At 62.4% G+C, this 52960-nt stretch carries 57 protein-coding genes and 2 pseudogenes; 45 read left to right on the top strand and 14 right to left on the bottom strand.

Annotated elements, in window-relative coordinates; translation table 11 throughout:
- Positions 1-206 precede the first annotated feature (206 nt).
- The 23 genes and pseudogenes from GEV05_13195 (at position 207) to GEV05_13085 (ending at position 19167) form a co-directional block, all read left to right on the top strand.
- Positions 207-1181 carry a tripartite tricarboxylate transporter substrate binding protein gene (locus GEV05_13195; protein ID MPZ44336.1) on the top strand — a complete coding sequence of 325 codons (975 nt, stop codon included), beginning with the start codon at positions 207-209 and terminating at the stop codon, positions 1179-1181.
- Positions 1081-2373, top strand: a complete 1293-nt coding sequence (locus GEV05_13190) for a hypothetical protein (protein MPZ44335.1) — start codon at positions 1081-1083, stop codon at positions 2371-2373. The genes GEV05_13195 and GEV05_13190 overlap by 101 nt, the downstream gene beginning before the upstream one ends.
- Positions 2348-3244: a TauD/TfdA family dioxygenase gene (locus GEV05_13185; GenBank protein MPZ44334.1), complete on the top strand. Its 897-nt coding sequence runs from the start codon at positions 2348-2350 to the stop codon at positions 3242-3244. The genes GEV05_13190 and GEV05_13185 overlap by 26 nt, the downstream gene beginning before the upstream one ends.
- A 27-nt stretch (positions 3245-3271) precedes the next feature.
- Positions 3272-4039 (top strand): enoyl-CoA hydratase, encoded by a 768-nt coding sequence (locus tag GEV05_13180; protein ID MPZ44333.1) that lies wholly within the window; start codon positions 3272-3274, stop codon positions 4037-4039.
- 4 nt (positions 4040-4043) lie between these two features.
- On the top strand, positions 4044-5012 hold the full coding sequence (locus GEV05_13175) for a tripartite tricarboxylate transporter substrate binding protein (protein ID MPZ44332.1): 969 nt from the start codon (positions 4044-4046) through the stop codon (positions 5010-5012).
- Between the two features lie 130 nt (positions 5013-5142).
- Positions 5143-6114: a tripartite tricarboxylate transporter substrate binding protein gene (locus tag GEV05_13170; protein ID MPZ44331.1), complete on the top strand. Its 972-nt coding sequence runs from the start codon at positions 5143-5145 to the stop codon at positions 6112-6114.
- Positions 6115-6126: 12 nt separating this feature from the next.
- Positions 6127-6531: a hypothetical protein gene (locus tag GEV05_13165; protein ID MPZ44330.1), complete on the top strand. Its 405-nt coding sequence runs from the start codon at positions 6127-6129 to the stop codon at positions 6529-6531.
- Positions 6532-6558: 27 nt separating this feature from the next.
- Complete coding sequence (locus GEV05_13160) at positions 6559-7734, top strand: thiolase family protein (protein ID MPZ44329.1); 1176 nt, start codon at positions 6559-6561, stop codon at positions 7732-7734.
- A gap of 17 nt (positions 7735-7751) precedes the next feature.
- Positions 7752-8222, top strand: coding sequence for an acyl dehydratase (locus GEV05_13155; GenBank protein ID MPZ44328.1), 471 nt, complete (start codon positions 7752-7754; stop codon positions 8220-8222).
- 34 nt (positions 8223-8256) lie between these two features.
- A complete protein-coding gene (locus GEV05_13150; protein ID MPZ44327.1) occupies positions 8257-9228 on the top strand; it encodes a tripartite tricarboxylate transporter substrate binding protein in 972 nt (323 codons plus the stop codon).
- Positions 9229-9319: 91 nt separating this feature from the next.
- Positions 9320-10552: a CoA transferase gene (locus tag GEV05_13145; protein MPZ44326.1), complete on the top strand. Its 1233-nt coding sequence runs from the start codon at positions 9320-9322 to the stop codon at positions 10550-10552.
- Positions 10549-12108: a propionyl-CoA carboxylase gene (locus GEV05_13140; GenBank protein ID MPZ44325.1), complete on the top strand. Its 1560-nt coding sequence runs from the start codon at positions 10549-10551 to the stop codon at positions 12106-12108. Before GEV05_13145 ends, GEV05_13140 begins: the two co-directional genes overlap by 4 nt.
- A gap of 93 nt (positions 12109-12201) precedes the next feature.
- Positions 12202-12660, top strand: coding sequence for a hypothetical protein (locus tag GEV05_13135; protein ID MPZ44324.1), 459 nt, complete (start codon positions 12202-12204; stop codon positions 12658-12660).
- Positions 12657-13106 carry a hypothetical protein gene (locus GEV05_13130; protein MPZ44323.1) on the top strand — a complete coding sequence of 150 codons (450 nt, stop codon included), beginning with the start codon at positions 12657-12659 and terminating at the stop codon, positions 13104-13106. Before GEV05_13135 ends, GEV05_13130 begins: the two co-directional genes overlap by 4 nt.
- Before the next feature lie 193 nt (positions 13107-13299).
- Positions 13300-13764 (top strand): hypothetical protein, encoded by a 465-nt coding sequence (locus tag GEV05_13125; protein MPZ44322.1) that lies wholly within the window; start codon positions 13300-13302, stop codon positions 13762-13764.
- Between the two features lie 58 nt (positions 13765-13822).
- Positions 13823-14314 (top strand): hypothetical protein, encoded by a 492-nt coding sequence (locus tag GEV05_13120; protein MPZ44321.1) that lies wholly within the window; start codon positions 13823-13825, stop codon positions 14312-14314.
- Between the two features lie 110 nt (positions 14315-14424).
- Positions 14425-15204: a succinate--CoA ligase subunit alpha gene (locus tag GEV05_13115; protein ID MPZ44320.1), complete on the top strand. Its 780-nt coding sequence runs from the start codon at positions 14425-14427 to the stop codon at positions 15202-15204.
- Positions 15205-15245: 41 nt separating this feature from the next.
- Entirely contained in the window at positions 15246-16097 is an 852-nt protein-coding gene (locus GEV05_13110; protein ID MPZ44319.1) for a tripartite tricarboxylate transporter substrate binding protein, read from the top strand.
- 27 nt (positions 16098-16124) lie between these two features.
- Entirely contained in the window at positions 16125-17108 is a 984-nt protein-coding gene (locus GEV05_13105) for a tripartite tricarboxylate transporter substrate binding protein (protein ID MPZ44318.1), read from the top strand.
- Between the two features lie 200 nt (positions 17109-17308).
- Positions 17309-17626 (top strand): amidohydrolase family protein, encoded by a 318-nt coding sequence (locus GEV05_13100; GenBank protein MPZ44317.1) that lies wholly within the window; start codon positions 17309-17311, stop codon positions 17624-17626.
- Entirely contained in the window at positions 17623-18480 is an 858-nt protein-coding gene (locus GEV05_13095; protein MPZ44316.1) for an amidohydrolase family protein, read from the top strand. Before GEV05_13100 ends, GEV05_13095 begins: the two co-directional genes overlap by 4 nt.
- 25 nt (positions 18481-18505) lie before the next feature.
- Positions 18506-18658, top strand: a pseudogene (locus tag GEV05_13090) (hypothetical protein).
- 244 nt (positions 18659-18902) lie between these two features.
- Positions 18903-19167: pseudogene (locus tag GEV05_13085) on the top strand (hypothetical protein).
- On the opposite strand, the gene GEV05_13080 reads toward GEV05_13085, so the two are convergent.
- Positions 19164-20015, bottom strand: coding sequence for a UTRA domain-containing protein (locus GEV05_13080; GenBank protein ID MPZ44315.1), 852 nt, complete (start codon positions 20013-20015; stop codon positions 19164-19166). The pseudogene GEV05_13085 and the gene GEV05_13080 overlap by 4 nt on opposite strands.
- Positions 20016-20114: 99 nt before the next feature.
- Between GEV05_13080 and GEV05_13075 the strand changes: the two genes are divergently transcribed.
- The 16 genes from GEV05_13075 to GEV05_13000 all read left to right on the top strand — a co-directional run bounded on the left by GEV05_13075 (position 20115) and on the right by GEV05_13000 (position 34719).
- On the top strand, positions 20115-21212 hold the full coding sequence (locus GEV05_13075; protein ID MPZ44314.1) for a mandelate racemase: 1098 nt from the start codon (positions 20115-20117) through the stop codon (positions 21210-21212).
- The gene (locus tag GEV05_13070) at positions 21209-22201 is read left to right on the top strand and encodes a zinc-binding dehydrogenase (protein ID MPZ44313.1); all 993 of its coding nucleotides are present in this window, start codon (positions 21209-21211) and stop codon (positions 22199-22201) included. The genes GEV05_13075 and GEV05_13070 overlap by 4 nt, the downstream gene beginning before the upstream one ends.
- Before the next feature lie 25 nt (positions 22202-22226).
- A complete protein-coding gene (locus GEV05_13065) occupies positions 22227-23180 on the top strand; it encodes a tripartite tricarboxylate transporter substrate binding protein (GenBank protein MPZ44312.1) in 954 nt (317 codons plus the stop codon).
- Positions 23181-23191: 11 nt separating this feature from the next.
- A complete protein-coding gene (locus GEV05_13060) occupies positions 23192-23632 on the top strand; it encodes a methylaspartate mutase subunit S (protein MPZ44311.1) in 441 nt (146 codons plus the stop codon).
- Positions 23629-25041, top strand: a complete 1413-nt coding sequence (locus tag GEV05_13055; GenBank protein MPZ44310.1) for a MutL protein — start codon at positions 23629-23631, stop codon at positions 25039-25041. The genes GEV05_13060 and GEV05_13055 overlap by 4 nt, the downstream gene beginning before the upstream one ends.
- Positions 25019-26518 carry a methylaspartate mutase subunit E gene (locus GEV05_13050; GenBank protein ID MPZ44309.1) on the top strand — a complete coding sequence of 500 codons (1500 nt, stop codon included), beginning with the start codon at positions 25019-25021 and terminating at the stop codon, positions 26516-26518. Before GEV05_13055 ends, GEV05_13050 begins: the two co-directional genes overlap by 23 nt.
- Positions 26519-26607: 89 nt before the next feature.
- Entirely contained in the window at positions 26608-27471 is an 864-nt protein-coding gene (locus tag GEV05_13045; protein ID MPZ44308.1) for a TauD/TfdA family dioxygenase, read from the top strand.
- Positions 27472-27521: 50 nt separating this feature from the next.
- The gene (locus GEV05_13040; GenBank protein MPZ44307.1) at positions 27522-28295 is read left to right on the top strand and encodes a glucose 1-dehydrogenase; all 774 of its coding nucleotides are present in this window, start codon (positions 27522-27524) and stop codon (positions 28293-28295) included.
- Positions 28296-28336: 41 nt separating this feature from the next.
- Positions 28337-29287 carry a tripartite tricarboxylate transporter substrate binding protein gene (locus tag GEV05_13035; GenBank protein ID MPZ44306.1) on the top strand — a complete coding sequence of 317 codons (951 nt, stop codon included), beginning with the start codon at positions 28337-28339 and terminating at the stop codon, positions 29285-29287.
- A gap of 34 nt (positions 29288-29321) precedes the next feature.
- A complete protein-coding gene (locus GEV05_13030; GenBank protein ID MPZ44305.1) occupies positions 29322-29801 on the top strand; it encodes an aldehyde dehydrogenase family protein in 480 nt (159 codons plus the stop codon).
- Positions 29802-29837: 36 nt separating this feature from the next.
- A complete protein-coding gene (locus tag GEV05_13025; protein MPZ44304.1) occupies positions 29838-30770 on the top strand; it encodes a TauD/TfdA family dioxygenase in 933 nt (310 codons plus the stop codon).
- A gap of 14 nt (positions 30771-30784) precedes the next feature.
- Complete coding sequence (locus tag GEV05_13020; GenBank protein MPZ44303.1) at positions 30785-31753, top strand: tripartite tricarboxylate transporter substrate binding protein; 969 nt, start codon at positions 30785-30787, stop codon at positions 31751-31753.
- A gap of 29 nt (positions 31754-31782) precedes the next feature.
- Positions 31783-32358, top strand: a complete 576-nt coding sequence (locus GEV05_13015; protein ID MPZ44302.1) for a hypothetical protein — start codon at positions 31783-31785, stop codon at positions 32356-32358.
- Between the two features lie 7 nt (positions 32359-32365).
- Positions 32366-33868 carry a hypothetical protein gene (locus tag GEV05_13010; GenBank protein MPZ44301.1) on the top strand — a complete coding sequence of 501 codons (1503 nt, stop codon included), beginning with the start codon at positions 32366-32368 and terminating at the stop codon, positions 33866-33868.
- A gap of 1 nt (position 33869) precedes the next feature.
- Positions 33870-34064, top strand: coding sequence for a hypothetical protein (locus tag GEV05_13005; protein ID MPZ44300.1), 195 nt, complete (start codon positions 33870-33872; stop codon positions 34062-34064).
- Positions 34054-34719: a TSUP family transporter gene (locus GEV05_13000; GenBank protein ID MPZ44299.1), complete on the top strand. Its 666-nt coding sequence runs from the start codon at positions 34054-34056 to the stop codon at positions 34717-34719. The genes GEV05_13005 and GEV05_13000 overlap by 11 nt, the downstream gene beginning before the upstream one ends.
- A gap of 495 nt (positions 34720-35214) precedes the next feature.
- Here the strand turns inward: GEV05_13000 and GEV05_12995 are convergent, their stop codons facing one another.
- The 13 genes from GEV05_12995 to GEV05_12935 all read right to left on the bottom strand — a co-directional run bounded on the left by GEV05_12995 (position 35215) and on the right by GEV05_12935 (position 46341).
- Positions 35215-36096, bottom strand: coding sequence for a TauD/TfdA family dioxygenase (locus GEV05_12995; GenBank protein ID MPZ44298.1), 882 nt, complete (start codon positions 36094-36096; stop codon positions 35215-35217).
- A gap of 126 nt (positions 36097-36222) precedes the next feature.
- Complete coding sequence (locus tag GEV05_12990; protein ID MPZ44297.1) at positions 36223-36726, bottom strand: hypothetical protein; 504 nt, start codon at positions 36724-36726, stop codon at positions 36223-36225.
- Positions 36368-37114, bottom strand: a complete 747-nt coding sequence (locus GEV05_12985) for a hypothetical protein (GenBank protein ID MPZ44296.1) — start codon at positions 37112-37114, stop codon at positions 36368-36370. The genes GEV05_12990 and GEV05_12985 overlap by 359 nt, the downstream gene beginning before the upstream one ends.
- Positions 36892-37197 (bottom strand): hypothetical protein, encoded by a 306-nt coding sequence (locus tag GEV05_12980; GenBank protein MPZ44295.1) that lies wholly within the window; start codon positions 37195-37197, stop codon positions 36892-36894. The genes GEV05_12985 and GEV05_12980 overlap by 223 nt, the downstream gene beginning before the upstream one ends.
- A gap of 82 nt (positions 37198-37279) precedes the next feature.
- Complete coding sequence (locus tag GEV05_12975; protein ID MPZ44294.1) at positions 37280-38131, bottom strand: taurine ABC transporter substrate-binding protein; 852 nt, start codon at positions 38129-38131, stop codon at positions 37280-37282.
- Positions 38132-38239: 108 nt separating this feature from the next.
- Entirely contained in the window at positions 38240-39646 is a 1407-nt protein-coding gene (locus tag GEV05_12970) for an FAD-binding protein (protein MPZ44293.1), read from the bottom strand.
- A 32-nt stretch (positions 39647-39678) separates the two neighbouring features.
- The gene (locus tag GEV05_12965; GenBank protein ID MPZ44292.1) at positions 39679-40164 is read right to left on the bottom strand and encodes a hypothetical protein; all 486 of its coding nucleotides are present in this window, start codon (positions 40162-40164) and stop codon (positions 39679-39681) included.
- Positions 40165-40282: 118 nt separating this feature from the next.
- On the bottom strand, positions 40283-41155 hold the full coding sequence (locus GEV05_12960; GenBank protein MPZ44291.1) for a nitrate ABC transporter substrate-binding protein: 873 nt from the start codon (positions 41153-41155) through the stop codon (positions 40283-40285).
- A gap of 129 nt (positions 41156-41284) precedes the next feature.
- Entirely contained in the window at positions 41285-41794 is a 510-nt protein-coding gene (locus GEV05_12955) for a hypothetical protein (GenBank protein MPZ44290.1), read from the bottom strand.
- Positions 41791-43062, bottom strand: a complete 1272-nt coding sequence (locus GEV05_12950) for a Rieske 2Fe-2S domain-containing protein (GenBank protein ID MPZ44289.1) — start codon at positions 43060-43062, stop codon at positions 41791-41793. The genes GEV05_12955 and GEV05_12950 overlap by 4 nt, the downstream gene beginning before the upstream one ends.
- A 29-nt stretch (positions 43063-43091) precedes the next feature.
- On the bottom strand, positions 43092-44615 hold the full coding sequence (locus GEV05_12945) for a 3-hydroxyacyl-CoA dehydrogenase (GenBank protein ID MPZ44288.1): 1524 nt from the start codon (positions 44613-44615) through the stop codon (positions 43092-43094).
- 32 nt (positions 44616-44647) lie between these two features.
- Positions 44648-45790, bottom strand: a complete 1143-nt coding sequence (locus GEV05_12940; GenBank protein ID MPZ44287.1) for a thiolase — start codon at positions 45788-45790, stop codon at positions 44648-44650.
- Complete coding sequence (locus GEV05_12935; GenBank protein ID MPZ44286.1) at positions 45787-46341, bottom strand: hypothetical protein; 555 nt, start codon at positions 46339-46341, stop codon at positions 45787-45789. Before GEV05_12935 ends, GEV05_12940 begins: the two co-directional genes overlap by 4 nt.
- A gap of 4 nt (positions 46342-46345) precedes the next feature.
- On the opposite strand from GEV05_12935, the gene GEV05_12930 reads away from it, so the two are divergent.
- The 6 genes from GEV05_12930 (at position 46346) to GEV05_12905 (ending at position 52758) form a co-directional block, all read left to right on the top strand.
- Positions 46346-47194, top strand: a complete 849-nt coding sequence (locus GEV05_12930; protein ID MPZ44285.1) for a UTRA domain-containing protein — start codon at positions 46346-46348, stop codon at positions 47192-47194.
- On the top strand, positions 47142-49373 hold the full coding sequence (locus GEV05_12925; GenBank protein MPZ44284.1) for a CoA-binding protein: 2232 nt from the start codon (positions 47142-47144) through the stop codon (positions 49371-49373). The genes GEV05_12930 and GEV05_12925 overlap by 53 nt, the downstream gene beginning before the upstream one ends.
- 42 nt (positions 49374-49415) lie before the next feature.
- Complete coding sequence (locus tag GEV05_12920; protein ID MPZ44283.1) at positions 49416-50576, top strand: acyl-CoA dehydrogenase; 1161 nt, start codon at positions 49416-49418, stop codon at positions 50574-50576.
- On the top strand, positions 50573-51655 hold the full coding sequence (locus tag GEV05_12915) for an acyl-CoA dehydrogenase (GenBank protein ID MPZ44282.1): 1083 nt from the start codon (positions 50573-50575) through the stop codon (positions 51653-51655). Before GEV05_12920 ends, GEV05_12915 begins: the two co-directional genes overlap by 4 nt.
- A gap of 105 nt (positions 51656-51760) precedes the next feature.
- On the top strand, positions 51761-52186 hold the full coding sequence (locus GEV05_12910) for a hypothetical protein (protein MPZ44281.1): 426 nt from the start codon (positions 51761-51763) through the stop codon (positions 52184-52186).
- On the top strand, positions 52162-52758 hold the full coding sequence (locus GEV05_12905; protein MPZ44280.1) for a hypothetical protein: 597 nt from the start codon (positions 52162-52164) through the stop codon (positions 52756-52758). Before GEV05_12910 ends, GEV05_12905 begins: the two co-directional genes overlap by 25 nt.
- Positions 52759-52960 lie beyond the last annotated feature (202 nt).

Raw genomic sequence — 52960 nt, 5'->3', positions numbered from 1 at the left:
TGGCATGGTTCGTCTCTCATGACCTCAACTTCTCGAACCGCCCGGTGCGGACCCGCATGCCGGGTGGTGTGGGAGGGGTCCGGTCAACTATGATCGGCCCCTATCCCGATTGAAAGCGGATCGAAGTCGATTTCAGCCGCAGCTGCCCGATGGTTTGCAACCAAAGCCCCAGCCTATAACTACAGCCGCTTGTCGAGGAGAGAGTCATGCACAACACGCGTATCGTCACCGCATCTGTCGCGGCGTTTATTGCCGCGAGCATTTCCACTCATGTGCTCGCCCAGAGCTATCCGACCAAGCCGATCCGGCTGATTGCGCCCTATCCGCCCGGCGGCGGCGTCGATGCCACCGCGCGCATCGTCGGGCAGGCGCTCTCGGACGCGCTCGGGCAGCAGGTGGTGATCGATAACCGCGGCGGCGCGAGCGGGCGCATCGGCACGGAGATCGCGGCCAAGACGCCGCCGGACGGCTACACCCTTCTGCTCGGGAGCGTCGCCCCCAATGCGATCATTCCGGGGGCTTACGCAAAGCTCGCGTACGACAGCGTGAAGGACTTCGCGCCGATCAGCCTGGTCGCAGTAACGGACTACGTGCTGACCGTGCACCCGTCGCTGCCCGTGAAGTCTGTGAAGGACCTGATCGGCCTCGCCCGCGCCCGGCCGGGACAGATCGCATTCGCATCGACGGGCAATCTGGGCGGACCACACCTCGCCGGCGAGCTCTTCAGCCAGTTGGCCAAGGTGAAGATGGTGCACGTGCCGTACAAAGGCGGCGGTGCCGCCACCACGTCGATCCTCGGCGGCGAGACCCCCCTCATATTCGGCACCGGACCGACCGTCGTGCCCCACGCGAAAGCAGGCAGGCTGCGGCTCGTAGCGACGACCGGGCCGAGGCGCTCGAAAACGCTGCCGGAGCTCCCCACCGTCGGCGAGACGCTCCCGGGCCATGAGGTCACGCAGTGGTATGGCATCCTCGCACCCGCCGGAACCCCTCCCGAGATCCTCTCGAAGCTCAACAGCGAGATCGTCAAGGCGCTCGGCAATCCCAAGGTCGTACAGCAACTCGCCAGGCTCGGCGCGGATGCCGTCACGACTACGCCGGAGCAATTCGCCGCTCACATCAAGGCGGAAATCTCGAAATGGGGAAAAGTCGTCAAGACGTCGGGCATACCGCTCGAGTGACCACGCTTCGACTCCGGGTGCGCCCTGCGCGCGGGGGTGCACCGGAGCTCATGGAGGAGCTGCAATGAAAATAACGAAAGTCGAGGTCTTTCCGATCGGCATGCCGTATGCGAAGCCCTACGAGCAGGCGACGGGCGTAACCGAAATGGCGCGGCGGGTGGTGATCAAGCTTTACACTGATGAAGGCATCGTCGGGGTCGGCGAAGCCTCGACCCTGCTGCCCAACCGCACGGGCGAGAGCGCGCAGGTGATCGCCGTCGTGATCTCGACCCTGTTTGCGCCGCTCCTGATCGACGAGAACCCGCTCGACATACAGCACGTCATGCAGAAGCTGCGCAAGGCGAGCATGGACAAGTACGGGTTCCTCTACTCCAAGACCGCAGTCGACATGGCCCTGCACGATATCGCCGGCAAGGCCTACAACGTGCCTGTCGCGGCGCTGCTCGGCGGTATCGTGCGCACGAGCATCGGCGTGTCGCGCAGCGTTCCGCTTGCCGCGCCCGGGGAAGTTGCGATCGCCGCCGAGAAGCTGGTGAAGGACGGCTACAAGATGATCACGATCAAGGCCGGGCTCGATCCCGCGATGGACCTCGAGCGCGTCAAAGCGGTGCGCGCGGCCGTAGGCGACGGGTTCCCGATCGAGGTGGACGCGAACCAGGGCTATCGCGCCGACGTGGCAGTGCGCTGGATCTCGAAGATGGAAGAGTACGACATCGAGAACATCGAGCAGCCGTGTCCATGGTGGGACATCGCCGGCATGGCTGAAGTCTCGCGCGCACTGCGCTGCACCGTCACCGCGGACGAGAGCGTGCTATGCGCGGCCGAAGCAATGAACTTCGTCCGCTATCAGGCCGCGGACGCGTTCACGATCAAGGTCGCGAAGTGCGGCGGGTTCCTGCAGTCCAAGCGAATCGCTGCCGTGGCGGATGCAGCGGGCCTGTCGTGCAACATGGGGTCGGAACACCCGGCAGGCGTGGGCACGGCTGCGATGGCGCATTTCTGGGCCTCGACACCCGAGATCATCGATTCGATCGGTTACGGCTCTCCGCTGGAGCGCTTCGCCGACGACATCGTGAAAGAGCCGATCGAGTTCAAAAACGGCGTCGTGCACTTCCCAAGCGGTGTCGGCCTGGGGGTGGAGGTGGACGATAAGAAGCTTGCCAAGCATGCAATCAAGATCACCGTCGGGTGATCAGGACGGCGCCGACATGCCCATGGAAACCCGAAAACTGTCGAAGAGCATCGGCGTAGAAGTGATCGGCATCGACCTGTCGGCGTCCATCGACGATGATTCCTTCGCCGACATTGAGCGGCGCTTCGACGAGAACACCGTCGTCCTCTTTCGCGACCAGCGCCTGACGCCGCAACAGCACATCGACTTCGCTCGGTGCTTCGGCGAGCTCGAGATCAATGTGATGAACGACTACGCGCTCGCTTCCTTCCCCGAGGTGCTCGTCATCTCCAACGTCGTGGAGAACGGCCGCCAGATCGGCCTGGCCGATGCCGGGCGTAACTGGCACACGGACATGTCCTACATGCCGCGTCCGCCACGAGGCTCGCTGCTCTACGCGCTGAAGGTGCCCGAGAAGGCAGGGCGGGTGTTGGGGGACACACTGTTCGTGAGCACGGCGGCTGCTTACGACGCACTGCCTGCGGAGACGAAGGAAAGGCTTGAAGGGCTCAAGGCAATTCACCGCTCGAGTGCGCGCATTCGCAATGCGGAGAGCCGCACTGAGCGGGCCACGGCGCGCGGGAACGCGCTCCCCGACGTCGTGCATCCGGTCGTCCGCACGCACCCGGTCACCGGCCGCAGGTCGATCTACGTGCGCGAGGGCGAATGCATCGGCATCATCGGCATGCCGGACGAGGAAGCGCTGCCCCTCATCAGGGCATTGTCGGATTTCTGCATCAGGCCCGAGCTCATGTACCGGCACGAGTGGCGCGTGGGAGACCTGCTGATGTGGGACAACTGCACGGCGCAACATCTCGCGGTAAACGACTACGAGCTGCCCCTGGAGCGCCTCATGTACAGGGTCACGGTGAATGGGACGGTGCCGTTTTGATCCGTCCGCGAGTTAAGGAGACCTGCTGTGGGTGAAGCTGTGCAATACGAAGTTCGCGGTCACGTCGCATACATCACGCTCGATCGGCCGGAAAAGAAGAACGCGCTGAATCGTGCGATGAGAAAGGAAGTTCAGGACGCATTTACGCACGTCAAGTTCAACCCGGACATCTGGATTGCAATCCTCACCGCGAACGGCGACACCTTCTGCTCAGGGAAAGACCTGTTCGAGAAAATCGCGCCGGATGCGGAAAAAGGCGACGTCATGTCGAATGACGAGCTCTATCTCTTCCTGAGGAACACCTACAAACCGTTCATCGTCGCTCTGAACGGGCCCTGTCTCGCGCAAGGCGGCGGATTCGCGCTGAACGCCGACATCATCATCATGTCGGAACGCGCGAGCATCGGATGGCCGCAGGTGAAGCGCGGCATCTCGTCCGTCAGCGGGCCGTGCTTCCTGCCGCACGCATTGCCCTGGAACATCGCGATGGGTTATCTGATGCGTGGCAAATTTATCTCGGCGGGCGAAGCTTATCGCCTCGGGCTTGCGAACGAGGTCGTGCCGCATGAGAAGCTCATGGAGACCGCCGAACGCTGGGCCGAGGAGATCCAGGAGAACGCGCCGCTCGCCGTGCACGCGATCAAAGAAGCAGGCCGGCGCGGGCTCGAAGTGCCGGTCGATACGCGCGTATACCTGGCGCGCGACGTCGCGAACCGCTTGCTAAGCAGCGAGGACTCCAAAGAAGGCGTGCTCGCGTTCCGGGAAAAACGTGCCCCGCAATGGAAAGGACGTTAGACCGATGATTCGCTCACTCCTGCTCGCGACATTCCTCACGCTCGTCGGCTCCGCGAGCGCGCTCGCGCAGAAATATCCCGACAAACCGATCCGCCTCATCGTCGGATCCGCGCCCGGCGGCGGCAATGACTTCGTCGCGCGCGCGATCAATCCAAAGCTTTCGGAAATGCTCGGGAAACAGGTCGTGATCGACAACCGCGGCGGAGCCGGCGGACTGCTCGCGACCGAAATGGTCGCGCATGCGCCTGCCGACGGCTATACGCTCCTGCAGATGTTCAGCAACTTCGCGATCTTGCCGAGCCTTCACGATAAGCTCAACTTCGACGTGAACAAGGATTTCACCCCCATCGTAAATATCGCAGCCACGCCTCTTATGCTCGTCGTGAATCCCGGCGTCCCCGCCAAATCGGTTCCCGAGCTGATCACGTTCGCACGCGCGCAGAAGGGCGCGCTCAATTTCGCAGCGCCTGGCGTAGGCTCCCTCGGCCACCTTGCCGGAGAGCTCTTCAAGTCGATGGCGAAAGTGGACATGGCACACGTTGCGTACAAAGGCGGCGGCCCCGCGATTGCGGCCGTGATCAGCAATGAAGTGCAGCTCTACTTCTCGACGCTGCCCGCAGCATTGGCGCAGGTGAGGGCAGGCCGTCTGCGGGCGCTGGGCGTAACGAGCTCGAAACGCCCTTCCGCCGCGCCCGATGTCCCGACGATTTCAGAGCAGGGTTTGAAGGACTTCGAAGTGGTCGGCTGGTTCGGCATGCTCGCACCGGCGCGCACACCGCCTGCTGTGGTCAATCTGCTGAACAAAACGATCGATCAGGTGATCGCATTGCCTGAGGTGAAAGAGCGCTTCTCGGCGGAGGGCGTCGAGGCTGCCGGCGGCACACCGGCGGAATTCGCGCGGCAGGTCAAAGAAGACATCAGGAAGTGGAACGCGGTCGCCGCTCGAGCCGGGATCAAGCCAAAGAAGCTTTGAAGACCGATCGTCAAAAGGGCGTGCGGTATTTTGAGCGAAGCCTGGATGCGCGCTTGGCGCGCTGCCGAGGCATCACAGATCAGTGCTTTGAGGCAGCTTTTCGGATATTCCACGCATGACAATGCGAGACATGGCAATAGCGGTTAGAGGTGGTGCTTGTTTGGCGTTGTTGCTGTTCAGTGCTCTGGAGGCCGGCGCGACTTCGGCGCAAACGTACCCCGCAAAGCCCATACGGCTGATCGTGCCATTCGCGGCAGGCGGATCCACGGATATCATTGCGCGGGTAGTGGGTCAGAAGATGGGGGAGGGTTTCGGGCAGCAGATCATCATCGATAATCGACCCGGTGCCGCGAGCAGCTTGGGCACCGAGCTCGGCGCCCGCGCGGCTCCCGATGGCTACACGCTGCTGATGGGCACGCCGGGTCTCACGATCAACCCGAGCCTGTACGCGGGCGTCAAATTCCATCCGGTGCGCGACTTCAGTCCCGTTATTCTCATGGCATCGGTGCCGTTGATGATTGTCGTTCATCCCTCGTTGCCCGTCAGGAGCGTGGAACAACTGGTGAGGCTGGCTAAGTCGCGCCCGGGGGATCTCAACTATGCGTCAGCGGGTTCTTCGACGCACCTTACCGCTGAATTGTTCATGCAGCGTGCCGGGATCTCCATGGTTCATGTGCCGTACAAAGGCTCGGCGCCCGCGACGAACGATTTAGTCGCCGGGCACGTGCAGGTCGCAGTCGACAACATTTTGTCGGCGTTGCCGCACGTCGAAGCGGGCAAGCTGCGTGCGCTGGCGGTGACGAGCGCGAAGCGCGCTTTGTCCGCGCCGCAGACGCCGACGCTCGCCGAGCTCGGGTTCCCCGGTTTCGACGCGAGCTCCTGGTTTGGCCTGCTTGCTCCGGCAGGCGTTTCGAAAGACATCGTCAGCCAATTGAACGCGAGCGCCCAGAAAGCATTGCAGAGCAATGACGTGCGCGAGAAACTGGTGAACATAGGCGCCGCTGTCGTGGGCAGCACACCGGAGCAGTTCGGGACCTTTATTGCGGGCGAGCACGAGCGCTGGGCCAAACTGATCAAAGAACGCAAGATCAAGACAAATTAGGCGCCGATATCCATGAACCTGCCCGTGCCGGCGCTGAACGCCGATTCGAAACCATTCTGGGAAGCCGCTCGCGCGAGCCGCCTGCTGATCAAGCAGTGCGATGCCTGCATGCGCCCGTTCTTTCCGCCGCGTCACCTGTGCCCGTTCTGCTGGTCCGACAAGACCTTATGGATCGAAAGCCGCGGCACGGGCACGATTTACAGCTATACCGTCATACACCGTGCGCCGGCGCCCGAGTTCTCCGGCCGCGGGCCGTATGTCGTCGCGCTGGTCGACCTCGCGGAAGGGCCGCGCGTGATGGCGAACATCGTCGGTGCAGGCGCTCTGGAGGCTGCCGTCGGCGATCGCGTAAAGCTGTGTTTCGAAGAGCGCGGCGAAGGCTGGAAAGTGCCGCAGTTCGAGCGCAGCGCATCGTGATGCGCGCGAAAAGCAAAGGTTAACCGCTTGGAATTCTCGCTTCGCAACCGCACGGCAATCGTCGGCATCGGGGAATCGGATATCGGCAAGGTGCCGCATCTGTCCGGCCTCGGACTGACGGCGCAGGCCGCCAAGCGTGCTCTGGACGACGCGGGGCTCGCCGTGTCCGACATCGACGGCCTGCTGACGGCCTATTCGCTGACAGAGCCGTTCTTCATGCTCGGAACCGTGCTCTGCGAGTACCTGGGCCTCAAGCCGCGCTTCTGCAGCTCGCTGGTGGCGGGCGGCGCGACCCCGGCAATCCTGCTTGGCCATGCCGCGGCGGCGATCGCCGCGGGACAGGCGAGCTGCGTGCTCGTATGCACGGGCGAAAACCGCGCCACGGGCATGTCGCGCGACACGGCGGTCTCGTCGCTCGCGGCGGCGGTCGGCCATCCTTACTTCGAGTATCCGTACGGCAACTCGATTCCCGGCTGCTATGCGATGATCGCCCGCCGCTACATGCACGAGTACGGGATCACGCGCGAACAGCTCGCGCACGTTCCGGTGGTTACGCGGCAGCACGCCGCGATGCACCCGAATTCCCACATGAAAGCGCCGATCACCATCGAGGACGTGATCGCATCCAAGCCGATCGCGTCGCCTTTGAATCTGCTCGACTGCTGCCTCATCTCCGACGCGGCGGGCGCATTCATCGTGACCTCCGCGGATCGCGCACGGCATATTGCCGACCGGCCGGTGTATCTGCTCGGCGTCGGGGAGTGTCACACGCACGAGTACATCGTGTGCGCCGAGACGCTGGTGCACTTCGGCGTGATGGAATCGGGGCAGGGCGCGTATCGGATGGCCGGACTGGGTCCGGACGACATGGACCTTGCCCAGCTCTACGACTGCTTTTCCATCGTGCCGATACTGGAGCTCGAAGAGCTTGGGTTCTGTGCCCCGGGCGAAGGGGGCAGCTTCTATGCGGCAGGACATGCGGCGATCGGCGCGCGGCTGCCCGTCAACACGCACGGCGGGATGCTCTCTCACGCGCACGCCGGAGCGACGGGCGGAATGCTGGGCATCATCGAGGCGGTGGCTCAACTGATAGGCGAGTGCGGCGAGCGGCAGGTGCGCGACGCTCACACGGCCCTCGTTCACAACGAAGGCGGCGTGCTGTCATCGAACTGCACGGTCATACTGGCCGACCAGCCGCGATAGACGAAGGAGCCAGAAAAATGGAGACCACCAGCCGGCGCGGCCTGTTTTTCGAGGATTTCGAAATCGGGCGCGAGCTCGAGACACCGTCGCGCACCGTGACGTCGACCGACATCGTCAACTTCGCGTGCCTGTCCGGAGATTTCAACGAGGTGCACGCGAACTGGGAGTATTGCAAGACGACGCCATTCGGTGAGCCGATCGCGCACGGGCCGCTCGTCTATGCGATCGCGGGGGGGCTGCAGTACGCGAGCGGCATCAACGACGGCACGCTGCTCGCGCTGCTGCAGGTCGACAAGTGGCGCATGCTCGCGCCGGTGAAGCACGGCGATACGATACACATGGTGTCCACGGTGATAGACAAGAAGGCAACGAGCAAGCCCGATCGCGGCGTCATCAAGTTCCAGCGCAGAATGCTCAATCAGAACGGCGTGGTCGTGCAGGAGATGGAGGCATCGATCATGTACCGGCGGCGGCCTTCCGCAAACTAACTGACGAGCGCCCCCGGCGGCGCGGGAAGAGGATATGTTTAAAAAACTGAAACTGGCCTTGCTCGTGATGCTGCCCGCGGCGAGCGCGGCGGAAGCGGCGCTCGCCCAGGATTATCCGACCAAGCCGATCCGCATGGTCGTGGCGGTCGCGCCGGCCGGCCCCACCGACATACTCGCTCGAATGATCGGGCAGAAGCTGACCGATTCATGGGGCCAGCCTGTGATCATCGACAATCGTCCGGGCGGCGGACAGGTCATCGGAACGGACATCGTGGCTAAATCCCAGCCGGATGGCTACACGCTGCTGATGAGCACGAACACGTTTGCAGTGAACCCCGCGTTGTTCAAGAGACTGCCTTACGATCCGCAGCGGGATTTCACGCCCATCACACTGGTTGCAGAAGTGCCGTTGATTCTGGCGATTCATCCGTCGGTACCGGCGAGCACAGTCAAAGAGTTGATTGCGGTCGCGAAGGCACGTCCGGGTCAACTCAATTACGGATCGAGCGGCACGAGTTCATCGCTGCGGCTCGCCGCGGAGCTGATGCAGTCCATGGTCGACATTCAGATGGTTCACGTGCCGTACAAGGGCACAGGCCCGGCAACCACTGCGCTCGTCGGTGGGCATGTGCAACTCATGTTTACGAATCCCATGGTTGCTCTGTCGCAGGTGAAGGCAGGGAAGTTGCGTGCACTCGCCATCACCAGTGCCCGGCGCTCGGACAAGATTCCAGAGCTGCCGACCATGAGCGAAGCCGGTTTGCCCGGGTACACCGCCGGTTCGTGGTTCGGCTTGATGGCGCCCGCCAAGACATCGCCCGCGACCGTGGACAAGCTGCACGGGGAAGTGGTGCGTATTCTACGAATGCCAAACGTGCAGGAGCTGATGGCAGGTTCCGGCGCGAATGCAATCGGCAACACGCCTCAGGAGTTCTCCAGTTACATCAGGGCCGATATGGCGAAGTGGGCGAAAGTCATACGCGCGAGCGGTATCACGGCTGATTGACTGTGGAAGAACCGCATGAATTCCTCTTCCGCGGCGAGACGGTGAAGACCGAGATGCGCACCTGGGGCGGGCATCGGGAAGTGGCGCCATAATGCTGGAAAACGGACCGCTCACCGGTTGCAAGGTGCTCGAGCTGGGCTCGACCATCGCCGGGCCGTTTTGCGCGCGCGTGCTCGCCGATTTCGGCGCCGAAGTCATCAAGGTCGAGCCGCCCGAGGGCGACACGCTGCGCTCGCTCGGCCATCGTCATAATGGGAAATCGCTGTACGCGGCGACGCTGCTGCGTAACAAATCGCTGGTCGCGATCGACCTGCGGGGAAAGCGCGGCCGTGAAATCGTCCGGAGCCTCGCGAGCAAGTGCGACATCGTCGTCGAGAACTTCAAGCCGGGAACGCTCGAGAAATGGGGCCTCGGTTACGACGACCTGCGCGCGGCGAACGACGGGCTCATCATGGTTCGCATCAGCGGCTTCGGACAGACCGGACCGTACAGCAGCCGTGCCGGTTACGGCATCATCAGCGAAGCCGTCAGCGGACTGCGCCACCTGATCGGCGATCCCGATCGGCCGCCCGCTCGCGTCGCGGTCGCACTGACCGATTACATCACCGGCCTTTACGCGGCGCTTGGTGCTGTCATGGCACTTCACGCGCGTCGCGTCACCGGCGTCGGGCAGTGCATCGATGCCGCGCTCAACGAGTGCGCATTCAGCTTTCTGGAGTCACACGTGCCGGCGTACGAAAAGCTGGGCATCGTCGCAAAACGCGCGGGATCGCGGCTGGCGAATAGCGCTCCCAACAACCTGTACCAGACGAAAGACGGTCAGCACGTGCACATCACGGCCATAGCCGATCCCGTATTCAAGCGCATGTCGAGCGTGATGGGCCGGGAGGATCTGCCGGCCGATGCGCGCTTCGCGACGGCCGTGGCTCGCGGCGCCAATATCGACGCGCTCGACTCAATCGTTGCGCAGTGGACGCAAAGCCTTGAAGCACCGGAGATCGAGCGGAGACTCACCGCTGCGGAGGTGCCCGCCACGCGCATATTCACCATGGCCGATATTTTCAAAGACCCGCATTACCTCGCGCGCGGCATGCTGGTCGAAGTGCCCGACGATGAGCTGGGAACCGTCACGCTCGCCGCGCCCGTACCGGTGCTTTCCGGCACGCCGGGCAGGATCCGTCGCAGCGGGGGCAAGATCGGGCGCGACACGGCGCGCGTACTTAAGGACGTGCTGGGCATGGCGCGCGACGAGATCGAAGCCCTCGAGCTTGCCGGCATCGTGAGCGTCAGTGCGTCGGCGCAAGCAACGCAGAGGAAGCGATGACCTGGAAAGCCGAAGCTGATGAAATCGCGCAGCGCCGCCGCTGGGCGCTGGAGCACGGTGGTGCGGATGCGGTGCGCGCGTACCGCGAGCAGGGCTGGCTCACGATACGCGAACGCATCGACGCGCTGGTCGATGAGGGCTCGTTTCAGGAAATTGGTCAGCTCGCCGGTACGGCGAGTTACGAAGGCGGCAAAGTCGCCAAAGTCGTTCCTGCGCCCTATGTGATGGGGCTGGCGAAAATCGCAGGACGTGCGACTGCAGTTGGTGGCGAAGACTTCTCCGTGCGCGGGGGTGTCAATTGGGGCGCCCGCTCGAAAGGCGGACAAGGCGGCTTTTCGGGCGATCTCGCTTACGAATACTGCATTCCGCTCGTGAATCTCTGTCATGGCGCCGGCGGGAGCGTGGGCTCGACGCGGCAGCGCGGACACGCCGTGTTTCCTGGCGCACGGCTCTCGCCGCATTACGTCGACCTGCTGGGTCGGGTGCCTGTCGTGAGCGGTGTCATGGGAACGACCGCCGGCGGGCCGGCGGGCCGCGCGATACTTTCCCATTTCTCGGTCATGGTGCGGGGGAAAAGCCAGGTATTCGCCTCCGGGCCGCCAATGGTGGAGCGCGCGCTGGGGATAAAGATCGGGAAAGAAGAACTCGGCGGTGCGGACGTTACTGCTAGTATTGCGGGAACGATCGACAACGTTGCTGACAGCGAAGCCGACTGCCTCGCGATGGTGAAGCGTTTTCTGAGTTTCATGCCTCAAAACGTGTGGGAGCTTCCTCCGGTTACTGCATGCGACGACCCGCCCGATCGCATGGAAGAGGCGCTGCTTTCGATTCTCCCGCGAAACCGCCGCGCACCGTACGATATGCGAAAACTGATTGGTCTGGTGACCGATCGTGGGTCTTTATTCGAGATTCAGCCGCTTTTCGGTCGCGCACTGATTACGTCGCTGGCACGAATGAACGGACGCCCTGTCGGCATCGTCGCGAATAATCCCATGGTGAATGGCGGTGCGCTCGATGCTAAGGCCGCGCGCAAACAGACGCATTTCATCGACGTCTGCGACACGTTTCACATCCCTCTGATTTTCTTTGTCGATCTCCCGGGCTTCATGATCGGCCCCCAGGCCGAAGAGGGCGCGACGTTGCGCGAGGGTATGAGGAGCCTGCACGCGCGCATGCAGGCGAGCGTGCCGATGATGAGCGTGGTAATCCGCAAGTGCTATGGCTTCGCGGGATTTGCCGCGCGCGACAGCCTCGGCCTCGATTTCAAGATCGCCTGGCCATCGGCCGAGATCGGCTCACTACCGGTCGAAGGCGGCGTGACCGTCGCGTATCGGCGCGAGATCGCGAATGCGGACGATCCCGGCCGCAGGCAGGCCGAGCTCGAAGACGAAATACGCACACTGGCATCGCCATTTCGAATGGCTGAGGCGTTCGCACTCGAGGATGTCATCGATCCGCGAGAGACGCGGCGCTATCTCTGCCGCTTCGTAGACGCCATGGAGGCGCGCCTGCGCATGAATCTCGGCGTCAAGGCGCGCCCGGGCGTGAGGCCATGAGCTGCGGGCTCGAACCTGCAGCAGAAAATCTCCGTGCCGCGGCAGTGCTGCCGCGATGATCATTTGATTCGAACTTTTCAGGGAGCGCTACCCATGCGCGGTAAATACGCACATGAACTGCAGAGCGGTGACGAGTACGAGCCGCTCGAATTCGTCGTCACGCCCGATCTCAACCAGCAGTTTCTGTACGCGGTGGAGGATTTCAATCCGCTCTACATCGAAGGTATCGGCGGCAAACCGCCGATCGTGCATCCGGTCCTGCTCATGCACATGAGCCCGCGCACGCGCAGTCGGTCGTACCGGCAGGCGCCAGGGATGGGCTCCGCGTTTGCGCGCGACCGCAGCACGTATCTCAATCCCGCTTATGTGGGGACGAAGCTGCGCGTGACCTGGAAGGTGGCGAAAACGTACGAGCAACGCGGCAAGATCTACCAGGATTACGTGGCGCTGGTGCAGGACGAAAACGGTAATGACGTACTGCGGCGCGAACTGTCGTCCACGTTCTTCACGCTGGGCAAGGTGAAGACGTATGCGCTGGGAGAGTCGAAATGAGCGTCCCGATACTCGAAGCGAAAGTCGGCGGGCTGTACGCAGGCAAGGCCAGAAAGCTCACTTGGGCTCGCGCGCTCGCGCTGTCGGGCGGTCCAATCGAGTCGCCGGACTGGCCGGAAAAGAACCTGCACACCGATCTCAAGGCCGCCAACGATGCTGGCCTTTCTGCGGTCGTCGTCTCCGGCACCCAGTGGGAGGGTTATCTCGTCGGACTGCTCGTCGAGATGTTCGGCATCGCGTGGTTCGCGGGCGGGCAGCTCGACATCAAGATTCCGCGCAGCGTAAAAATCGACGAAACCGTGCAGCCAAAAGCGCGTGTGGAGGCGCGCGAGCAGGACGGAGGGCGTGTTCGAATCGCGCTCAGCGTCTGGTGCGAGAACCAGGACGGGGAACAGGTGCTCGTGGGGGCCGCGTCGTGCGCCGTTCCTGCGCAGGCCGGCAAGTAGAAGCATGCAATGCTGCGTCTGACCGAGAACCTCGCGAAACAGTGGCTGCGCGACAGCGGCCTGGCGGTGCCGGAAGGGTCATGCTGCGGCTTCCCGCGAGGAAGCACGCACTGCCGCAGAGTTGATGAAGGGCGGTGCGGTGTTAAAAGCGCTCGTGCCGACAGGACGCCGAGGTAAGGCCGGCGCCGTGCTGATGGCCGATGATGCCGAACGGGCCGCCGCCGCGGCTGCGAAGCTTCTGGGCACCACCGTCAATGGACACCTCGTGCGCAGCGTTTATGTCGAAGAGCGCGTCGCGATCGCAGACGAGTACTACTTGAGCTTCGTATTGAGCGGCGCCAGGTCCGAGGTGCTCGTCAGCCGCAGCGGGGGCGTCGATATCGAGGAAGTCTCGCGCACGACGCCGGAGAAGCTCGTCCGATTGCGCATCGATCCGCTGAACGGTCTCGACACCTGGATCGCAACCGACCTGTGGTACGACGCCGGACTGCGCGGCACAAGCCTGCCGCGCATTGCAGCTTTGACGACAAAGCTGTACGACGCCTTCTGTCGGGCCGACGCCTTGCTGCTCGAAGTGAATCCGCTCGCAATCGATGCAGCCGGGCATAGCGCACGTCGTCGGCGCGATGATGGCAATCGATCCCGACGCCCTGTATAGGCATCCCGAGTGGCGAGGCGGCAACGAACCGCTCCCTGAGAATCCGCGCGAACGCGCCGTGACGCTTGCGAACAGAGAATATCCCGGCGGCGAGTGCCAGTACGTCGAGCTCGAAGGCGACATCGGTCTGCTCGTCGGCGGCGGGGGCGCCGGCCTGTACCAGCACGATCTCATGCTCGAAGCGGGCGGGCGGCCTGCGAACCATTGCGTCACGCCACCGACGGGCTCCGACAATCGCAAGCTGAAAGCGGTGCTCTCGGCGATACTCGACAACCCGAAGCTGCGCGGTCTTCTGGTCGGTTTCAACTTCGCGCAGATGGCGCGCACCGACATACGGGTGCGCACGCTCATCGAGCTGCTCGACGAAAAGAAAATCGATACCGCGCGGTTGCCGATCGTCATCCGATTGTTCGGCGCGGGCGAGCCCGAATCGCGAGCGATGGTGGCGGGCCGCAAGAACATCCATTACGTTGCGCGCGGCACGACGCTGAAAGAGGCGGTGCGCTTGATCGTGCAGCTCACCGCGAAAAGCGCCGGACCGCTATCATGAGCATACTCGTCGATGGGAATACGAGGGTCGTCGTGCAGGGCATCACGGGCGGACAGGCGCGCTTCGATACCGAATGGTGAATCAAGTACGGCACGCGCATCGTCGCGGGCGTGACGCCCGGGCGCGGCGGCGAGACTGTGCACGGCGTGCCGGTTTACGATACCGTGCGGCGCGCCGCTGCGGAGCACGACATCAACACGTCGGTCATTTGCGTTCCAGCGCCCGCAGTGAAATCGGCCGTGATGGAAGCGATCGATGCAGGCATCCGGCTGATACTCGTCACGGCTGAATACGTGCCCCAGCACGATGTCGTGCGCATCACCGCCGCTGCGCGCAAAGCCGGCGTACGGCTGGTGGGATGCAATACGAATGGGCTCATATCGCCGGGAAAAAGCAAGCTCGCCGGTGTGGGTGGAATCGATCCCTGCGAAATTTATGCCGCCGGCGATATTGGCGTCCTCTCGCGCTCGGGCGGGATGACTGCCGAAATCAGTCTCACCTTGAAGGCTGCGGGTTACGGCATTTCGACTTCGATCGCAATGGGTGGCGACGCGGTCACCGGCATGACGATGGCCGAGTACGTGAAGCTCTTCCAGCAGGACCCCGACACTCGCGCGATCGTTATCTTCGGCGAGCCGGGGACCGATAACGAGCAGGAAGTCGCGGCCCTGCTAACCTCCCGTGCCGTCACCAAGCCCATCGTCGCGCTCATTGCAGGCGCGTTTCAGGAGCGCTATCCCACCGGAATGAGCTTCGGTCACGCCGCGGCGATGATCACCACCGGCAACGAGAGCGCGAGCGCGAAGCGAGCCGTCCTGGCAGCCGCCGGCGCCCACATCGCGGACGCACTGGAAGACATACCGACACTGTTGCAGCGGGCTCTGCGTTGATTCAAGGCCGCGTTGCAACGACAACTAGACAGGAGGCGGACGTGAAGTTACGGCAGCACTTCGGGCTACAACTGATCCTGGCCATGACCTGCACGGTCTTTGGCCCGCTTGCGCTTCACGCTGCCGAGAGTTACCCGACGCGCCCCGTGCGTATGGTCGTCCCCTACGCGCCCGGCGGCAACACGGACGTACTCGCGCGATTGATCGCTCAGCGCCTGACGCAGAACCTCGGGCAACAAGTCGTCGTCGACAACAGGCCTGGTGGCAACACGCTGATCGGTACCGAGCTCGTGGCTCGCGCCCCCGCGGACGGTCACACGATCATGCTCACCACGCTTACGTTTACCGTGGTTCCCAGCCTCTACCGCAAGCTGCCGTTCGACGCGGTAAAGGACTTCACGCCGATCACGCTCGCCGTGACCCTACCGAACGTCCTTGTGACACATCCGGCCATACCGGCGCGCTCGCTGAAAGAGCTCATCAACTACGCAAAAGCCAATCCGGGCAAGTTGAGCTATGCCTCGACGGGCAGCGGGACTTCACCGCACCTCTCGATGGATATCACTTCAGGGAAACTGCGTGCGCTCGCGGTCACCAGCGGAAAGCGTGCAGCGGCAGCGCCGACGATTCCGACGGTCGGTGAAACGCTTCCCGGCTACGAGATGGACCCCTGGTTCGGCGTACTGGGGCCTGCCGGAATGACGCCGGCCGTGGTCAAGCGCCTGCACGGCGAGATCGCCCGCATCCTGCTCGCGCCCGAAATGAAGGATCATCTGAACAGTCTTGGCGCCGAGCCGGCCGCCACGACGCCGAATCAGTTCGCGGCGCACATCAAGGCAGAAACGGCGCGGTACTCGCAGATCATCAAGGCCGCTGGGATCAAGGTCGAGTGAAGTTTTTGACGTGTGAAGAGGAAAAGCATGCGTATCAAATTCTGCTCTGCGTTCTTGCGAACTGCCGCACTTGGGTGTGTATTGTCGCTTCCCGCGACTGTGCTTGCTCAGGAGTGGCCGGCCAAGCCCGTGCGCATCATCGTTCCCTTCCCGCCGGGACAGGGCGCGGACATCATCGGGCGCCTCCTGGCGGAGCGGTTGACGTCAGTGCTGGGGCAGCAGGTCCTCGTCGACAACCGACCGGGCGCCGGCAGCATGGTGGGCCCCGCGATCGCGGCCAAGACGCCCGGCGACGGTTACACGCTGCTGATCGGCGGCACGAGCGCGATGGTGATCAACCCGCATCTGTATGCCGATCCCGGCTATGACACGCTGCGCGATTTTGCCCCGATTACCAACGTCGCGTCGCTGCCGATGCTGATCTGCGTCAACCCGACATTCCCGGCGCGCACGATCCAGGAATTGATCAAGATCGCCAAGCAGCGTCCCAACGAGATCACTTATGGCTCCTCGGGCAACGGCAGCACGCATCATCTCATCCAGGCGTTGTTCGCTTCGGCGGCGGGAATCCAGCTCACTCATATTCCCTATAAAGGCTCGACCGCGAGCATGACGGATCTCATCGCCGGCCGTATCGTGATGCTGGCCGATACGATGCCCGCCGTGATGACGCACGTGAAAGCAGGCAAGGCGCGCGCGATCGGCATCTCGTCGATCAAGCGCTCTCCTTTCTTCCCCGATGTGCCCACGCTCGATGAGCAGGGCCTGAGAGGATTCGATGCCATCGCCTGGGCAGGCTTGTTTGCGCCTGCGGGTACGCCGGCCCCGGTTCTCGATCGTCTCCACGCTGAAGTCGTCAAGATCCTCAACACGTCGGCCACTCAAAAGCGGTTTCAGGATCTTTCGATGACGACGATCGGCGATAGCCGCGCGGACTTCGATCGTTTCGTCAAGGCGGAGCTCGCCCGCTGGGGGAAAGCGGTGAAAGTCTCCGGGGCGAAAATCGATTAATCCGCACCGTCTGGGGACACCATGAGAGTCATAGATTTTCGCCTGCGGCCACCGCAGAGGGCGTTCCTCGATATGGTCATGTACTCGAACATCGATCGCACCGAGCAGATGGCGCGCGGGATCGGCATGGCGCTGGCGCCGTCGGTGCGGCAGCGCTCCGTCGAGCTCATGCTTAAGGAGATGGACGGAGCAGGCGTCAAGTGGGGCGTGGTGCCGGGCCGCATCTCGCCGGTGCTCGGCACGATCGAAGCCGACGACATTGCGGCAATCGTCGCGCAACACCCGGACAGGCTGGTGGGATACGCTGGAATCGATCCGGTGCACTCGCGGAAAGCGCGCAGGACTACATAAATGCGGCGAACGGGTTCCTTGCCGAGCGCTTCCTGTTCGGGACCGCCTACCCGCTATTGCCGTTCAAGGACGGTGTCGAAGCGATGCTGCGCCTCGGTCTGAAAGAGTCGGTCATGGACCGGGTGCTCTACGAGAATGCCGCGGAGCTGCTGGGAATCGGCCAATGACGCCAATGCGCGTGATAGATTTCAGAGTCCGCCCGCCTGTCGCAGGATTCGAAGCGGCGGCGATGTATATGCAGCCCGACCGCACGGCGGAAATGGGAATCGGTTTCGGATTCCCCGTTCCATCACCCGTGCTGCACAAGCCTTCGCCTGCTGCTTTCGAGGCCGAGCTGCGTGAGTCGGGTATCGAGCTGGCGGTGATTGCCGGCCGCGTCGGCGCGCCGAAGGTCGGGCCCACCAGCAATGATGGTCTCGTCGCGTACACGCGTACCCAACCCAAACGTTTGTGCGTGTTTCCCGCCATCGACCCCGCGCGATCGGACTGGCGGGCCGACGCGGAGCGACTGCTTCGCGGCAGCGATCGCGTCGTCAAAGGTTTCGCTCTCGAGCCCGGGCTGCTCACCACTCCGATTTACGCGGATGACCCGCTTTGTCTTCCGGTCTACGAGTTTTGTGTCGAGCGCCGCCTGCCGCTCATTCTATCCGCCGGCGGGAATGTCGGACCGGACTGCGGTCATACCCTGCCCGTCTACGTGGACCGCGTCGCGCGCGATTTTCCGAAGCTCAATATCGTCGTCGCGCACGGCGGTTGGCCGTGGATCACCGCGATCCATCACGTCGCGTTTCGTCGCGGGAACGTTTACGTTTCGCCGGACATGTACGCGTTGATGCCCGGTAACGAAGCCTATATCACGGCGATGAACAGTTATCTGTCGGAGCGCTTCGTCTACGCCTCCTCGTATCCGTTCGCTCCGCTGCGCGGGTATCTGGAATCTTTCCTGCGTGTCGTTGCGAACGATGTCGTAGCCGAGCGCGTGCTCTACTCGAATGCGGCTGCCTTGATCGGCATCGCATGAGCTTGTCGGGCAAGTCTCTGTTTCGGTCGAAACTCCGCATCTTGCCGCAGAGCTATTCAAGATCATGGCGGGCGTCGATCTGACCCATGTCCCTTACAAGGACGGAGCACGCGGTAAGATGGACCGGGGATTCAACGATGCCGTATGCAGAAAGCGCTGGCGGAAAGTTGCATTATGAGGTCATAGATCTGATGGCACCGTGGGAAACGAAGCGTGACACGATCATCTTCCATCATGGCATCGGCGCATCCGCCGGCATCTGGACCGAATAGCTGCCGCAGCTCCTCGAGCGCTACCGCGTCGTGCGTTTCGATATGCCCACCTGTGTAGGTCGCAACTGTCGATGCGACGGGCGCGCGCATGCCCTATCAATCAGGTTTACGACATCAAAAATAATCCGCAGCATCGTCGACAGCGATTCGATGTTCGAAATGAAACCGCGGTTCAAAGCCATCGCATCGTTACGGCGTTGGCCCGCCTCGACGGCAAGTCAGTCGGCATGATCGCGAGCAATCCTCTGCACCGTGGCGGCGCGATCGGGGCAGATGAGTGCCAGAGGTGCAAAGCTTCTTCGTGCTGTGCGATTCGTTCAATGTGCCAATCGTGATGCTCGTCGATCAGCCAGGTTTTCTGATCGGGCTCGAAGGCGAGCAGCGAGGCACGATCGCTCGAATAGCTTGTTCTTAGCGGCGGTGGCGATTCATGCCTAGGACATTCAAGTAGGCGTGATGCGCGGTGTTGACATAGCGGCTGCGGTACTCGACCGCAGTATCGTCGTAAGTGTAGGCGACGCGCTCGATCGCGAGCACGGCGGTGCTCGGCTTCAGGCGCAGATGGCGCGCGACCCCTGGCGGCGCAGCCGCCGCGCGGATCCATTCTTCTAACTGAGTCACGGTCACGCCGTATCGCATCTGGTACAAGCCGAAGATCGTGGTGTCCCGATGCCGCAGCAGCTTTTCATCAAGCTCCGGGAACACGACCTGAGGTACCGCGACGTCATCATAGATGACCGGCTCGCCCTGAAGGCTCAAGAGGTGCTCGAAAGTAATCACGGGAGCGCCCGGCGCGAGCTGCAGGTGTCGGGCAGCGCCCGCATCGGCGGCCGTGCGCCGAAAAGACAGCAGTTCGCTTGCCGGAAATTCCTTGTGCCGCTCGGCGTTCACGATATTGAAGAACGCTTCGAGCATGTGATCGCGATCGTGGCGCGCGGCAAAGGTGCCGCGTCCGGCGCGGCGCACGAGCACGCGTTCCCCGACGAGCTCGCCCAGTGCTTTGCGCACGGTTCCGACGCTCACGCCGTAACGCTGCGCGAGCCGCGCCTCCGTCGGAATCGGCGCGCCCTGCGGCCATTCGCCTTCCATCAGGCTTTGCAGCACGCGTCTCTTGACTTCGGCATAGAGCGGACCGGTCACCACCGCTCCCGGGCCCAGCTTCTCGGAAACGCCCAGCCAAGCCTGATCCGCTCCCCGATCAGGCACTTGGCGCTGCGCCGGGCCGCTCGTGGCGGCGCTCACTTGCTTCGCTGGGCGATTCATCTATATGATCTACTTTAGCTAGAATAACGATAAAAAGTATAACATCGCTTTTTTTGCACCGGCCGCCCGCCGCGGACGCGATGCCCATACCAGGAGCTCATGGATCAGTTGGAGAATATCGCCGCCTACCGGCTCGAAGTGCCGCTCACGAAACCCTATCGGCTCGCGTTCGGCGCGGTCGAGCGCTACGACTCGATTATCGTCGCGGCCACGGACCGCGAGGGCCGAAGCGGCTTGGGCGAAGCCACCGTGCTTACCGGCTATACCGACGAGACCATAGACGATGCGTGGCGCGTGGCGCGCGAGTTTGCGGCCTCGGTCGTCCGCGAACCGCGGGAAGCGCGGCTGTCTTTAGTACTGAGGCTTGCCACGACGCATCCTTTCACTGCAACTGCGTTCGGCACCGCACTCGAGATGCTCGATGCACCCGATCGGCCGCGTGCTCCGGCGGCGACGGTGCCTTTGGTCGGCCTGCTCGATGCAAAGGGGGAGGAAGCGATCGCCGCGCAGCTCGAGAAGCTCCTCACCGCAGGCTACCGCACGATCAAGATCAAAGTCGGCTTCGATGTTAGAGCGGATGGCGAGTTCGTGCGGGCCGTCCAGCGCGCGGGGCGTGGGCGCGCGCGCATACGTGTCGATGCCAACCAGGGCTATACGGGCGAGCAGGGCATGGCATTCGTGCGCTCCCTCGATCCCGAAGCAATCGAGCTATTCGAGCAGCCGTGCGCTGCGGGTGATTGGGATGCGCATCTTAGCGTTGCACGCGCTGCAACCGTGCCGCTCATGCTCGACGAATCCATCTATAGCATGGCCGACGTCGAGAAAGCCGCAGCGCTTCGCTGTGCCCAGTTCATCAAAGTAAAGCTCATGAAATTCGTGACGCAGGAATCCCTCGCAGCGGCGATCGGGCGCATACGCGCGCTCGGGATGACGCCGGTGCTCGGCAACGGTGTCGCCTGCGATCTCGGCTGCTGGCTCGAAGCCCTCGTCGCCGCCGAGCACATCGACAATGCGGGAGAGATGAACGGGTTCCTGAAGACCGGGGCGGCGCTGCTCGACCGGCCGCTCGTTTTCGAGTCGGGCGCAATCCAGCTCGAGCATGGATATCTTCCGGGCGTGAACATGGAACAGTTGAAGCGCTATTGCGTCGACTCGGTTCAAGTGTCCGGCAATGCGCCGACCACCGCCGTCGCATGAAAGCCGTCGCGATTGCCCGCTTTGGCGGCCCTGAAGTGCTGGCGCTCATGGAGCGCCCCGCACCTCAGCCGGCAGCTGGCGAAGCGTTGGTTCAGCTCGAGTACGCAGGTGTCAATTTCATCGACATCTACATGCGGAGCGGCCATTACGCGCGCTCGCAGACCTACCAGACGCCGCTCCCCATGACGATCGGCATGGAGGGCGGAGGCACCGTCGTTGCGCTGGGCGATGGCGTGGCGAACACCCGCATCGGCGACCGGGTGGCGTACTGCATCGTGCGCGGCAGCTATGCGGAGCTCGCCGCCGTGCCCGCGTCCAGGCTCGTTCGCGTCCCTGAAAACGTTCCGCTTCCGGTTGCCACCGCGCTCATGCTTCAGGGCTGCACTGCGCACTACCTCAGCCAATCGGTGTTTGGACTCGGCCCCGGACACGTCTGCCTCGTACACGCGGGAGCGGGCGGCGTCGGGCAGCTTCTCATACAGCTTGCAAAACAGAGCGGCGCGACAGTGATTACGACGGTCGGCAACGCCGAAAAAGCAGCGATCGCGCGCGAGCGCGGCGCCGACCACGTCGTCTGTTACCGCGAAGAGGATTTCCGCGAGGCGGTCATGCGCGTGACCGGAGGCAAAGGCGTCGACGTAGTCTACGACGCAGTCGGGCGCGAAACGATTTCGAAAAGCGTCCGGAGTCTCAAGCGCCGCGGCCTGTGCGTGAACTACGGAGGCGCATCCGGGCTCGTCGAATCGGTGCAGCCACTCGAGCTCGCCGAAGCGGGCTCCGTTTTCTTCACGCGCCCGCACCTCGCCGATTACATCGCGACTGCCGAAGAGCTCAATCACCGCACGAGCGACCTTTTCGCGGCCTACGCCGCAGGCAAGCTCACGGTGGCGATCGATCGCGAGTTCCCGCTCGCCCAGGCTGCCGACGCGCACCGCTGCATCGAAAGCCGCGGCACCCGCGGTAAGCTATTACTTTGCATTCAGTCGTAAACAACAACACCCCCGAGGAGCTCTCATGTCATCCCTCATAAGCAGTCGCACCATCGCTTTCGCTACTGCCGCCCTGTCGGCTTTCGCCGCAGGGCTCGCATTCGCGCAGGATAAATACCCGTCCCGTCCCATCGAATTCATCGTGCCATGGGGTCCCGGCGGTGGTGCCGACCAAGTCGCACGCAAAGCCTCCCAGCTCATGGAAAAGGAGCTCAAGGTTTCGCTGCCGGTGATCAACGTCGCGGGTGCCACGGGCCAGACGGGCCTGACCAAGATGTTGACTTCAGCCGCCGACGGCTATTCGATATCCATTATGACGGGCGACACGTTCGGACTGCTGACCGACCCAACGACGAAATGGAAGCTGGACGACGTCGTGCCGGCGGCGATCATGATCCGGCAGCCTTCGGCCTTCTTCACCGCCGAGAACAGCAATCTGAAATCATGGGCCGAGGTCGAGCGCGAGGCGAGGAACCGCCAGCTCAAAGTCGCGATCACCGGTTTCGGCAGCCCCGACGACATGCACGTTCAGTATTTCGTGGCGAAAGGCCTGAAGCTGATCGCCGTGCCGTTCCCCAAACCGGCCGAGCGCTACACGGCTATTCTGGGCGGGCACGCCGACATCCTTTATGAGCAGCTCGGCGACGTGAAGAGCTTCCTCGATGGCAAGCAGATGCGTCCGGTCATTCTTTTCGCCGATTCACGCTTTCCGCTTTTCAAGGACGTTCCGACCGGCAAAGAGCTCAAACACGACATCATCATCAACCAGTTCCGCGCAGTCGTCGTGAAGGCGGGTACCGATCCGGCGCGCGTGAAGCTCATCTCCGATGCGCTCGCCAAAGTGGCCGCGAGCGACGATTACAAAGCGTATTTGAAGGACCAGTACGCCGACGAGGCGAGCTTCATTCCGGCCGGTGGCGCGCTGGCGTTCATGAAGAAAGAGCTGGAGAGCATGCGCCGCTTCGCACCGAAGAAATAGCGGCGGGCGCGATGAAGCAGAAAACCATCGTCACCGGGGTCATCGGTTCCGACACGCATATCGTGGGAAACCGCATCCTCACGATGGCGCTCGAAAAAGCGGGCTTCAAGGTGGTCTCGCTGGGCGCGCTCACGCCCGCTCCCGATTTCGTGAAAGCGGCGGTCGAAACCGACGCGGACGCAATCCTCGTCTCGTCTCTCTACGGGCAAGGCGAGCTCGATTGCCGCGGCTTTCGCGACCTCTGTGTCGAAGCAGGTCTCGAGAACATACTGCTCTACGTGGGCGGCAACCTGGTCGTGGGAAAACGGTCTTGGGACGAGACGCACAAGACCTACGCGGATATGGAATTCGACCGGGCGGCGCCGCCGGGAACGCGCATCGAGACCGTGCTCGACTGGCTCCGGCGCGACTTCGAGGCGCGCGAGCATGGCAATCGCCGCGCAATCGCATGAGCGCGGCGCTCCTCATCGATTTCGGCAGCACATATACCAAGCTGCGCGCGGTAGATCTCGACTCGCGGCGTATTCTAGGCGCGGGCCAAGGCCCCTCCACCGTGACGACCGACATCGGCATCGGCATGCGCGCGGCCCTCGCCGATCTCGAGCGCCGTCTGGGCAGCCTGCCGCGGTTTGAGTACCGGCTTGCGTCGAGCAGCGCGGCCGGGGGTTTACGCATGGTGACAGTAGGCCTCGTGCGCGAGCTCACCGCCGAAGCGGCGCGGCGCGCGGCGCTCGGCGCCGGTGCGAAGCTGGTGGGCGCCTTCGCTTACCGCCTCACGGCCGGCGACATCGACGAAATTCGCGCGTGCGCACCCGACATTCTGCTGCTGGCCGGCGGCACCGACGGCGGCAACAGCGAAGTCGTGCTCGCCAACGCGGCGCGCATCGGCAAAAGCGACCTCGCCTGCCCGATTGTTTACGCGGGCAACCGCGCCGCAGCCGACGAAGCGTGCGCCGCGCTCGCCGGGAAGACCGTGATCGTCACCGGAAATGTCATGCCGGAGTTCAACGTGCTCGCCATCGAGCCGGCGCGCGCAGCGATCCGGCAGGTCTTCATCGACCGCATCGTGCACGCTAAAGGGATCGACCGTGCCGCCGCGGATTTCGACGCTGTGCTCATGCCGACACCGGCCGCGGTGCTAGAAGGCGCGCGGCTTGTCGCCGATGGCGTCCAGGGCCATTCGGGCCTGGGTGCGGTGCTCGTGATCGATCCAGGCGGCGCGACGACCGATGTGCACTCGATTTCGGCCGGCGAGCCGGCAGCGGGGGTCGTTCCACAAGGGCTGCCGGAGCCGCGAGTGAAGCGCACGGTCGAAGGCGATCTGGGCATGCGGCACAACGCGGCCGCTATCGTCGAAGCGGCGGGTATAGACGCCATCGCAGCGGATGCGCGGCTTACCGAGCACCGCGTGCGCGAGCTTCTTCATTCGATCGAACGTGACGTCGAGCGACTGCCGCGTGCCGAGGAGGAATTCGCGCTCGATGCGGCGCTCGTGCGTGCCGCCGTCCGGTTCGCGGTCGCCCGTCATTGCGGCACGATCGAAACGGTCTACACGGTGACGGGCCCGGTCACAGTTCAGCACGGCAAGGATCTGTCGCGGATCGACGCCGTCATCGGCACAGGCGGGGCCATTGTATCCGGTCGCCATCCGCGGGCCGTGCTGCAGATGGCGCTCGCCGATCCTGCCGAGCCGCTGTCGCTCAAGCCGAAGAGCCCGCGCCTGCTGCACGACACTCACTACCTGCTCTACGCGTGCGGCCTGCTTTCCACAGTGGAGCCGCAAGCCGCGTTGGAGCTCGCGCTCGCCAATCTGCAGGCGCTGGACGAGGAGATTCCACATGAACGCGCCCGCTGCGCCTGACGCTACCCGCCTGCCGCTTTCCGAAGCGCGCATTCCCGACGACGTGTTCGAACAGATGCGCCGGGAAAATCTCGCGCGTTGGCCGACCGGCGCCGGCGTCGACTTCGAAGCGGCGGTTGCCCGCCATCGCGCGCTGCCCCGGCACAAACAGCTCGGCTGGGTGATGCGCGAGGCTGCCCGGCAAGGCCGCTGCCTCACCCAACCGCGCGGCGGGTTCGGCACGTTCGAGATGCATCGTCATCTGATGGTGACGCTCGACAAGGAGGGACACGCCGACGTCGTGCCGACCACGACCGACAGTTACACACGGAACGAGCAATGGCAGCTCGCGCAGAAAGGCATCGAGGAGTCGGAGCAGGCAGGACGCTCGATGCTGAACGGATACCCGATGGTGAACTACGGTGTCGCCCGGGCTGCGGAGCTCGTCGATGCGATCGACAAGCCCGCGATCATGCTGACCGGCACCGCGATGCCGCGGCTCACCGGCGAAATCGGCTACGCGGGAGGCTATTCGGGCTACCTCGGCTCGGGCATCGCCTACACCACCTCCTACACGAAAGAGTTTTCGATCGAAGACGGCATACGCAACTACCAGTATCTCGACCGTCTCGCTTCGATGTACCACGAGCGCGGCATCGACCTGCACAGAAGGCAGCCGGGCTTCCTCACCGGCACGAACATACCCCCTTCGATCGCGATCATGACCGCAGTGCTCGATTGCCTGCTCGCCGCCGCGCAGGGCGTGAAAAATTACGGTCTCGAAATGGGCCAGACGATGCACCTCGTGCAGGATGCCGCCGCGGTCGCCGCGTGCCGCGAGCTGTGCCAGGAATATCTGCAAGCGCGTGGTTACGACGAGGTCTTCACGCCCGTCACGCTGCTGCACTGGATGGGCGCGTGGCCCCACGACGAAGCGCAATGCGCAGCGCTCGTGGTCTACGGTGGGACGCTCGCCGCGATCGCGGGCGCAAACAGCGTGACGACCAAGAGCGTCCACGAGGCATTCGGCATCCCGACTCCCGAAGCGAACGCCGAAGGCTTGCGCATGACGCGCATGGCGATTTATCTCGCGCGCGACATCCGGCTCGACGGGCTGAAGGAATTTCAGGACGAGAAAGAACTCATCAAGCGCGAAGTGCGGGCCATCATCGACAAGACGCTGGAGATGGGCGAGGGCGACGTCGCGCTCGGAACGGTGCGCGCGTTCGAAGCCGGCGTGCTCGACATTCCGTGGTCGCCGAGCCGCTACTGCAAGAGCCGCATCATGCCGGCGCGCGATGCCGACGGCTATTTGAGAATCGTCGATCCGGGTCTGATGCCGTTTCCGAAAGACGTGATGGAAATTCACGAAGAGAAGCTGCGGCGCCGCGCAGCGAAGGAAGGTGCAGCGTTCGGCCACGAGCTTGCGGTATCGAGCGTCTACGAGATGGCGGAGCCGGTCGCCAAGCTGCTGCCCGACGGCATCGGCCGCTACTGACGCGAAGTTTTGTATTGGATTGCCTTCAGGAGAGCGGAGCGAAAATGAACGGAGGAGACATGAGTGTTTTGTCATCGCCAACGATCAAGATGCGGAAAATCGACGGGCCCGTCGGCGTGGAAATCGTCGGCGTCGATCTCTCGCGCGATCTCGACGACGATACTTTCAGAGCGATCGATCAGATCTACAACACGAATCCCGTGGTTGTCGTCCGGGAGCAAAAGCTCACACCAGCGCAGCAGGTCGCGTTCAGCAGGCGATTCGGCGAGCTCGAGATCCACGTGCTCAAGCAATACCTGCTGGCCGGCCATCCCGAAATTCTGGTTATCTCCAATATCGTCGACGAAAACGGAAAGCTCATCGGGCTGGCCGACGGAGGACGCGTGTGCGTGTGGCACACCGACATGTCCTATCTGGAACGGCCGAGCCGCGGCTCCATGCTGTACGCGATCGAAGTGCCGGAGCGCGACGGTATCGCGCGTGGAGACACCCAGTTCGCAGATACGGCAACGGCTTATGAAGCGCTGTCCCAGGAAACGAAGCGCAAGCTCAAGGGCCTCAAAGCAATCCATCGCATGACGAAAGGCTACGACGCAACCTCCAAGTCTTCGGGTGAGCGCCTTGCCTATACGGCGGAGCAGCGCAAGGAAAACCCGGAGCGCGCGCATCCGATCGTGAGGACGCACCCGGCGACAGGGCGTAAGTGCATCTATTTGAACCCACTTTGCGTGGTCGGCATCGAAGGCGTGCCCGACGACGAAAGCGAGCCTTTGCTCCAGGAACTCTACGAGCACTGCACCCGGCCGGAATTCGTCTATCGCCACCGCTGGCGCAAAGGCGACCTCGTCATGTGGGACAACTGCGCGGCGCAGCACCTTGCAACGATGGATTACGCGCTGCCACTGACGCGGCTGATGCACCGCACGACGCTCGCGGGCACGGTTCCGTTCTAGCCGCCCAGAGCGCAGCGCGTCGGTCTTCGGCACTACAACTGGACTATCCTATGAAGCTCAAAGGCAAGGTTGCCGTCATTACCGGCGGCGCAGCCGGCATCGGCCGCGCCATAGTCGAAGCCTTCGCGCGCGAAGGCGCACGCGTCGCCATCGCTGATCGCGACGTCGCGAAAGCGCGCGAGGCCGAATCTCGGGTAAGGTCAGACGGAGGGGACGCAGAGGCGTTCGAAGTCGACGTCGCGAACAGCCAATCGGTTGCACGCATGGTGGCGGCTGTGGTGTCGCGATACGAGCGGCTCGATATCCTCGTCAACAATGCGGGCATTCGTTTCGTGAAACCGTTTCTCGAGTATGCGGAAGACGAGTGGCGCAAGACGCTAGATGTCAATCTCACCGGGCTTTTCCTGTGCTGCCGCGCGGCGGTTCCGCACATGCTGAAAGGCGGCAAAGGAAAAATCGTGAACGTCGCCTCGGTCGCCGGTGAGTTCGGCCGGCCGCATCGCATTGGTTATTGCGCGTCGAAAGGCGGCGCCATCGCGTTTACCAAGGCGCTAGCCGTCGATATGAGCGGAAAAAACATCTGCGTGAACGCCCTCTCACCGGCCCTCATCGACACGCCACTCAATGCGGCGTACGCAACCGACGACACGCTGGCGGACGTTTGGGGAAAAGAGCTTCTCGTGCGCCGGTGGGGCAGGCCCGAGGATGTCGCCGCGGCTGCGTTGTTCCTCGCGTCGGACGATTCGGATTTCGTGACCGGCTCCGTGCTGACGGTGGACGGCGGCTGGACAGCCGGTCTGGTGCGGGCCAACGAGCTCGAATGATTTCTAGGAAAGGAGGCGTGGGCATGGCAAATATTTCGGGATTGAAGAGGATCCGGGGTCCGCTCGCAGCGCTCGCGCTTGCCGTGTCGGTGTTCCCGGCCGCGCAGGCACAGGAGAAATACCCGACGCGCCCTGTGGAAGTCATCGTCCCGTGGGGGCCCGGCGGCGGCGCAGACCAGACCGGCCGCATGATCGCCAAGCTGCTGGAATCCGATCTCAAGGTTTCTTTTCCGGTGATCAACGTTCCCGGCGCGACCGGCAACACCGGCATGGCGAAGCTTCTGAGCGCGCCCCCCGATGGTTACTCGATGGCGATACTCACTGCGGATACGTATGCGACGCAGGCCACGTCGACGCCGAAGTGGACACTGAAGGACATCATTCCCGTTGCAGTAATGATCAAACAGCCGTCGGGACTCTACGTAGCGGGCAACAGCACTCTGAAGACGTGGGCTGAAGTGGAAAAGGAAGCGCGCTCCCGCCCTCTCAAAGTGGCGATATCGGGTCTGGGCAGTCCGGACGAGATTACGGTCAACTTCCTCAACTCCCGCGGCATGAAGCTGATCGCGGTCCCCTACGCAAAACCCGGTGAGCGCTACACCGCGATTCTCGGCGGCCACGCGGACCTGCTGTATTCGCCGGTGGGCAACATCAAAACCTACGTCGACGGCGGCCAGATGCGTCCGGTGCTTTTCTTGAGTCCCGACAAGCTCGCCGGCTTTGCCGATACGCCGACGTCCAAGCAGCTCGGCTACGAGATCCTGCTGCCGCAGTTTCGCGCCGTCGTCGTTCGGGCCGGCACCGATCCTGCTCGAGTCAAGTACCTGGCCGATGCGCTTGCTCGCGTCTACGCGCACCCCGAGTACAAGAAGTTCCTGAAAGACGCGACGGGCAGCGACGACAGCTTCGAGACGGGACCGAAAGCGGTGACATTCATGCAAGGCGAGCTCGACTCGATGAGAAAAGCGCTGGCCGCGGTCGGCGGGAAGTAAGGGGCGAGTATTGGACCTTACGCAAGCCATCGTGATGAACGCGGCGCCTTCGGCATACGACGAAGCGCTTGGGGCCGCGCGACGTCTCGAAGCGAGGATCGTAGTGGGCGGGACGCTGCGAGCCGCGCTGACTGCCGAAACGTTCGCGGTCGAGAACCCGGCTGACGGCGGGACAATTACCCAGGCGCCGCGATGCGGCGCAGCCGATGTCGAGCGCGCAGTCCTCACCGCGCACAACGCTTTCGCTGCGTGGTCGCGCATACCCGCACGCGAGCGCGGACGTGCGATTGCCCGCGTCGCCGATCGCATCGAGGCAGGCTTCGTGCAGGTGAATCAGTACATCACGCCGCGACCGAATCTCGCCTACGGAGGGCCCAAGGCGAGCGGACTCGGCAAGGAATACTCGCTGGAAAGCATGCTCGAGCATTTCACGAGCAGCAAGACGGTGATCGTGAAGCCGGGAACACCGGCACCGCTCCAGCACGCAAAGCACGACGAAGCGGGCTCAATGTAGCGCCGGGTTAAAATCGCCACTCTTCGTAAAGGTCGAATGAATCGGCCGATCAATTATCGTCACGAGGACCTCAACATGACTGACATTACCGTAACGCCACTTTCACCCGCAGTCGGTGCGGAAATCGGTGGCGTCGATCTCGCGCGCCCGCTCGATCAGGCCACCTTCGACGCGATTCATTCGGCATGGATGAATCATCTGGTAGTCGTGTTCCGCGGACAGGCGCTCACCGACCCCCAGCTCGAGCAATTCAGCGCGCGTCTAGGCACGCTCGATCCCAAGCCGGTATACACCGATGAAGTCCTCGATACGACGACCAGCGATTACGTGTGCGTCATCTCGAACGTGAAAATCGGCGGAAAGGCGATTGGCGACCTGGGCGATTCCGAAGCCGTCTGGCACATGGACATGACGTACAACGAAGTGCCGCCCTTGGGCTCGGCGCTGTATGCGCTGGAAGTGCCGCCCAGCGGAGGCGATACCGGTTTCGCCAACATGTATCTCGCGTACGAAACGCTGCCGCCGGAATTGAAAGCTCGCGTGGCTATGCTCCAGTGCAAGCACGACGCGACGCGCAACAGCGCGGGCGGCATCCGGCGCGGCATGACCGCCACCGACGATCCCCGTCTCTCCGCCGGTGCCGTCCATCCGCTGGTGCGCACGCACCCGGTCACCGGCCGCAACGCGCTTTTCCTGGGCCGTCGCCATAACGCCTATATCCCCGGACTCACGCTCGAGGAAAGCGAGGTGCTGCTGAACGAGCTGTGGGCGCACGCGACGCAGCCGCGGTTCTCCTGGCATCACGCGTGGCGCAAGGGAGATCTCGTGCTGTGGGACAACCGCTGCGTCATGCACCGGCGCGACGCTTTCGATCCCGCGACGCGCCGCGTCATGCATCGTACGCAGATCAAAGGCGACAAACCCGTATTCCGTGCGCAGACGCCGTCGCGCTCGGCTCTCCACGCTTGAATCGGGAGCTCGACATGGTCGCTACCAGAACAGTTTTGCGCTGCTGCGCCGCTTTCCTTCTGACCGCGCTCGCGTTCGGGGCTTTCGCGCAGGAGCGCTATCCGAGCCGGCCGATCGAAGTGGTCGTTCCATGGGGCCCCGGGGGCGGGTCCGATCAGACCGCCCGCCGCCTCGCGCAGCATCTCGAGTCGGCGCTCAAGGTGTCGTTACCCGTCGTCAACGTACCCGGCGCATCGGGCCTGACCGGCGTTACGAAAATCTTCAATGCGCCCGCCGACGGCTACACGATCGGAGTGACGGGCGACATTTACGCGCCGATGGGCGCGCCGGGCGCCAAGTACAAGCTTGCGGATTTCATTCCGCTCGCAATCGTCATCAGCCAGCCCGGCGCTTTCTTCACGGCTCAGGACAGCCGCTTCAAAACGTGGGCGGATTTCGAGAAGGAAGCACGCGCCAAGCCCGGCGCGCTCAAGATTGCGTTCGTCGGCTTCAACTCGATCGATGAGATTCACATCAACAATCTGATCGCCAAAGGTATCCGGGTAACCGCAGTGCCATTCGCGAAACCGGGCGAGCGCTATGCCTCGGTGCTGGGCGGGCACGCCGATCTCGTCTACGAGCAGGCCGGCGACGTGCGCAGCTTTCTCACTGGAAAACAACTGCGGGCGCTCCTCTCGATCAGTGAGAAGCGTCAGGCTGCGTTCGCCGACGTCCCTACAGCGCGGGAAGTCGGGATCGATATCACCGTGCCGCAGTTTCGCTGGGTGTTCATGCGGGGTGGAACCGACCCGAAGCGCGCCGAAGTCGTCGCGGCCACGATCGCGCGCTACGCTTCCACGCCGGATTACAAGAAATACCTCGAGGAAGAGTGGGCCGATCCCGAGAGCTTCGTGCCGATGGCTGAAGCGCCCAAACGCTTTCAGCAATCGCTCGAAGCGCTGCGCAGGGAAGCGACCGCCGCCGGAATGAAAACCGCGCAGTAGCGCTGCAGGCCGTTCGGGAAGGAACGCCGATGACGATGTCGCGCTCTCGGGTGCTGAAAGCGCTGCCCTACGCGGTGGTGCTCCTGGTCGCCGCGTTTTTGTATTTCACCGCTTCGAACATCGAATTCCAGCAGCGCGCCGGCACGCTGGGGCCGGATTTCTGGCCGAAAGCGATCGTCGCGCTACTCCTGGTGACGTGCGCCTTCGAGGTCGGGCGCGCGCTGTTCGCGAAGGACACGATCGGCGAAGTGAGCGGGGTGCTCGAGGAAATCGTCGAAGAGTCGGCCGAGCAGCACGCGGTCGTGGCCGCGGAAGTCGCTGTCGAGCATCATCCCGTGCTCCTCGCGCTCGGCATCGCTGCGACGCTTGCCTATGTGGCGCTCGTCACGCGGCTCGGGTTTTTCCTCTCGACCGCGCTGTATCTCGCGGGCTTTCTCGCGATTGGCGGCTATCGCCGCTGGGGCGTTATCGCGGCGGTGAGCGGGCTCGGCGCGCTCCTCCTCATGTTCATTTTCATGAAGGTCGTTTACGTTTCGCTCCCGATCGGGGAAGCGCCTTTTTCCGCGGTCACGCTATTGCTCATGCAGTTGATGGGCATCCGCTAGGCGGCCGATGGAAACGATCCTCGCGAACCTCGCCGTCGGCTTCTCGCACGTCTTCCAGCCGCTGAATTTCGCCGTTCTGGTGATCGGCGTCGTCCTCGGATTGCTGGTCGCTGTGCTGCCGGGTCTTACGCTCGTCATGGGTGTCGTGCTGGCGCTGCCGTTCACCTACAACATGAGTGTGATTCCCGCGATCATCCTGCTCACCGCGATGTACATTTCAGGCACCTATGCGGGCGCCTGGACCTCCATTCTTTTCCGCGTTCCGGGTGAGCCGATCGACGTGCCGCTCCTGTGGGACGGCTATCCGATGGCGCGCAAGGGGCAGGCGGCGCAGGCGCTCGGCTGGACGCTCATCGCGGCGTTCTTCGGCGGGATGGTCGCGGCGATCACAATGGTGCTGCTCTCTCAACCGATCGCGAAAATCGCGCTCACGTTTTCCACGCCCGAGTATTTCGCAGTCATCCTCTTCGGGCTGGCGAGCGTGGTTTCACTCGGCGGCAGCTCGCTCGCAGCGGCGCTGGTGAGTCTTTTCGCGGGCCTGCTGATCGCGTCGGTCGGCGTGGACGATACCTATGGCGCGCACCGCTTCACGTTCGGCGTGCCTATCCTCACGGATGGCATCGATTATCTGATCGTGATGGTCGGCGCGTACGGACTGGGCGAAGTGTTCATGCGGCTCGAGCAGGGTTTCAAGTCCCCGCAGCTCGAGGCGGTCGGGAAGATCCGCACACGGCTGCCTACCCTGCGCGAGATGCTCGCTCTCAAGACGACGTTCGCGCGGGGGAGCCTGACCGGGATCCTGATCGGCACCGTGCCAGGCGCGGGTGCGACGGTCGCCTCGTTCCTTTCGTACGGCATCGAAGGGCAGTACGGCAAGCGCAAGCGGCTGATGGGAACCGGAATCCCGGAAGGCATCGTCGCCCCGCAGTGTGCTGCGACGGCTTCGGTCGGCGGGGCGATCATTCCACTCGTGACAATGGGCATTCCGGGGAGCGGCGCAACGGCAATCATACTCGGCGCCTTTCTGCTGCACGGCCTGCAGCCGGGTCCGCAGGTTTTCCAGACTTCGAGCCACATCATCTACGCGATGTTCGCTTCGGTGTTTGTCGGCATCGTGGTCATGTGCGCCATCGGCTACTTCGCGACGAAACCCATGGTAAAGGTGCTCGACCTCCCGGAGGTGATCATCTCGGCCTATGTCGTGATGTGCTGCCTGCTGGGCGCGTTCGCGGCGCGCAACAACCTGACCGACTTGTGGCTCATGGTGATCTTCGGGATCATCGGGTATCTCCTGGAGCGCTTCCGCTTCCCCATCACGCCGATGGTGCTGGGGGTCATCCTGGGCCCGCTCGCCGAAACGAACTTCATGACGACGATGATCAGTTACGGCAACGACTGGACGATTTTTTTCACCCGGCCCGTGAGTGGAATCCTCATGGTTGTCGCCCTGCTGACGCTCGTCTACCCGCTGATCCGGCACTCGCTGCATAAACGCGCGTCCGTCGCGTGATATGGCGGATGCGCTGCCGCCTCCCGAGCCGAACGGTCTGTGCGAGCGTTGCCGCAACGTGCGCATCGTAACGGCGCAGACAGGATCGCGCTTTCTTCGGTGCAAGCTTTCCGGCCTCGATCCGGCGTTTCCGAGATATCCCCGCATTCCGGTGCGCGAGTGCAAGGGGTACGTCGCGTCTGAAAATGTGGTTTGATCTTGCGCTGGTCGCGGGCGGCGCTTTTCTAGGCGCACTGGTCGTCGGCAGCGCCGGGTTCGCGTTCGCGATCATCGTTACGGGAATTTGGCTCTACGTGTTGCCGCCCGCGGAGGCCGTGCTGCTCGCTTCAATCTGCGCAACGCTGCTGCACTCATTGTCCGTATGGGCATTCCGCACTGAAATCGATTACCGTCGGCTATGGCCTTTTTTGGCCGGTGGGCTACTGGGTGTCCCGCTAGGCGTGCTGGCACTGCGCAACGTCGACGCCGCGGCATTTCGACACCTGTTCGGAGCTTTCATGATCATCTACGCCTCCTATGCCCTTAGCCGGCGGCGTCTGCCCATTGTGCGTTTCGCGCCTGGCTGTGGGCGCTTCGCCGATGCAATCGTAGGATGGGTGAGTGGCGTCATGGGCGGACTCGCTCTGCTGCATGGGGCACTACCGACGATCTGGTGTGGCCTGCGTGGCTGGGACACGCCGCAGCCGCTATGTCTACCAGCCGTACATTCTGTTTACCGGGGCTTTGGTGATGGTCGCCGTCGGGCTGAACGTCCAGGTACAGGCACCCCGCGTCGCGGCCTCGCTCGCAGTCTGCCTGCCGGCAATGATCGCAGGCACGTGGCTAGGGCGGCGCGTCTTCGACTGGATTAACAGTGCAGTTTCAGCGGCTCGTTCTGGCGCTGGTGCTCGCCTCGGGCCTGGCGCTCCTGGTCTAAACGACCGGTTCCCCTCGGGCTGCATGCTGCGCCGTGTCCAGCATATCGCGCAGACTTGGCGTGAGGAGCGCAACCGGACATGCCAGCCGCTCGTCGCATGGGCATCGCTCGTCGGTGACCGCTTCGAGGACTATGGGGAAAGTGATCAGCAGATTGGCGTCGCTCACGTCAGCGACAGTTCAAAACGCTGAACGTGTGATGTGTTGCCGTCGTTGTCGCAGGCATGCTGGCGAGTCAGCGTGAAGCCCGCGCCCTCACGCAGGTACTGGGCGCTTGCGTCGCGTGGAGCTCGGCGACGCGTCCGATAACACCGGGAACGTACCCCGTAATATTTCCGGGCCACCTCATACTCGATTTACGGCCAGGGTTTTGATAGGTATTCGACGGCAACCACCAATGCGGCGCGCACCCGAGAGGACGACGGCAGTGATTAAAAGGGCGTCGAGCCGCGCACGGTAGTGCGCCGCATATGACGCCGCTGGTGCGGGCCGTAGTTGGCGACAGCGTTATGCTGCGTCGAGCAGTTGTCCCACATGAGCAAATCGCCGACCTGCCACCGGTGGCGGTACATGAAGCGAGGCTGGGTGACATGGTCGTAGAGCTCGGCTAAAAGCCGCTCGCTCTCGGCCTTGGCCGTGCCGACGATGCCCGTGACGAAGCCTTCGTTGACGTAAAGACTTTTGCGCCCGGTGAAAGGATGTGTGCGGACCACCGGGTGCACGACTTCCGGCACCGCTTTTTTTTGGCCCTCGTCGAGCTCGGTTCGGGTGCTTCCTTTCTGCCGCATCTGGCTGTAGCGCGCATTGTAATTGTGCGTGGCTCTGAGCCCGGCGAGCCTGGCTTTCATCTCGTCGGGCAGCGCTTCGTATGCGGCGCAGGTGTTGACGAACAGGGTGTCGCCCAGGGCTACGCCATTCTCGAACGGAATCTCGACGGCATACAGGAGCGAGCAGCGCGATGGCTCCGCCGTGTAGGAAAGATCCGTGTGCCAGTATTGGCCGCCATCCTGGATGCCGATGGGCTTGCCGTTCTCGACGATGTTCGAGAGTACCAGCACCTGCGGAAAGTCGGGATCGTTGTGCTGCTTGAGCACATGGACCAGCAGATCGCCAAAACGCCGGCTGAACGCGATGTGCGCTTGCGGTGTCAGGCGTTGGTTGCGGAACGCGAGCACGCAGTGCTCGTGAAACGCGTCTTCTATGTGCCTGAACGTCGCGTCGCTCATCGGCTGCCCGAGATCGACGCCGGCGATTTCAGCGCCCAGCGGCTCGGCGAGCTGACAGACCGCGAAGTTCGCGGTTTTTTGTTTCATGGGTAATCCTCCGGTTATCGGACGATGTTTGAGCTGAATTTACGCGGGGAACCCTTGCTCGAATGCAAGTGCGGATCACATGCCGCCAGCGTATTGTCTGTTCCTGAGCCCATCGACGCACGCTATCTATTGATCTACTTTAATCCCGGTCTGCTTGACGAAATTGCCCCATTTTTGCATTTCCGATTGCACGAATGCGCGAAACTCCTCCGGCGAATTACCGCCGGGTACCGCGCCAATCTCCAGCATCCGCCTCCGAACGTCAGGGTTCTTAACCCCCTGCTGAACTATGCCCGCGAGCTTCGCGCTGACTTCGCGTGAGGTACCGGCTGGCGCCAGGAGGCCGGTCCAGCCCTCTACCTCGTAGCCCGGCAGCCCCGCTTCCGCGATCGTCGGGAGTTCCGGGGACTGCGGAAAACGGCGCGCGCTGGTGATCGCAAGCGCGCGCAGCCGGCCTGACTTCATGTAGCCCACGGCGTCGGAGTAGTTGGCGAATGTGAGCGGCGTCTCGCCAGATACGGTCGCGGCCACCGCCGGCGCGCCGCCACGGTAGGGCACGTGGACCCATGTCGGCGCCGGCCATGAATTTGAAGATCTCGCCGCCGAACTGTGTGAGCCCTCCGGCGCCAGCGAAGCTGAGCCTGCCGGGCTGCGCCTTTGCCAGCGCTATCAGCTCCTTGACGTTTTGCACAGGCAGGCTGGGATGGACCATCAGCACCAGTGGGTTGGTGTTGAGCAGCGTGATCGGCGCGAAGTCCTTGAGCCCATCGTAGCCGACTTTGAAAATGAATTGGCTCAGGTTTGAGGGGCCGCCAAGCCAATGAGCAACGTGTGGCCGTCCGGCGCGCTCTTCGCGACATATTCGGTACCGAGGCTGCCGTTTGCGCCTGGTTTGCTTTCGACCAGCACCGTCTGACCGAGCGCACTCTGAAGCATGGGCGCGGTGAACCGTGCCATGGTGTCGGCGATGCCGCCAGGGGCGAACGGCACCACCAGCCGGACGGGCTTCGTCGGCCACACCTGGGCGCCCGCGGACCCCGCGCAGATCAGCAGCGCCAACGTAGAGCACAAGACGGCATATGCACGCAGTGGGTTTGGCATTGGGTATCTCTTCACGAAATGTGACAAGTCGGGAACAGCGTTCAGACGGAATAGAAGGAAGACAACAGTTAGATTCGATCCTTCACGTATCGAGCACCGATTCGTGAAACAGCCGCTCCACCGGCAACGGCGCTTTGATCAAACGCTGGTCGGCGCAGTAGGCGATGAAACGCTCGAGGTTGGCGCGGTTCGCTTTAATGCCTGACGGCCACAGCTCGGGTGTGAGCGTATCGCGCTGCGCTTCGTACTCAGTGCGCGAGAATGCAAGCAGCGCATAGCCTGGATCGTCGTAGTACTCGCGAGTCTGGCGCTTCGCCTCTTCCCACATCGCGATCAGCGCGCGCGGGAGATCCGGCGTGCGTTCCGCCAGCTCGCGCTTGAACGCGAGCACGTGCATGATCGGGTACCACTCAAGTTTCCGGTAGTAGCGGATCGATTCGGCGCGCGGGTCGGCAAACAGCCGGCGCACTCGCGGATCACCCGTGAGAATTCGCGGCGGCGGGTGCGGATAGATCAGCGCGTCGATTTCGCCGTCAAAGAGCATATCGTCAATCGGGCGGTCTGCGCGCGCGAGCTTGATTCCGTAGTCTACCGGGATTTCTTCGTCGCGCGCGGTCACCCAATGAATCTGCTCCCAAGGCGCGCCGTATTCGCTCTTAAGATCTCCCTTCGCGAGGACCGCCATCGTAATCTGAAAAGCGCCCACACCGACCCGGCGGCCGATCAGGTCGGCCGGTTTGCCAATCCCCGCCTTGGTATTGACGAAGATGTGGTTCTGGCTGAACAGCCGGCGCGGAAAGACCGGCACCGCACTGAACGGCAACCCCCGTTCGACGCCGATGATGTACGACGCGAGCGAATGCTCCGCGACGTCGAACTCACCCTCGAGGAATCGCGCGTGGCGCGCGATACCGTGTCGGCGCGGCGGCACCATGCCCACCTCGAGCGCGCACAAGGTGATGCCATCCGGCGGCTTCACGGTGCCGAGAAAGAAAGGCAGATGCCGGTCGTACAGCTCGAGCGCGATCTTGAGTTCCACGGATCACGCGTCGATCGGTAACGGCTTCTGATTCGTTACAGCGCTCAGCCCCGAGATTGGCGTGGCCTGCGCGACATTGCGTCCTGCAATACGTCCAGTCACGAAACACTCGACGATGTTTCCGCCCGATATGTATAGATGGCCGAAGGAGCTGCCCAGTTCGCCTGCGGCGTACAACCGGGGAATCGGCTCGCCGTAGACGCTGATGATGCGCTGCTCGGCATCGTGCACCGGTCCGCCCTGGGTGTTGCTTACCGTTGCCCACACCGGTGCGCCATAAAATGGAGGCGTAGCAATCGGCATCATGGAGCCGCGCGGGCGGCCAAAGTCCTCGTCACGACCTCGCGCACACAGCTCGTTCCAGTGCTTGACGCTCCGTTCCAGCGCGCGCGCCTCGATGCCGAGCGCAGCCGCAAGCTCGGGAAGCGAGTTCGCGCGCTTCAGGATGCCGAGCTCGACCTCTTTGAGGTTGTCTGCGCTCCATTCATAGCGCAGGCCTTCATCGTTAGAGGTAGCCTTGCCGAGTGGATAGAGCTTTCTCCCGACCTCATCGCACACCATGACGCTTGGGTTGCGCGGATAGCGTTGCTTCACGGGATCGTAATACTGCATCGGTCGCGCCGCTGTGTCCTGCGTATAGGGCTGGTACTCCGACATGAAGCGCCGGCCATCCTGATCGAGCAGGATCCACGGCATTTTCAGCGTAACGCTGTCCTCATCGCCTGGGAACCAATCGGAAAAGCGCTTCAACCTGATGGCATAGGGGTAGGCCGGGTCACTATGGCGAAAGCCGTACGCCCCGTGGATATGCCACATGTGCCATAACTCGGCGCCGAGATCTTGCGCCATGCGGATACCGTCGCCGGTATTGCCGCCCGCCGTTGCGTTCAGTATGGGCTTGCCTTCCATGAACTGCTCCCGCATCGCGACATTGCCCTCGAATCCGCCGCTGGCAAGGACCACACCGCGGCGCGCGAGAATGTTGTAAGTGCCTCCGTTATGCGATACCCGCACGCCGCGCACTTCGCGTGTGCCGGGCTCGGCAATCAGGCGCTGAGCAGCGTGACTCAGGCGGATCTCAACGCCCTGCCTTGCGAGATTGTCCTCCAGGATCTTGAACAGCTTGGGCCCCCCGGGTGCGCCGTTGGCCCACGGATAGTGTTTGCGCGCGTCGAACCCCGGCACGTCGTTGACCGTTGTGTGATAGAAGGTTCCCGTACCGGGGAGCGGGTAGTTACCGCCGATGCGGCGAAGAGGCCGTTTTTCATGATCGTAGGCGCCGGTTTTCAGGTCGGCCAGGACGGCCTCGTTTTCCTCGATCGAGGTCTTGATGATCGCGCCGTTGATCTTCCCGAGTTCGCGGACGTAAACCTCAATTTCGCTCATGCCCCGAGCGAGGGCGCGCACCACGTCATCCGGCGTGCGCCCGTCGTTAGTGGCTTTCACAACAAGCCCTTTTTCGATTTGGCCAGTTTGATCAGCTCCTGGACGCTCCCGGCCGGCACGTTGGTGTGGACCGCAAGCACGTAAGGACCGGATGCGACGTTGGCCACCGGCGCCAGGTCGCGCAGCGGATCGTACGGCAGCTTCGCATACAGGCTGGGCGCAACGGCGAGGTTGCTCGAACCGCCCATCACGATCGTATAGCCATCGGGAGCCGCCTTGGTGGCCGCGGCAACGCCGATCGTGCCGCCCGCGCCGGAGCGGTTCTCTACAACAACCGACTGCGACCATTGTTCGGAGAGCTTCTGGGCGACGATGCGCGCGATGGCGTCGGTAGGACCGCCGGGTGGGAAGGGAACGATCATGTTGATCGGCCGAGCCGGGTAGTCGGAGCGGGTCACCTGTGCCGTGGCGCGAGAGGCGCCGCCGAGGACAAGCAGGGATACCAATATTCCCGAAACTAAAGCAGCGTGTCGTTTACGCATGGGTAACAATTGCCCGGCTGAGTAAGCCGGGGCCATGGACGGGGACCGGCCAGCGCCGCGCTCGCGAAGCGGCGCAGGGCGTTCGAGCCCCTGGAGTACGGCGACCTGTAGCGGACGATCAGCCCACGACGAGCGCCGCGTGCTCGCTTCGACCCTCCGTCATCCCCCGGGCCTTCATCCACTCATAGGCCCGGCTGAACAAGGCCGGATCGTAGTAATCGACGTGCTTGTAGCGCACGAACACGCGCAGCAGCTCGTGCGGCTTCAAAGCGCCCTTGGCGTGCGCAGCCACGTGGTGTGCGTACTTGTAGAAATCGGCATTGATGAGGTCGACGGCCTCGTTCTCGGCGTCGTAATAGGCCTTGCGCTGTTCCGGCGTGAGCTCCGGCGCCACCACCTCGCCGCCCCGGTAAAACGCTGACGCGATGATATGGGCGCCTTCCTTGAGGCCGAGACTGATGAACGGCTCCATCACGGTCACCACACGGTGAGTGCCGTTCTTGAGTCCCTCCCAGCGCCTCGGCGGTAGGCCCCCCTTCTCGATCCTTACATGCTCGCGACCGACGGCGCTCTCGAGCATCTGCAGCGTCGTGTAATGCGAGCCGGTGAGCTCCTGGACCACGACGGGGATGTCGGCCAGGTCGCGCGCGGTCTGCAGCTTCTCGTCGAAGGTGAGGATCGCCTGTGCCGCTACCGCGGCGCGCAAGGCCGCAATGTTGCCCCCGCGCTTTCCCTGCTCCAGCCGGTCGATGCTTGCCCATTCGCAGACGTTGTAGCTGTCGGCGGAGCCGCACTCGTAGAGCTGCTCCTTCAGCCGCGACAGGATCGGTTTGTCCGCGCTGTCCTGCTCGCGATCCGCATAAGTCGCCGAGAAGCTGACATCGAGCCCCGCCTTGTCGAACAGGCCTTCCTCGATGCCGACGCTCACCGGCAGGTCGAATACAGGGTTGTTGGGAGCGACCTTCACCACCGGTCGGGTCGTGGATGTCATGGCTGTATCCTCATGTGATATTCCGCCGCCGCGGCGACGGATTGCGCACTAGCATACTTTGCCGGGGATATTTACCGCAACCGCACTGCGTTGTGTTCGCGGCCCGCCTGCATCGCGACCGCACGGCGCTCACAGCGGCAATACCAAGAGCACATCGATTCTGCGCGAATCCAGGATGACGCGGCGCTCCAGGAATCTGGGCTGTTCGTCCCGCAGATCGATGCGGTCAAGGTACTTTCCCGTGGCGAAAAGCTCCGCTTTGCCGTCCTCCATGGTTCGAAAGACGCTGAAATTCGAGCGCACGGCGACGACACCGAGCCTTTCCTGCCGTACGCTCGGCCGTCCCAGGATGTGGCAATAGGTGTGACCTTCGAAGATATTGGCCGTCTTAAGCGCCTTCACCCGGTCCGTAATCATGCCCCGCCCTTCACAGTAAAGGACGCCAATCGGATATCCGGCTTCGCAATTCTCTCGCGTGGTGATTTGATAGATGGCATCCTCGGCGAAGAAACCGGGCCACTCGTCGATCGTGCCATCGTCGAGCACGTGTGCGTAACAGGTGAGAAAGTCCTCGATGCGCAAGTGAATTTCGGGATCGATAACGGTCGTAGCCTCGGCCTTCAGTGGCGTTGCGCTCATCTCGTAGACTCGGTTTCGAAACCCATGATATTGCGGTAGCCGTGCCAGAAGCCGCGGACTGCCGCTTCGGTCGCTCTCGACGACTCGTTCGATACGGCCTCCCGGCCGCCCATCTCGACGAACGCAGCGCGTTGCGGACTCGTTCGAGTCCCTCTTTGAACGAACTCGTTGATGCATCCGTCCTCGAGCGAGACAAGGCCCGCAGCGCCGGTCAGATTGCCCTGCATGATGCGCATCCTGGTCTGCTCTGCGTCGTCTCTTTCATAGCCGAGGAAGACCCAGAACAACTCGGTCTTGTCGACGCCGCGCGGAACGAAAAACCGCACAGCCAGCGAGTTCAGCGTGAACTGGACGACGAGCGTCGGGAACACGGATTGAATGCTGTGCGTAATGCCATCGTCGAACTCATCCCAGGCTGCGAGAAGCGCCGGCCCGGCGAGCTTGGACTCGTACTGGGCCGAGTGCACCTTCGCTTCGTTGTACTCCTGCGCCGGCTTCAGCGTGGCGCGCTTGGTGTAGCTGATATGGTGCCATTTCTTGTCCGAGAGGATGATACCTCCGTCCATATCGAGCCGGTTCACCTTGAACGTCGTATAAAACGTGTGGAGTAAGGTGGCGTGGTAGGAATCCCGCACGTTCTCGGCGTACAACTTCCAGTTGTTGTGAATGATTTGGCTATGGACACCCAACGTCTTCAGGGGGCGGCCCAGATTGCGCGATAGAAATTGCGTCATCCTGTCGCCGAGAAACGATCGCAATGGTTCTGTTTCAGAGGAGAACGTCCCGAAGATGAGACCCGAGAAGATCTCGAGGCGCAGCGGCTCCAGCCGATGTTTCGAAATATCGAAATCGTCAGGCATACCGCCTTTCCCTTGTATGCCTTTCCGGAAGGCGACATTCTTCAGTTTGCCGTCGAGGCCGTAGTTCCATGCGTGATAAACGCACCTCAGGGACTCGACGTTGGCGCTCTTCTTAAGGCACACCAGCGCGCCCTTGTGCGCGCAGCGGTTGATCATTGCATGGATTTTGCCATCATGGTCTCGCGTGACGATGATGGGTGTATCGCCGAGCCAGGTCGTGCGAACGTCTCCGTGCTTCGGAATATCGATTTCGAGGCAGAGGAAATGCCATACTGGACCGCGAAAAATCCGCTCCTGCTCGAGCGCATAGATGTCCGGGTCGGAAAATACGCGATACGGAACGCGCGCCACGCCTTCGGCGGGCCAGGTAAGCGGTTCGGTGAGGGGTTCGCTGACGGATATGGACATGTGTGTTCCTCAGTATCGGCGATTTCAAGTCACGAGGCGCGCGCGCAATCAGTATGGAGCTCCGCTCGGCGCGAAAGCCAGGGACTCGGGCGATATCTCGGATCGCCGGTTCGGATGTGCGCCGCATTCAATATCGAGAGTATCCGCTGCGCCCCGATATCGTCGGCAAAACCAAACGGGCCCTTCGGATAGCCAAGTCCGAATCGGGCGGCTTTATCGATGTCTTCGACAGACGCAAAACCCGATTGCGCGATCCAGCAGCCGATATTCACGATCATGGCGACGATTCGTTGTGCAATGAAGCCGGGGCTGTCCTGGATGATCGTCGTGGGCACGCCATCGCTCGATAACAAGCCCCGTGCCTCAAGGATGGTTTCCTGGCTGGTCACCGGCGTCACCATCAGGGTGCGGCGTTTGCCAAGGCCAAAAAGCGCATCGATCGCCACGGTGCGCCGCGCATCGAGCTTCTGCGCGAGCGCCGCCATGGTGGCATCTTGCCCGATCGGTGTCACCAGGCACAGCGCTCCGGTGCTGGGCTGTGCGCCGGTCTCGACCTTCGCTCCGAGGGAGCGCAGGAGCTCAGTCAAAACCCGAGCGCACGTCGGCTCCGCGGAGCTTACCCAAACCGATTGGGGCCGGTTCGCGGGGACGGCGCTCTCGGCTTTGACGTTGACGAGCTTCCCACTCTGATACTCGAAAAAACCTCTGCCGGATTTGCGTCCGAGCAAACCCGCCGTGACGCGTTGCCTCATCATCGCGGACGGGCGAAAGTAGGGCTCCTGGTAGAAGCCTTCATAAACCGATTCCATTGCGCGCTGCACGATATCGGCGCCGTTGTTGTCGATGAGCTGAAACGGGCCCATGGGGAATCCGACCGCATCGCGCATGATGCTGTCGACGTCCGCGAACGCGGCGACGCCGTCCTCGACGATGCGGGCAGCTTCGAGCGTGAACCCGCGGCCGATGTTGCCCGCGAGAAATCCCGGGAAATCCGTGCATCGCACCGGCTCGCGTGTCATGCGTCTGGCCAGAATCGTCAGCGCGTCGCCGGCCGCCGGATCCGTGAGCGCTCCGCCGATGATTTCTACGAGCTTCATCAACGGAACGGGATTGAAAAAATGCGTTCCCGCAATCCGTTGAGGGCGCTTGCACTTCGCGGCGATGCTGGTAATCGGGAGCGCGGACGTGTTCGACGCGAGTATGCAATCGTCGGCGACGATGGTTTCCAGCCTGCAGAAGAGTTCCTGTTTTACCGCGAGGTCTTCAGCCACGGCCTCTATGACGACGTGGCAGGCCGAAAGCTCCTGCAGGTTTTCGACCGCACGCACGCGGCCGAGCGCGTCGTTTGCTTGCGAAGCCGAGATCGTCCCTTTCTCGGCCGCGCGATTGAGCATTTTGGCGATGAACTGGCGGGCTTCTGCGATCGCCTCGGTTCTCGCGTCGGTCAGCAGCACCTGGATACCGCCGGCTGCCGCGACCTGCGTAATGCCTCGTCCCATCGTTCCGGCACCTACGACACCCAGCACAAGGTCTTTCCGCGACGCGTCGATCATTATCTTCCCCGGTAAAGCACGTTGGTTTCCCGTCATACGCCGAGTATTGCCGTGGCGTGCCCGGACAGAACGCCGCCAATGCCGTGCACCAGAGCGCGGCGAGCGTCGGACACCTGGCGCGCGCCTGCTTCTTTTCGCAGTTGTTGCACCGCCTCGATGATGAGATAGATGCCGAACATGCCGGGATGGCAGTAGCGGAGTCCCCCGCCGGACGTATTCACGGGCCGTTTGCTGCCGGGGCCGATACCGCGGTCGATGAGCGCTCCCCCTTCGCCTTTTTTGCAGAAGCCGAGATCTTCCAATCCGAGAATCACGTTGATCGTGAATGCGTCGTAGATCTGGACGACGTCGATGTCCTTGGGCCCCATGCCTGCCATTTCGTACGCGTCGCGTCCAGAGGCGACCGCCGCAGTCGTGGTGTAGCTTCGCATCGCGGCGCCGTAGCGGTGGCTGTGACTCTCGCCTGCGCCCAGGACGGACACGGGCTTCTTCCTGAGCATCTTCGCGCGATCCTTCGTCGTCACGACGACCGCACCGCCGCCGTCGGTGATCAGACAGCAATCGAGCTTGCGCAGCGGATCGCTGACCAGCGGCGATTTAAGGACGTCTTCGATGGTGACCGGCTCCGGCTTGAGCGCCGAAGGATTGAGCGCGGCCCATTGGCTTGCCGTAACCGTGACCTTCGCAAGCTGTTCGCGCGTGGTGCCGAACTCGTGCATGTGCCGCTGCGCGGCCAGCCCATAGGCTGAAATCGGATGCTGGAACCCGTACGGAATCTCGTACGGAAGATTGTCGGCGCCCGTTACGAGCTTGCCGCCGTCGGTGCGTTGCGTGCTGCCGTATGCGATCACCGCCACTTCGCAGCGTCCCGTAGCGATCGCGCCGAGCGCATGCCCGAGGTGAGAGACAAAAGAGCAGCCGCCGAGGTTCGTCGAGTCGGTATAGCGAGGTTGGATTCCGAGCTGCTCCGCCAGCGTGACAGACGACATCCAGAAATAGGGTGTCACTGCGAACACACCGTCTACGTCGCGGATGGAGAGACCGGCGTCGTCGAGCGCGCGGCGGGTTGCCAGGGCCATGATTTCTGCGACCGAGTAGGACGTGGCCCAGCCCACTTCTGCTGCCGAAACTCCGACGATCGCCGCCTCTCCCGAAAGTGTCGATGGCACGGTCACTTTCCTTCTCGCGCGAGCTTGAATAACGGAACGCTCACATCATCCGCCAGTTTCTCGAAAACCACCGTGACCGGCGCATCGATCGCAACGGTACCGACGTCGCAGTCAATGATATTGGTCATCAGAAAAGGACCTTCGTCCAACGCGACCATGGCAAGAACGTAAGGGACTCTGGTCTTGAAATACTTCTGGCCGCTTTGCCGCACGACGGTGAAGGTGTGAATCACGCCCTTGCCGCTGCAGGCGATCCATTCGAGCTTGTCGGACCCGCAGTGCGGACAATAGAGGCGCGGATACCAGTGCGCTTTGCCGCAAGCCTGACATTGCGGGAGCAAAAGCTTGCCGTCGCGTCCGGAAGCCCAGTACTGCTTGCCGGCGCCCCGCATGTCCGGGCGAGGTCTCGTTGCTGCTTCTTCCATTGCCGCTTCCTTTTTGCGAATTTGTCGGAGCATGCCGTCCGCAATGAGCGCAGGGTTTTGTTGATGGCGCCCTGCGGGTAATGCCAGAGGACGATGCGGAGAAGGCCGGATTGCTTTAGTGATTCTACTCATTATAATGGCCCAGGACGCGCAGCCGGTCAATCGCGCGGATACGAAGGCATTGCAAAAACGCGCAAAAACGACGCTTCACTTTCCAACAATGAGCCGAACAGAGACGATCGACCCCTCGATATTTTCTTCCGACCGCCCGCTTTATCAGGCGGTGCGCGATCAGATCATCAAGGGGTTGGTGTCGGGCGAATGGAAAGCGCAGGAGGCGCTCCCCAGCGAAGCGCGTCTCGCCGAGCGCTTCGGCGTGAGCATTCCCACAGTGAGGGCCGCGATAGCGGAGCTCGCCGCGGCCAAGGTTCTGATGCGCAAGCAGGGGAAGGGAACCTACGTCTCGTCGCACAATCACCACAATGTCTACCAGTTCTTCCACATGGTGCCGGACTTCGGACCGAAGGCACTGCCCCGATTTGCGCTGCTGTCGTTCGCGAAGTCGACGGCGCCGGCGGATATCGCGCAAGCTCTTCAACTTGCGCCGACGAAAAGCATGGCGCGCGTGTTCGAGTTTTCGATCGTTCTGGGAATCAACGATATTCCGGTGATGCTTTCCGAGATCACCGTGTCGGGAACGCATTTCCCCGGTTTGTCGGAAAAAATAATCCGGCAGGGAGGGGATACCGTGTATGGAATCTATCAGGCGAAATTCGGCGTCACGGTCACGAGAACGGTCGATCAGTTGCGGGCGGTTCTTGCGAAGCCGTTTGTAGTGCGGCAACTCGAATTGAAGCGAGATGAGCCTGTCCTCGAAATCCGGAGGGTGGGATACACGTTCAATGACGTGCCGGTGGAAGTGCGGGTGAGCTATGCAAGAACGGACCGATATTACTTCTTGCTTCGGCAAGGTCATGCGGGCTGAACATCCGGAGCCGCCTGTGGAAGTCGTTTCGAAAGCTCCTGTTGCTCATGCGCACGGTGCGCCGGTCGATCTGCGCAAGCTGCTGGAGCCTTCTTCCATTGTGGTGGTCGGCGCGTCGGAAGACACGAAAAAAGTCGGCGGCGAAATCGTCTCTAATTTGAGGCTCGGGGGTTTTTCGGGGCAGGTGTTTCCGGTCAACCCCACGTCGAGAGAAATCTGCAATTACCCGAGCTTCGCCAGCGTGACCGATATCCCTGAGCCGCCCGAGCTTGCGGTGATCGCCGTGAACGCGGCCCAGGTGCCCGGCGTGGTGCGGCAATGCGGAAAGGCGGGTGTTCCTCTGGCGGTCGTCTTGAGCTCCGGCTTCAGCGAGACCGGCAAGGCCGGGGCGCGACTGCAGGACGAATTGGATAAAGCGATTGCAGAAAGCGGTGTGCGTGTCGTCGGGCCCAACTGCATAGGCCTGATGAACGTCGACCGACGCATGTTCTGCGGATTCGGCCCGGGGTTTCGAAACTACGGACTCTCGAGCGGCCCTGTAGCAATGGTTACGCAGAGCGGCGGCTTCGGATTTAGCGCGGCGGGTCTGTGCAATCACCAGGATCTGCGATTTTCCAAGATCATCTCGACGGGAAACGAGTGCGATATCTCTACAGCGGATCTCATCGATCACATCCTCGATGACGAGCAAACTAAAGTAATCGTCGCGTACATAGAGGGCGTCAGGGACGGCCGGCGGCTCCTCGAAGTCGGAGAGAAAGCGCTCCAACTCGGGAAGCCCATACTGTGCTGGAAGGTCGGCAACTCGGGCGCCGCGCGGGCCGCAGTCGCGTCTCACACGGCGAATCTCAGCGCGCCTTACGAGCTCTTCAAGACGGCGTTTGCCCGCTCCGGATTCATCGAGATCCGCGAGATCGAGGATCTCGTGGATATTGCGCGCGGTTTCCTCGGGGGGAAGATCCCGAAAGGGCGCCGGGTTGCAGTGGTGACCACCTCGGGCGGCTCCGGCGTGTTGATGGCAGACCGCTGTGACGAAGGGAAGCTCACATTGCCGGCTCCGAGTCCATCGCTGCTCGGGCAGATCGGCGCAGTCCTTCCGCCTCACTCCGCGGTATCGAACCCCATCGATCTGACGGCACAGGTAGGTGACGACGCTGCGCGCTTCAATCGAGTGGTGAAGGCTTTCGTGGACGATCCAGGCTACGACCAGATATTGGTCAGGTACGGTGCCGTGCAAGGCGTAAATGCACCGGCCTGGGCAGAAGAGCTCGCGTCGATAGCGAAGAATTCGGAAAAGCCGGTTCTGGTTGCCTGGAGCCGCGTGCCGGACCGCTCTTCCCGGGCACTGATGACGCTCGAGGAGAACAGGATTCCCTGGTTTGTCACACCGGGAAGAACGGTGGCGGCAGCCGCGGTGCTGAGCGAGTTTTTTTCCCGCAGTGAGAGCCTGTCCCGCTCTCGCGTCGACGAGAGCGACGCCTTTTTAAAAATTCATCTCGAGCTGCCCGCGGCGGCAGGCTCTCTCGGAGAACATGCGTCCAAGCGAATCGTAGCGGCATACGGCATCCCAGTCGTCAACGAGAAATTACTGAGCCTGGATGAGATCGCGCGGTTGGAAAAAGGCCCTTTCGGGTTTCCCGTAGTCATCAAAGTCGAGTCGCCGGACATTCCGCACAAGACCGAGGCGGGCGCCGTCATGACCGGCATCCGGACGTTGCGCGAGCTCAAAGAGGGCGCCAGGAAAATCGTTTCAGCCGCGCAGGAGTACCGCAGCGATGCTGCCATCGCAGGCGTGTCGATCCAGGAAACGTGCTCGGGAACCGAGTTGATCCTGGGCGCTTTCGTCGACGAGTGTTTCGGGCCGGTGGTCGTGCTGGGGTTGGGAGGCATCTATGCGGAGGTCTTGAACGATGTGACGCGGCGATTCGCGCCAATCTCCCGAGCGTCGGCGCGGGAAATGATTCTCGAGCTCAAGGCAGCCCCGCTGTTCACAGGGTATCGACGGCTGCCCGCTCTCGATATCGACGCGCTGGCGGACGCTATATCGCGAATCAGCTATCTGATCGCCCATCATGGAAATCGAATCGGGGAAATCGACATCAATCCGCTTTTTGCAGGCCCGGTGGGAAGCGGCGTCAGAGCGGCTGACGCGCTGGTGGTCTTGAACGCAGCCCAGTGAGCCGGACGCGAGCCGGATCAATTTACGCAGGGACAATCAGCCATGCTTTTCACCAGTACGGATTTCTCGGCGCTGGACCTTCCGGAGCATCTGTCTCAGGTAAGACATGAGGTTCGCGAGTTCCTGCACGAGGAGCGCCGGCAAGGAAGCTTTCGCGTCCACTTGGGCCACGGCGAGTTCGATGCGGAATTCAGTAGAAAAGTAGGGTCCCGGGGCTGGATCGGCGTGACCTGGCCCAAAAAATACGGCGGCCGCGAGGCTTCTTATCTCGAGCGCTTCGTCATCACCGAGGAGTTACTGGCCGCAGCAGCTCCGATATCGGCACATTGGATCGCGGATCGGCAAACGGGACCGAGCTTTCTACGCTTTGGCACCGAAGCGCAGCGCCAGAAGTATCTGCCCGCTATTGCAAAAGGAGAGTGCTATTTTGCAATCGGCATGAGCGAGCCCAATTCCGGTTCGGATCTCGCTTCGGTGAGAACGCGCGCCGACAAAGTATCCGGCGGCTGGAAGCTCAGCGGGCAGAAGGTGTGGAGCAGTTGGGCCCACAAGGCGCATGCGATGTTCGTCTTGTGCCGCACATCGCCGCTCGCGGAAAATAAACACGAAGGATTGAGTCAGCTCATCGTCGATTTGCCCTCGCCTGGCGTCACGATCCGCCCCATTAATTTTCTCAACAACGAGCACCATTTCAACGAAGTGTTTTTCGACGAGGCCTTCGTGCCCGACGAAATGGTGCTGGGTGAAATTGGCCAGGGTTGGCGCCAGGTCACATCGGAACTCGCGCTGGAAAGAAGCGGTCCGGAAAGATACATGAACACGCTGCCGCTGTTCTTCGCGTTGATCGACCGGCTGAAAACATCGCCGGACCGCATGGCGAGAGTGACGGTCGGTACCCTCCTTGCGCGATTTGCGAGTGTCAGAGTCATGTCCCTCGCTATCGCAAGCGAGTTCTCCAGGGAAACGTCCCCCAATCTTGCGACCGAGGCCGCGCTGGTCAAGGACATCGGCACGCATTTCGAGCGCGAAGTGACCGAGGCCGTGAAGATGCTGCTCGATGTGACGCCCGGGGTTGATGCGGATGACGAGCTCGAGCGGCTCGTCGGGGAAGCCACGATCTTTGCACCCATCTCGACGATCCGGGGGGGCACGACTCAGATTCTTCGCGGCATCGTGGCCAAGCGGCTCGAGGGGGGCGTATGAGCGACAGCACGCTGCTGCAGGACGCGGTGAGTCGCGTCTTTCTGGATTTTTACCGCAACGATCGTCTGAACAAGGCCCGGCAGGAAGGATGGTGCACGGAGCTGTGGAAGGCCCTCGAACAGACCGGAATGACGCTCGTTTCCGTCCCCGAGTCGCTTGGGGGCTCCGGAGGCAGCGTCGTGGAAGCCGCCGAGATTCTTCGGCTTTCAGGAAAATATTGTGCTGCCGTTCCGCTCGCCGAAACAGCACTGCTCGCAGGATGGGCTCTTGCCGCGCAAGGGATAGCGTTACCGCAGGGTCCGCTTGCTTTTGGGATTGTCCAGGGGCGCGATCAGCTTAGAGTCGACCGAAACGACGGCGCATGGGAGATTTCAGGGTACGTGGACCCGGTTCCGTACGCTCGCCATGCCTCGGCAGTCGTACTGGTCGCGAGAATCGGCGCGGGCTCGAAAGTGATCTGTGCTCCCGCGTCGACTTATCGCGTGCACCCTCACGCCAACCTCGCGGGCGAGGCGAGAGACCGCATCGTCTTTGACGAAGACGCACTGGACGACTGGCGCGTAAGCGACGCCGAGTCATCTGTAACGGTCGAGCAGGCATTGCAGCGCGGTGCATTGGCTCGAGCGGTCCAGATGTCCGGCGCCCTGGAGCGGATACTCGAGATGACGACGGAGTATGCCAGGCACAGGGCTCAATTCGGCAGACCGATCATCAAGTTTCAGGCGGTACAGCAGGAACTGGCCAGGCTGGCTGGAGAAGCTGCCATAGCCAAGGCGAGCGCGATGGCGGCTGCAGCGTCTGTTCAGGCGAATGATCGCGCCGAAATGGCGGTCGCTTTCGCAAAAATCAGAGCCGGTGAAGCGGCACAGGCGGGGGCGTCGATCGCGCATCAACTGCATGGAGCGATCGGGGTGACAGATGAATACCTTTTGCACCACAGCACGCTTCGACTATGGGCATGGCGGTCGGAATATGGCAGCGAAGCCGTCTGGGCAGACAAGCTCGGACGCCATGCGCTGGACCGCGGCTCCGCAAAACTGTGGGCCGAGATAACCGGATCTGTCCGCGATCCAAGGTAGCTCCTTTTCTGTTGATGAAGAAATTCAGGAAGGTTTTCACACAACGTGGGTAGCAGTTTCGAATAAATCGAAAGACGCGGACTCGCATTCAAGGAGGAGGAAGTCATGTTTCGACTCGATCGTGCATCGCGAGCTTTGTCAGCCCTGCTTTTCAGCACGGCGATTGTGCCGCTTGTTGCCACAGGGGCGGAGTGGAAGCCTGAATCAAATGTCGAGATCGTGATCCCATCCGGTCCTGGAAGCGGGCTGGATAAGACAGGAAGGACGCTTCAGAGGTTCATCCAGGATCACAAACTTGTGGCAGCCACGAATGCTGTCGTGAACAAACCGGGCGGCGGCGGAACCCTTGCCTACCTTTACATAAACCAGCACGCCAATGATGCGCACTATCTATCCATCACCTCGCCGGGCGTGGTTACCAACAAAATCGTAGGCGCCAGCACCATCGATTTCAGGGACCTTACGCCGATTGCCCCGCGCAGCTTTTCGAGGAAAACATCGCGTTCATGGTTCTGCCCGAATCGAAGATAAAAGACGCAAAGGCGCTGATAGATCAGCTCAAGAAGGATCCATCCTCCATCTCGTTCGGCATAGCAACGGCGCTCGGAGGTGCGAATCACATCGCGACCGTTTCGGCGCTCAAGACAGCGGGAGTCGACATCAAGCGCGTGCGAAACGTTGTATATAAATCCGGAGGAGAAGTGACTGTCGCGCTATTGGGCGGGCATGTTGACGTTGTTCCCATTGCGGCTCCGATTGCAGTGCCTCAACTGCAAGCCGGCAAGGTCCGGGTAATCGCCGTGTCCTCGACAAACAGGCTCAGCGGCGCGCTGGCAAACATCCCGACCTGGCGAGAGCAGGGGATCGACGCTACTTACTCTACATGGCGCGGCGCAGTCGGGCCGAAGGGTTTGACGAAACAGCAAATCAGTTATTGGGATGAGGTTTTTTCAAAACTTGCGTCTCTGGAAAGTTGGAAGAAAGAGCTGGATAGAAACCTTTGGGTAGCAAACTATCTCGACAGCCAACAAAGCAAGGATTTCCTTGAACGGCAGCGCAAAGAGCATCACGCAATTCTCAGTGATCTGGGCATGGCAAAGTGAATGCCTGGTTTGGAAAGCGCTCGGGAAATACTTGGCGATTCAGCGGACGATAAATCGTCATATAACAGCTCAAGGAGGAGTTCCATGTTCAAGCTCAAATATTGTTTCCTGTTCGTATGCGCCGGTGTCGGCTTTGGGGTTCTGCAGCAACAAAGTAGCGCCCTTGCTCAGAGCTCCTATCCCTCCAAGCCGGTTCGCTTCA

It is taken from the genome of Betaproteobacteria bacterium, assembly GCA_009377585.1.
GTDB lineage: Bacteria > Pseudomonadota > Gammaproteobacteria > Burkholderiales > WYBJ01 > WYBJ01.
Note: the sequence above shows the minus strand (reverse complement) of the source record. Positions and strands in the feature narration are given on the sequence as shown.

Coding starts and splice junctions, on each gene's coding strand:
- GEV05_13195 (MPZ44336.1), top strand. CDS start 207: ATGCACAACACGCGTATCGTCACCGCATCTGTCGCGGCGTTTATTGCC.
- GEV05_13190 (MPZ44335.1), top strand. CDS start 1,081: ATGCCGTCACGACTACGCCGGAGCAATTCGCCGCTCACATCAAGGCGG.
- GEV05_13185 (MPZ44334.1), top strand. CDS start 2,348: ATGCAATCAAGATCACCGTCGGGTGATCAGGACGGCGCCGACATGCCC.
- GEV05_13175 (MPZ44332.1), top strand. CDS start 4,044: ATGATTCGCTCACTCCTGCTCGCGACATTCCTCACGCTCGTCGGCTCC.
- GEV05_13170 (MPZ44331.1), top strand. CDS start 5,143: ATGGCAATAGCGGTTAGAGGTGGTGCTTGTTTGGCGTTGTTGCTGTTC.
- GEV05_13165 (MPZ44330.1), top strand. CDS start 6,127: ATGAACCTGCCCGTGCCGGCGCTGAACGCCGATTCGAAACCATTCTGG.
- GEV05_13155 (MPZ44328.1), top strand. CDS start 7,752: ATGGAGACCACCAGCCGGCGCGGCCTGTTTTTCGAGGATTTCGAAATC.
- GEV05_13150 (MPZ44327.1), top strand. CDS start 8,257: ATGTTTAAAAAACTGAAACTGGCCTTGCTCGTGATGCTGCCCGCGGCG.
- GEV05_13145 (MPZ44326.1), top strand. CDS start 9,320: ATGCTGGAAAACGGACCGCTCACCGGTTGCAAGGTGCTCGAGCTGGGC.
- GEV05_13140 (MPZ44325.1), top strand. CDS start 10,549: ATGACCTGGAAAGCCGAAGCTGATGAAATCGCGCAGCGCCGCCGCTGG.
- GEV05_13135 (MPZ44324.1), top strand. CDS start 12,202: ATGCGCGGTAAATACGCACATGAACTGCAGAGCGGTGACGAGTACGAG.
- GEV05_13130 (MPZ44323.1), top strand. CDS start 12,657: ATGAGCGTCCCGATACTCGAAGCGAAAGTCGGCGGGCTGTACGCAGGC.
- GEV05_13125 (MPZ44322.1), top strand. CDS start 13,300: ATGGCCGATGATGCCGAACGGGCCGCCGCCGCGGCTGCGAAGCTTCTG.
- GEV05_13105 (MPZ44318.1), top strand. CDS start 16,125: ATGCGTATCAAATTCTGCTCTGCGTTCTTGCGAACTGCCGCACTTGGG.
- GEV05_13095 (MPZ44316.1), top strand. CDS start 17,623: ATGACGCCAATGCGCGTGATAGATTTCAGAGTCCGCCCGCCTGTCGCA.
- GEV05_13080 (MPZ44315.1), bottom strand. CDS start 20,015: ATGAATCGCCCAGCGAAGCAAGTGAGCGCCGCCACGAGCGGCCCGGCG.
- GEV05_13075 (MPZ44314.1), top strand. CDS start 20,115: ATGGATCAGTTGGAGAATATCGCCGCCTACCGGCTCGAAGTGCCGCTC.
- GEV05_13070 (MPZ44313.1), top strand. CDS start 21,209: ATGAAAGCCGTCGCGATTGCCCGCTTTGGCGGCCCTGAAGTGCTGGCG.
- GEV05_13065 (MPZ44312.1), top strand. CDS start 22,227: ATGTCATCCCTCATAAGCAGTCGCACCATCGCTTTCGCTACTGCCGCC.
- GEV05_13060 (MPZ44311.1), top strand. CDS start 23,192: ATGAAGCAGAAAACCATCGTCACCGGGGTCATCGGTTCCGACACGCAT.
- GEV05_13055 (MPZ44310.1), top strand. CDS start 23,629: ATGAGCGCGGCGCTCCTCATCGATTTCGGCAGCACATATACCAAGCTG.
- GEV05_13050 (MPZ44309.1), top strand. CDS start 25,019: ATGAACGCGCCCGCTGCGCCTGACGCTACCCGCCTGCCGCTTTCCGAA.
- GEV05_13045 (MPZ44308.1), top strand. CDS start 26,608: ATGCGGAAAATCGACGGGCCCGTCGGCGTGGAAATCGTCGGCGTCGAT.
- GEV05_13040 (MPZ44307.1), top strand. CDS start 27,522: ATGAAGCTCAAAGGCAAGGTTGCCGTCATTACCGGCGGCGCAGCCGGC.
- GEV05_13030 (MPZ44305.1), top strand. CDS start 29,322: ATGAACGCGGCGCCTTCGGCATACGACGAAGCGCTTGGGGCCGCGCGA.
- GEV05_13025 (MPZ44304.1), top strand. CDS start 29,838: ATGAATCGGCCGATCAATTATCGTCACGAGGACCTCAACATGACTGAC.
- GEV05_13020 (MPZ44303.1), top strand. CDS start 30,785: ATGGTCGCTACCAGAACAGTTTTGCGCTGCTGCGCCGCTTTCCTTCTG.
- GEV05_13015 (MPZ44302.1), top strand. CDS start 31,783: ATGACGATGTCGCGCTCTCGGGTGCTGAAAGCGCTGCCCTACGCGGTG.
- GEV05_13010 (MPZ44301.1), top strand. CDS start 32,366: ATGGAAACGATCCTCGCGAACCTCGCCGTCGGCTTCTCGCACGTCTTC.
- GEV05_13005 (MPZ44300.1), top strand. CDS start 33,870: ATGGCGGATGCGCTGCCGCCTCCCGAGCCGAACGGTCTGTGCGAGCGT.
- GEV05_13000 (MPZ44299.1), top strand. CDS start 34,054: ATGTGGTTTGATCTTGCGCTGGTCGCGGGCGGCGCTTTTCTAGGCGCA.
- GEV05_12995 (MPZ44298.1), bottom strand. CDS start 36,096: ATGAAACAAAAAACCGCGAACTTCGCGGTCTGTCAGCTCGCCGAGCCG.
- GEV05_12980 (MPZ44295.1), bottom strand. CDS start 37,197: ATGCCAAACCCACTGCGTGCATATGCCGTCTTGTGCTCTACGTTGGCG.
- GEV05_12975 (MPZ44294.1), bottom strand. CDS start 38,131: ATGGTGCCGCCGCGCCGACACGGTATCGCGCGCCACGCGCGATTCCTC.
- GEV05_12965 (MPZ44292.1), bottom strand. CDS start 40,164: ATGCGTAAACGACACGCTGCTTTAGTTTCGGGAATATTGGTATCCCTG.
- GEV05_12960 (MPZ44291.1), bottom strand. CDS start 41,155: ATGACATCCACGACCCGACCGGTGGTGAAGGTCGCTCCCAACAACCCT.
- GEV05_12955 (MPZ44290.1), bottom strand. CDS start 41,794: ATGAGCGCAACGCCACTGAAGGCCGAGGCTACGACCGTTATCGATCCC.
- GEV05_12950 (MPZ44289.1), bottom strand. CDS start 43,062: ATGTCCATATCCGTCAGCGAACCCCTCACCGAACCGCTTACCTGGCCC.
- GEV05_12945 (MPZ44288.1), bottom strand. CDS start 44,615: ATGATCGACGCGTCGCGGAAAGACCTTGTGCTGGGTGTCGTAGGTGCC.
- GEV05_12935 (MPZ44286.1), bottom strand. CDS start 46,341: ATGAGTAGAATCACTAAAGCAATCCGGCCTTCTCCGCATCGTCCTCTG.
- GEV05_12930 (MPZ44285.1), top strand. CDS start 46,346: ATGGCCCAGGACGCGCAGCCGGTCAATCGCGCGGATACGAAGGCATTG.
- GEV05_12925 (MPZ44284.1), top strand. CDS start 47,142: ATGCAAGAACGGACCGATATTACTTCTTGCTTCGGCAAGGTCATGCGG.
- GEV05_12920 (MPZ44283.1), top strand. CDS start 49,416: ATGCTTTTCACCAGTACGGATTTCTCGGCGCTGGACCTTCCGGAGCAT.
- GEV05_12915 (MPZ44282.1), top strand. CDS start 50,573: ATGAGCGACAGCACGCTGCTGCAGGACGCGGTGAGTCGCGTCTTTCTG.
- GEV05_12910 (MPZ44281.1), top strand. CDS start 51,761: ATGTTTCGACTCGATCGTGCATCGCGAGCTTTGTCAGCCCTGCTTTTC.
- GEV05_12905 (MPZ44280.1), top strand. CDS start 52,162: ATGGTTCTGCCCGAATCGAAGATAAAAGACGCAAAGGCGCTGATAGAT.